The 42,720-nt window shown below is 54.8% G+C and carries 43 protein-coding genes and 2 pseudogenes (1 of these 45 cut by a window edge); 24 read left to right on the top strand and 21 right to left on the bottom strand.

The features are described 5' to 3' along the window. Positions 1–107 precede the first annotated feature (107 nt). Positions 108–281 carry a hypothetical protein gene (locus D3H35_RS30690; protein WP_158594047.1) on the top strand — a complete coding sequence of 58 codons (174 nt, stop codon included), beginning with the start codon at positions 108–110 and terminating at the stop codon, positions 279–281. Positions 282–663: 382 nt separating this feature from the next. On the opposite strand, the gene D3H35_RS30305 is transcribed toward D3H35_RS30690, so the two are convergent. Then, positions 664–1,020, bottom strand: a complete 357-nt coding sequence (locus tag D3H35_RS30305; RefSeq protein WP_147355804.1) for a hypothetical protein — start codon at positions 1,018–1,020, stop codon at positions 664–666. 217 nt (positions 1,021–1,237) lie between these two features. On the opposite strand from D3H35_RS30305, the gene D3H35_RS30300 reads away from it, so the two are divergent. The 7 genes from D3H35_RS30300 to D3H35_RS09985 all read left to right on the top strand — a co-directional run bounded on the left by D3H35_RS30300 (position 1,238) and on the right by D3H35_RS09985 (position 4,119). Next, the gene (locus tag D3H35_RS30300) at positions 1,238–1,543 is read left to right on the top strand and encodes a hypothetical protein (RefSeq protein WP_147355803.1); all 306 of its coding nucleotides are present in this window, start codon (positions 1,238–1,240) and stop codon (positions 1,541–1,543) included. Between the two features lie 12 nt (positions 1,544–1,555). After that, positions 1,556–1,843, top strand: a complete 288-nt coding sequence (locus D3H35_RS34765; RefSeq protein ID WP_119148942.1) for a LacI family DNA-binding transcriptional regulator — start codon at positions 1,556–1,558, stop codon at positions 1,841–1,843. Between the two features lie 35 nt (positions 1,844–1,878). Continuing rightward, positions 1,879–2,175, top strand: coding sequence for a LacI family transcriptional regulator (locus D3H35_RS10000; RefSeq protein WP_119148941.1), 297 nt, complete (start codon positions 1,879–1,881; stop codon positions 2,173–2,175). Positions 2,176–2,231: 56 nt separating this feature from the next. Further along, on the top strand, positions 2,232–2,576 hold the full coding sequence (locus tag D3H35_RS34760; RefSeq protein ID WP_158594045.1) for a substrate-binding domain-containing protein: 345 nt from the start codon (positions 2,232–2,234) through the stop codon (positions 2,574–2,576). A 152-nt stretch (positions 2,577–2,728) separates the two neighbouring features. Next, positions 2,729–3,469, top strand: a complete 741-nt coding sequence (locus tag D3H35_RS34755; protein ID WP_119148939.1) for an alpha-L-rhamnosidase N-terminal domain-containing protein — start codon at positions 2,729–2,731, stop codon at positions 3,467–3,469. Next, positions 3,414–3,590, top strand: coding sequence for a hypothetical protein (locus D3H35_RS30685; protein WP_158594044.1), 177 nt, complete (start codon positions 3,414–3,416; stop codon positions 3,588–3,590). Before D3H35_RS34755 ends, D3H35_RS30685 begins: the two co-directional genes overlap by 56 nt. Positions 3,591–3,678: 88 nt before the next feature. Further along, complete coding sequence (locus tag D3H35_RS09985; RefSeq protein ID WP_119148938.1) at positions 3,679–4,119, top strand: hypothetical protein; 441 nt, start codon at positions 3,679–3,681, stop codon at positions 4,117–4,119. Positions 4,120–4,812: 693 nt separating this feature from the next. On the opposite strand, the gene D3H35_RS09980 is transcribed toward D3H35_RS09985, so the two are convergent. The 8 genes from D3H35_RS09980 to D3H35_RS31305 form a co-directional block, all read right to left on the bottom strand. Further along, positions 4,813–5,061, bottom strand: a complete 249-nt coding sequence (locus tag D3H35_RS09980) for a hypothetical protein (RefSeq protein ID WP_119148937.1) — start codon at positions 5,059–5,061, stop codon at positions 4,813–4,815. Continuing rightward, positions 5,045–7,507 carry an alpha-L-rhamnosidase-related protein gene (locus D3H35_RS09975; protein WP_119148936.1) on the bottom strand — a complete coding sequence of 821 codons (2,463 nt, stop codon included), beginning with the start codon at positions 7,505–7,507 and terminating at the stop codon, positions 5,045–5,047. Before D3H35_RS09975 ends, D3H35_RS09980 begins: the two co-directional genes overlap by 17 nt. A gap of 106 nt (positions 7,508–7,613) precedes the next feature. Next, on the bottom strand, positions 7,614–8,648 hold the full coding sequence (locus D3H35_RS09970; RefSeq protein WP_119148935.1) for a LacI family DNA-binding transcriptional regulator: 1,035 nt from the start codon (positions 8,646–8,648) through the stop codon (positions 7,614–7,616). A gap of 53 nt (positions 8,649–8,701) precedes the next feature. Continuing rightward, complete coding sequence (locus D3H35_RS09965; protein ID WP_119148934.1) at positions 8,702–10,159, bottom strand: alpha-amylase family glycosyl hydrolase; 1,458 nt, start codon at positions 10,157–10,159, stop codon at positions 8,702–8,704. 11 nt (positions 10,160–10,170) lie between these two features. Then, a complete protein-coding gene (locus D3H35_RS09960; protein ID WP_119148933.1) occupies positions 10,171–10,908 on the bottom strand; it encodes a hypothetical protein in 738 nt (245 codons plus the stop codon). A gap of 180 nt (positions 10,909–11,088) precedes the next feature. Beyond that, the gene (locus D3H35_RS09955; protein WP_158594041.1) at positions 11,089–11,601 is read right to left on the bottom strand and encodes a GyrI-like domain-containing protein; all 513 of its coding nucleotides are present in this window, start codon (positions 11,599–11,601) and stop codon (positions 11,089–11,091) included. 458 nt (positions 11,602–12,059) lie between these two features. After that, positions 12,060–12,296 carry an OST-HTH/LOTUS domain-containing protein gene (locus D3H35_RS31310; protein WP_267901371.1) on the bottom strand — a complete coding sequence of 79 codons (237 nt, stop codon included), beginning with the start codon at positions 12,294–12,296 and terminating at the stop codon, positions 12,060–12,062. 109 nt (positions 12,297–12,405) lie between these two features. Further along, positions 12,406–12,597, bottom strand: coding sequence for an NYN domain-containing protein (locus D3H35_RS31305; protein ID WP_199728501.1), 192 nt, complete (start codon positions 12,595–12,597; stop codon positions 12,406–12,408). Positions 12,598–14,516: 1,919 nt separating this feature from the next. Here D3H35_RS31305 and D3H35_RS33445 point away from each other — a divergent pair. Then, positions 14,517–14,648 (top strand): hypothetical protein, encoded by a 132-nt coding sequence (locus D3H35_RS33445; protein ID WP_267901369.1) that lies wholly within the window; start codon positions 14,517–14,519, stop codon positions 14,646–14,648. A 218-nt stretch (positions 14,649–14,866) separates the two neighbouring features. Next, positions 14,867–15,067 (top strand): hypothetical protein, encoded by a 201-nt coding sequence (locus D3H35_RS09930; RefSeq protein ID WP_119148929.1) that lies wholly within the window; start codon positions 14,867–14,869, stop codon positions 15,065–15,067. 512 nt (positions 15,068–15,579) lie between these two features. Here D3H35_RS09930 and D3H35_RS09925 read toward each other — a convergent pair. Beyond that, positions 15,580–15,828, bottom strand: a complete 249-nt coding sequence (locus D3H35_RS09925; protein WP_119148928.1) for a hypothetical protein — start codon at positions 15,826–15,828, stop codon at positions 15,580–15,582. Positions 15,829–16,498: 670 nt separating this feature from the next. On the opposite strand from D3H35_RS09925, the gene D3H35_RS30680 reads away from it, so the two are divergent. The 8 genes and pseudogenes from D3H35_RS30680 to D3H35_RS09890 all read left to right on the top strand — a co-directional run bounded on the left by D3H35_RS30680 (position 16,499) and on the right by D3H35_RS09890 (position 21,123). Continuing rightward, entirely contained in the window at positions 16,499–16,663 is a 165-nt protein-coding gene (locus D3H35_RS30680; protein ID WP_158594043.1) for a hypothetical protein, read from the top strand. 900 nt (positions 16,664–17,563) lie between these two features. Continuing rightward, the gene (locus D3H35_RS34750; RefSeq protein ID WP_411675140.1) at positions 17,564–17,749 is read left to right on the top strand and encodes a PIN domain-containing protein; all 186 of its coding nucleotides are present in this window, start codon (positions 17,564–17,566) and stop codon (positions 17,747–17,749) included. Further along, positions 17,674–17,930 (top strand): annotated as a pseudogene (locus tag D3H35_RS34745) (NYN domain-containing protein); the annotation flags it as partial. The gene D3H35_RS34750 and the pseudogene D3H35_RS34745, both read left to right, overlap by 76 nt. Continuing rightward, positions 17,913–18,347: an OST-HTH/LOTUS domain-containing protein gene (locus tag D3H35_RS09910; RefSeq protein ID WP_411675141.1), complete on the top strand. Its 435-nt coding sequence runs from the start codon at positions 17,913–17,915 to the stop codon at positions 18,345–18,347. The pseudogene D3H35_RS34745 and the gene D3H35_RS09910, both read left to right, overlap by 18 nt. A 629-nt stretch (positions 18,348–18,976) precedes the next feature. Further along, the gene (locus D3H35_RS09905; protein WP_158594042.1) at positions 18,977–19,315 is read left to right on the top strand and encodes a GyrI-like domain-containing protein; all 339 of its coding nucleotides are present in this window, start codon (positions 18,977–18,979) and stop codon (positions 19,313–19,315) included. 178 nt (positions 19,316–19,493) lie between these two features. After that, positions 19,494–19,892 carry a hypothetical protein gene (locus D3H35_RS09900; RefSeq protein ID WP_119148925.1) on the top strand — a complete coding sequence of 133 codons (399 nt, stop codon included), beginning with the start codon at positions 19,494–19,496 and terminating at the stop codon, positions 19,890–19,892. 167 nt (positions 19,893–20,059) lie between these two features. Further along, entirely contained in the window at positions 20,060–20,545 is a 486-nt protein-coding gene (locus D3H35_RS09895; protein WP_119148924.1) for an alpha-amylase family glycosyl hydrolase, read from the top strand. Positions 20,546–20,577: 32 nt separating this feature from the next. Beyond that, the gene (locus D3H35_RS09890; RefSeq protein WP_147355802.1) at positions 20,578–21,123 is read left to right on the top strand and encodes an alpha-amylase family glycosyl hydrolase; all 546 of its coding nucleotides are present in this window, start codon (positions 20,578–20,580) and stop codon (positions 21,121–21,123) included. 234 nt (positions 21,124–21,357) lie between these two features. On the opposite strand, the gene D3H35_RS09880 is transcribed toward D3H35_RS09890, so the two are convergent. The 6 genes from D3H35_RS09880 to D3H35_RS09855 form a co-directional block, all read right to left on the bottom strand. After that, positions 21,358–23,052, bottom strand: coding sequence for an alpha-amylase family glycosyl hydrolase (locus D3H35_RS09880; RefSeq protein WP_119148921.1), 1,695 nt, complete (start codon positions 23,050–23,052; stop codon positions 21,358–21,360). Between the two features lie 180 nt (positions 23,053–23,232). Continuing rightward, the gene (locus D3H35_RS09875; RefSeq protein WP_158594041.1) at positions 23,233–23,745 is read right to left on the bottom strand and encodes a GyrI-like domain-containing protein; all 513 of its coding nucleotides are present in this window, start codon (positions 23,743–23,745) and stop codon (positions 23,233–23,235) included. A gap of 459 nt (positions 23,746–24,204) precedes the next feature. Then, complete coding sequence (locus D3H35_RS09870; protein ID WP_119148919.1) at positions 24,205–24,990, bottom strand: NYN domain-containing protein; 786 nt, start codon at positions 24,988–24,990, stop codon at positions 24,205–24,207. A gap of 184 nt (positions 24,991–25,174) precedes the next feature. Continuing rightward, the gene (locus tag D3H35_RS09865) at positions 25,175–25,738 is read right to left on the bottom strand and encodes an FAD-dependent oxidoreductase (protein WP_119148918.1); all 564 of its coding nucleotides are present in this window, start codon (positions 25,736–25,738) and stop codon (positions 25,175–25,177) included. 109 nt (positions 25,739–25,847) lie between these two features. Beyond that, positions 25,848–26,039: an H-type small acid-soluble spore protein gene (locus D3H35_RS09860; RefSeq protein ID WP_119148917.1), complete on the bottom strand. Its 192-nt coding sequence runs from the start codon at positions 26,037–26,039 to the stop codon at positions 25,848–25,850. Beyond that, a complete protein-coding gene (locus D3H35_RS09855; RefSeq protein ID WP_119148916.1) occupies positions 26,036–26,218 on the bottom strand; it encodes a hypothetical protein in 183 nt (60 codons plus the stop codon). The genes D3H35_RS09860 and D3H35_RS09855 overlap by 4 nt, the downstream gene beginning before the upstream one ends. A gap of 161 nt (positions 26,219–26,379) precedes the next feature. On the opposite strand from D3H35_RS09855, the gene ku reads away from it, so the two are divergent. Further along, positions 26,380–27,459: a non-homologous end joining protein Ku gene (gene ku / locus D3H35_RS09850; protein ID WP_119148915.1), complete on the top strand. Its 1,080-nt coding sequence runs from the start codon at positions 26,380–26,382 to the stop codon at positions 27,457–27,459. Between the two features lie 427 nt (positions 27,460–27,886). Here ku and D3H35_RS09845 read toward each other — a convergent pair whose 3' ends face one another. Continuing rightward, positions 27,887–31,471, bottom strand: a complete 3,585-nt coding sequence (locus D3H35_RS09845; protein ID WP_158594040.1) for a glycoside hydrolase family 44 protein — start codon at positions 31,469–31,471, stop codon at positions 27,887–27,889. Between the two features lie 198 nt (positions 31,472–31,669). Here D3H35_RS09845 and D3H35_RS09840 point away from each other — a divergent pair, with 198 nt between their 5' ends. Together D3H35_RS09840 and D3H35_RS09835 are read left to right on the top strand one after the other, a co-directional pair. Beyond that, complete coding sequence (locus D3H35_RS09840) at positions 31,670–32,341, top strand: response regulator transcription factor (protein WP_119148913.1); 672 nt, start codon at positions 31,670–31,672, stop codon at positions 32,339–32,341. After that, positions 32,328–35,540 (top strand): ATP-binding protein, encoded by a 3,213-nt coding sequence (locus D3H35_RS09835; protein WP_119148912.1) that lies wholly within the window; start codon positions 32,328–32,330, stop codon positions 35,538–35,540. Before D3H35_RS09840 ends, D3H35_RS09835 begins: the two co-directional genes overlap by 14 nt. Positions 35,541–37,290: 1,750 nt before the next feature. On the opposite strand, the gene D3H35_RS34075 is transcribed toward D3H35_RS09835, so the two are convergent. Then, positions 37,291–37,608: an ATP dependent DNA ligase gene (locus D3H35_RS34075; RefSeq protein ID WP_325050035.1), complete on the bottom strand. Its 318-nt coding sequence runs from the start codon at positions 37,606–37,608 to the stop codon at positions 37,291–37,293. Positions 37,609–37,707: 99 nt separating this feature from the next. Then, positions 37,708–38,225, bottom strand: a pseudogene (locus D3H35_RS34070) (ATP-dependent DNA ligase); the annotation flags it as partial. 164 nt (positions 38,226–38,389) lie between these two features. Between D3H35_RS34070 and ligD the strand changes: the two are divergent. After that, positions 38,390–39,301 carry a non-homologous end-joining DNA ligase gene (gene ligD, locus D3H35_RS09815; RefSeq protein ID WP_119148945.1) on the top strand — a complete coding sequence of 304 codons (912 nt, stop codon included), beginning with the start codon at positions 38,390–38,392 and terminating at the stop codon, positions 39,299–39,301. On the opposite strand, the gene cls is transcribed toward ligD, so the two are convergent. Beyond that, entirely contained in the window at positions 39,287–40,714 is a 1,428-nt protein-coding gene (cls, locus tag D3H35_RS09810; protein WP_119148909.1) for a cardiolipin synthase, read from the bottom strand. The genes ligD and cls overlap by 15 nt on opposite strands. Positions 40,715–40,829: 115 nt before the next feature. Here cls and D3H35_RS09805 point away from each other — a divergent pair, with 115 nt between their 5' ends. Beyond that, positions 40,830–41,819, top strand: a complete 990-nt coding sequence (locus tag D3H35_RS09805; RefSeq protein ID WP_158594039.1) for a peptidoglycan DD-metalloendopeptidase family protein — start codon at positions 40,830–40,832, stop codon at positions 41,817–41,819. A gap of 7 nt (positions 41,820–41,826) precedes the next feature. Further along, a complete protein-coding gene (locus tag D3H35_RS09800; protein ID WP_119148907.1) occupies positions 41,827–42,246 on the top strand; it encodes a bactofilin family protein in 420 nt (139 codons plus the stop codon). A gap of 35 nt (positions 42,247–42,281) precedes the next feature. On the opposite strand, the gene D3H35_RS09795 is transcribed toward D3H35_RS09800, so the two are convergent. Next, positions 42,282–42,720: the 3' portion of an ABC transporter permease gene (locus tag D3H35_RS09795; RefSeq protein ID WP_119148906.1), read on the bottom strand. The gene runs 383 nt beyond the window's last position; the window shows 439 of its 822 coding nt (coding positions 384–822); its start codon lies beyond the right edge, outside the window; it ends in the stop codon at positions 42,282–42,284.

Here is a 42,720-nt window from a genome sequence, read left to right as displayed (position 1 = left end):
ATCGACGATGACGCTGATTAAAGAAGAGGAGCAGCTGCGCCGGAAAAGCGTCGTCTATTGCCCGTGCGAGCTTAACGCGGCGAGTCGATTTCCATAGAACATTTTATATGTCCCGAATGAAGGGCAGCCGTCTTGACGCGCTGAGGAAGGCGGCCGACGCTTTTCGAATCTATGTAAGATCGGATTCGCAGCATTGGCCGGGCAAAAAAACGCTTAAAATATGCGAGCTCCATATCGGCGAGAAAATCGACGAAAAACGTTCGACGATTACGACCAAATAGCGAAAAAACTCTCATACTTAAAAAGCCTCGATTCAACGCGATACAGATTATGCCCTCTTTTCCTTTTCCGTCCTACTCCGTATACGACTATTTCAACCTCGACAAGACGTACGCAGCGAGCGCGGGATTGAAAAATCTCGTTCGAACAGCAAAAGACTAGGCTTGAAGGTCATAATCGATATGGTGCTGCATGGTCCTTTGGAGAAGGAGCCGGCAAGCTGGCGCATGCCTCCGGCGAATACGAATTCGATTCGCCGTATTTAACCGATCGAACGGGATGGTTTTCCCGTCATGAGTCCGGCGATTACGCCAGGACGTATACGCGATCGTTCGATTTGGCGAATCCGGAGCTGCGTCGCCATATCTCCGAAGCGATCGCTTACTATGCAGGGTCGGTCGGAATCGACGCGTCCGGCTGGATGCCCAGACGTGGAATTTCTTCCCGAATTGGCGGCCCGAAGGCGGCAGAAAGCCTTATGAATCCATCTATGCCGGGTTTCGGATGATGGAGGAAATTCGTAAGGAAGCGAAGCGGCATTATCCCGATCTGATCTTCTACACGGAAGGGATGGCCCTCTTGCGGCAAAGTACCACGAGTTTCGCTACAACTACGATTTTCATTGGATATACCCGCATTATCGCCTGTCCGGGACGAACGGGGAATGTCGACGATGTTCTGGAACCCGGCATCGGAAAATACGCTGAGCTGGACGATCTGGCGCAATGGCTGGAAGAGCAAAGGACGACCGTCCCACCGGGACTAACCATCGTTCATCAAACCGATTCCCACGATTCCCACGAATGGGCCGCTTTTTGGCAGGGACAATTCCATCGGAAGCTTTCGGACCTCGTCTGCACCGGGTACACGCGGCGTTGGCTTTGTTCATGGACGGCGGCTTTATGTCTTTTTACGGCGCGGAGCTCGCAACGAGGCCTTCTATGCCCGGCTGTTGCCAATGAAGGATCTGCCGTTGTTCTCGCAAGGAAAATGCAGTTATACGGATGCCTGGACGAACGATACGAAAGTGTTCTGCGTGGCCTGGACGAAAGGGAGCGAATGGCGTCGTTATCGGCAATCTGGAGGATCGGGAGAAGGAGTGGAGGTCGTCTTTTTTCCGGAATCGGATATCGCCTTGAAGCACGGGGAAGCGATCCGCAACTTCTCGATTTGGCGGGGGACGGGAAGCTCTCGGTGCAGCCGAGACGGCCGCATCGGCTTTTCATGGCTCCTTGCGGTGTACTTGTTTTGTCGAATACGATAGAATGATCCATTAATAGAAGCTTATTCCGTCATTTCATTCCGATACGAGGTACAAACAGATGGCTACGATGAAGGACGTCGCGAAAAAAGCGGGGTAGCCCCGATTACAGTGTCGCGCGTATTGAACAATCCCGGCTCGGTTGCTTCCGCTACTAAGAAAAAAGTAATGAAGGCGATCGAGGAGCTGAACTTCAAGCCGAATCAAATAGCCCGCAGCATGATTACGCGCCGTACGAACACGATCGGATGCTTCTGTCGAACATTACGAATCCGTATTTTCCGGAAGTGCTTCTGGGCTTGAGGTGACGGCAAGAAGCCAAGGAAAAATTTGATCATATGCAACGCCATCGATTACGAGAATACTCTTCGAAGCCTCGATGTTCTGCTCGAAAAACGCGTGGACGCATCATCGTCGCGCCAATTGAATTTCCGTCCGTCGAGTCGCAGAAGGAGTTCTATTCCTATCTCGAAAGCTTGAGCTCCAAGCTGTCCGATCAGAGCATTCCCGTCGTGTTCATTAACAACGACCTGCAGGAAACGTCCCTGTCTTGCGTTTCCATCGACAACTATTTGAGCGCACGGCTGGCTATGGAGCATCTGCTGGCGTGGGACATAAGCGCATTGCCCACTTAACGGTCGAAAGGACGTCAAAGTATGGATCGAGCGGCTAAGGGGCTATAAAGACATGCTTGCAAGCAGCGGCATTGCGATCGACAGCTCGCTTATCGCGATGGCAGCGAGGATGTCGAGTCCGCGGAGCGGGCGGCGCTGAATTGCTCAAGCGGAAGGAGCGTCCTACCGCTGTTTTCGCCGCGAACGATACGCTCGCCATCGGGTCATCCATGCGGCGAACAGACTGGGCTGAACGTGCCGAGGATCTTTCCGTTATCGGTATCGACGGAACTCCGTTAGGGCTTTACATTTATCCAAAGCTGACGAGCGTCTCGCATCCGCGCTTCCAGATCGGGAAGTCTCGGTCAAGCTTATTATCGATAAAATCAACGGAGACACCTCGAATTTCAACGTCACGCTGAAGCCGGAATTGCTTGCAAGAGATAGCACGGGCCTGTCGGCGAATGAAGGGTACGGGCACACTCGCCGGTTGATCCGTTTTTTGTTCTTGAATGGTAACGATACCATAAAAGTGATCATATAACGTGATAAGCAAACCGGTCAGGAGGTTCTTATGGAGCAGCAATCGAACTGGCACGGCAGATGGATATGGAAGGCGCCCTCTCCTCGGGCGGGAGAAGGGGAACATGAGACCGTATACTTCCGCAGAACGTTCGAAGTGGGTTCGACCGGAAATTGCCGGCTGCTGGCGAGAGTTTCGGCCGATAGCCGCTATCGCTTGTATTTGAACGGAAAATCGCGTCGTCGCAGGCCCTTGCAAGGGCGATCGGTTCACGCATTATTTCGAGTCTGTCGATTTATCGGACATCTTGTGCAAGGAAGCAACGTATTGGCGGCACAGGTGCTGCACTATGCGGTTTCCGAGCCTTCCGCATCGGCTCCGGCGGTTCCGCATCCGTCTGGAGGTCGGAACCGGGTTTTCATATTTGACGGAAGCATTCAATATGATAATGGTAACGAAACCATAAATCTTCATAGCGACGAAAATTGGCGATATTCGGAGGACAGGCAATTCGTTTCATCCCGGAGAATTGGAAACGCTTTATGTCGCGGACCGGAACGAGTGGACGGAAGCTTGCTCCCCTTCCGATGGCAAACGGCCGGATTCGACGACAGCGGCTGGAAGAAGGCGGTCGTCGTCTCCGAAGTGATGATGATGAATGTTCGACAGCTAACTCCGTGGACGCTGACGCCGCGTCCCATACCCGATTTACGAAATTCACAAAGGCTTCGTACGGGTGACGCGCAGGATCGGGGGACAAAGCGAGCCCGCGTTTCAGACGTACTCGCTTGAACCGCTTGCAGAGGGCTATCCGGTTGGAGCGGGAGAAAAGCTGATTCTGGAGCTGGATGCCGGAGAACTGGTGACGGCGTTTCCGTTTCTGGAGATGGAAGCGCGCAGCGGGCCGAAGTGAAGCTGTTGTATTCCGAATGCTACGAAGCTCCTGCCGTTTCGAAGGCAAGCCGCAATAAAGGCGTTCGCGACGATTCGACAACGGCTGTTTGATCGGCGAGCAGGATATTTATCTCGCGGCGGGTATCGGCGGCGCGATAAAAACCCCTCCGGAGCGCTACGAGCCATTCTCGTTTCGCACCTTCCGTTATGTCCGTCTGGAGGTCAATGCGGGAGCCGAGCCTCTTGCCTTAAGGAGTTCAATTTCCGGGAGACGGGTTATCCGATTGAAGCGGTCGCCGATTTGCCAGCTCGATTCGACGCTGACTCCTCTGTGGAACATCAGCATACGCACCTTAAAGCGCTGCATGCACGAGACGTACGAGGATTGCCCGTATTACGAGCAGCTTCAATACATTCTGGATACCCGCCTGCAAGCCTTGTTTACGTACCCTTTGTCGGCGGACGACAGGCTTGCGCGGAAGGCGATATTCGATTTTCACAGCTCCGTCCTCCGAACGGCATGCTTCAAAGCCGTATCCGTCGGTTAGTCCACAAGTCATTCCCGGCTATTCGGTCCATTGGATATTCATGATAAGCGACCATTATCGCCTATTTCGCCGATCTGCTCTCGTACGAAGGTATTTGCCGACTATCGATGCCGTATTGGGTGGTTCGAGAGGCAGTTGACCTCCGAGGGCCTTGTCGGCCGGTTCCGGCCGAGTATTGGCGTTCGTCGATGGGTGACGAATGCGGACAATCGCGGAGTTCCGTCCGCGCACCGCCAAGGTCCGATTACGGTCTACAGCCTGCTGTATGCGCGGGCTCTCGAGGCGGCTGCGGAGCTGAACGACGAGGTGCGGACGGCGACGCGGACGAATACCGCAGGAAGAGCGAGATTGATCAAGCAAGCGAATCGTATTGCTGGTCTGACAAGAACGGTTGTTCCAGGACGTCGCCGGAATAGAGAGCTACTCCCAGCACGCGCAAGTATGGGCTGCTCCGGTACGCTGCAAGGCGAAGAAGCGGAAGCTCTGATGACGGAATGCTTGCGAGGCCGGAGATGCCCCGGTTTCGTATGCGATGTCGTTCTTTTTATTTCGCGCTCTAGCGATGACGGGCCGTTACGGCAAATCGTTCCGGCTATGGACGTCTGGCGAAAGCTGGCCGATTTGAACCTGACGACTTGGGTGGAGGATCCGGGTCGCAGCGCAGCGACTGCCATGCTTGGGAGCGGTGCCGATCTACGATTCGCCGCGGAAATACTCGGAGTCAAGCCGACCTGCGCGCTTCGACAAAGTGCTTGTCGAGCCGCAGACGGGAGAGCTCTCGTGGGCAAAAGGAAGCGTTGCAACTCCGAAGGGACTCGTTCGGTCGAGTGGGAGCTTAAGCTGGATCGTCTGTTTCGTCTGTACGTGGAAGCTCCGGCCGGCATGCGATTGCAGCAAACTGCCGGAATGGCACGCTTCTCGCCGGTCACGGATCGATTCCATCTTCCCTCTCCTCGGCCGAATTTCGTTCGGATCGATTTCGGGCTTGCCTCAAAGCTGCGCCGATTTCGTGCGGCCCGGCGCCTTGGCATTCGATCCGTTGTCCATCCGGCAGTTTGCATGCAATCGACATGCCGGCCGGAGCTTCCACGTACAGACGAAACAGACGATCCAGCTTAAGCTCCCACTCGACCCGAACGAGTCCCTTCGGAGTTGCCACGCTTCCTTTTGCCCACGAGAGCTCTCCCGTCTGCGGCTCGACAAGCACTTTGTCGAAGCCGCAGCCGTCCGGCTTGACTCCGAGTATTTCCGCGGCGAACTCGTAGATCGGCACCGCTCCCCAAGCATGGCAGTCGCTGCGCTGCGACACCGGATCCTCCACCCAAGTCGTCAGGTTCAAATCGGCCAGCTTTCGCCAGACGTCCCATAGCCGGAACGATTTGCCGTAACGGCCCGTCATCGCTAGAGCGCGAAATAAAAAGAACGACATCGCATACGAAACCCGGGGCATCTCCGGCCTCGCAAGCATTCCGTCCATCAGAGCTTCCGCTTCTTCGCCTTGCAGCGTACCGGAGAGCACCGCCCATACTTGCGCGTGCTGGGAGTAGCTCTCTATTCCCGGACCGTCCTGGAACAACCGTTCCTTGTCAGACCAGCAATACCGAATCGTCGCTTGCTTGATCAATCTCGCTCTTCTGCGGTATTCGTCCGCCGTCGCCGTCCGCACAGCCTCGTCGTTCAGCTCCGCAGCCGCCTCGAGAGCCGCCGCATACAGCAGGCTGTAGACCGTAATCGGACCTTGGCGGTGCGCGTCCGGAACTCCGCGATTGTCCCGCCATTCGTCCACCCAATCGACGAACGCCCAATACTCGGCCGGAACCCGGCCGACAAGGCCCTCGGAGGTCAACTGCCTCTCGAACCACCCCAATACGGCATCGATAGTCGGCAAATACCTTCGTACGAGAGCCAGATCGGCGAAATAGCGATAATGGTCGCTTATCATGAATATCCAATGGACCGAATAGCCGGGAATGACTTGTGGACTAACCGACGGATACCGGCTTTGAAGCATGCCGTTCGGAAGGACGGAGCTGTGAAAATCGAATATCGCCTTCCGCGCAAGCCTGTCGTCCGCCGACAAAGGGTACGTAAACAAGGCTTGCAGGCGGGTATCCAGAATGTATTGAAGCTGCTCGTAATACGGGCAATCCTCGTACGTCTCGTGCATGCAGCGCTTTAAGGTGCGTATGCTGATGTTCCACAGAGGAGTCAGCGTCGAATCCGAGCTGGCAAAATCGGCGACCGCTTCAATCGGATAACCCGTCTCCCGGAAATTGAACCTCCTTAAGGCAAGAGGCTCGGCTCCCGCATTGACCTCCAGACGGACATAACGGAAGGTGCGAAACGAGAATGGCTCGTAGCGCTCCGGAGGGGTTTTATCGCGCCCGCCGATACCCGCCGCGAGATAAATATCCTGCTCGCCGATCAAACAGCCGTTGTCGACATCGTCGCGAACGCCTTTATTGCGGCTTGCCTTCGAAACGGCAGGAGCTTCGTAGCATTCGGAATACAACAGCTTCACTTCGGCCCCGCTGCCGCCTTCCATCTCCAGAAACGGAAACGCCGTCACCAGTTCTCCGGCATCCAGCTCCAGAATCAGCTTTTCTCCCGCTCCAACCGGATAGCCCTCTGCAAGCGGTTCAAGCGAGTACGTCTGAAACGCGGGCTCGCTTTGTCCCCCGATCCTGCGCGTCACCCGTACGAAGCCTTTGTGAATTTCGTACAAATCGGGTATGGGACGCGGCGTCAGCGTCCACGGAGTTAGCTGTCCGAACCATTCATCCATCACTTCGGAGACGACGACCGCCTTCTTCCAGCCGCTGTCGTCGAATCCGGCCGTTTGCCATCGGAAGGGGAGCAAGCTTCCGTCCACTCGTTCCGGTCCGCCGACATAAAGCGTTTCCAATTCTCCGGGATGAAACCGAATTGCCCTGTCCTCCGAATATCGCCAATTTTCGTCGCTATGAAGATTTATGGTTTCGTTACCATTATCATATTGAATGCTTCCGTCAAATATGAAAACCCCGGTTCCGGACCTCCAGACGGATGCGGAACCGCCGGAGCCGATGCGGAAAGGCTCGGAAACCGCATAGTGCAGCACCTGTGCCGCCAATACGTTGCTTCCTTGCACAAGATGTCCCGATAAATCGACAGACTCGAAATAATGCGTGAACCGATCGCCCTTGCAAGGGCCTGCGACGACCGATTTTCCGTTCAAATACAAGCGATAGCGGCTATCGGCCGAAACTCTCGCCAGCAGCCGGCAATTTCCGGTCGAACCCACTTCGAACGTTCTGCGGAAGTATACGGTCTCATGTTCCCCTTCTCCCGCCCGAGGAGAGGGCGCCTTCCATATCCATCTGCCGTGCCAGTTCGATTGCTGCTCCATAAGAACCTCCTGACCGGTTTGCTTATCACGTTATATGATCACTTTTATGGTATCGTTACCATTCAAGAACAAAAAACGGATCAACCGGCGAGTGTGCCCGTACCCTTCATTCGCCGACAGGCCCCGTGCTATCTCTTGCAAGCAATTCCGGCTTCAGCGTGACGTTGAAATTCGAGGTGTCTCCGTTGATTTTATCGATAATAAGCTTGACCGAGACTTCCCCGATCTGGAAGCGCGGATGCGAGACGCTCGTCAGCTTTGGATAAATGTAAAGCCCTAACGGAGTTCCGTCGATACCGATAACGGAAAGATCCCTCGGCACGTTCAGCCCCAGTCTGTTCGCCGCATGGATGACCCCGATGGCGAGCGTATCGTTCGCGGCGAAAACAGCGGTAGGACGCTCCTTCCGCTTGAGCAATTCCAGCGCCGCCCGCTCCGCGGACTCGACATCCTCGCTGCCCATCGCGATAAGCGAGCTGTCGATCGCAATGCCGCTGCTTGCAAGCATGTCTTTATAGCCCCTTAGCCGCTCGATCCATACTTTGACGTCCCTTTCGACCGTTAAGTGGGCAATGCGCTTATGTCCCAACGCCAGCAGATGCTCCATAGCCAGCCGTGCGCTCAAATAGTTGTCGATGGAAACGCAAGACAGGGACGTTTCCTGCAGGTCGTTGTTAATGAACACGACGGGAATGCTCTGATCGGACAGCTTGGAGCTCAAGCTTTCGAGATAGGAATAGAACTCCTTCTGCGACTCGACGGACGGAAATTCAATTGGCGCGACGATGATGCCGTCCACGCGTTTTTCGAGCAGAACATCGAGGCTTCGAAGAGTATTCTCGTAATCGATGGCGTTGCATATGATCAAATTTTTCCCTTGGCTTCTTGCCGTCACCTCAAGCCCCAGAAGCACTTCCGGAAAATACGGATTCGTAATGTTCGACAGAAGCATCCCGATCGTGTTCGTACGGCGCGTAATCATGCTGCGGGCTATTTGATTCGGCTTGAAGTTCAGCTCCTCGATCGCCTTCATTACTTTTTTCTTAGTAGCGGAAGCAACCGAGCCGGGATTGTTCAATACGCGCGACACTGTAATCGGGGCTACCCCCGCTTTTTTCGCGACGTCCTTCATCGTAGCCATCTGTTTGTACCTCGTATCGGAATGAAATGACGGAATAAGCTTCTATTAATGGATCATTCTATCGTATTCGACAAAACAAGTACACCGCAAGGAGCCATGAAAAGCCCGATGCGGCCGTCCTCGGCTGCACCCGAGAGCTTCCCGTCCCCCGCCAAATCGAGAAGTTGCGGATCGCTTCCCCGTGCCTTCAAGGCGATATCCGATTCCGGAAAAAAGACGACCTCCACCTCCTTCTCCCGATCCTCCAGATTGCCGATAACGACCGCCCATTCGCTCCCTTTCGTCCAGGCCACGCAGAACACTTTCGTATCGTTCGTCCAGGCATCCGTATAACTGCATTTTCCTTGCGAGAACAACGGCAGATCCTTCATTGGCAACAGCCGGGCATAGAAGGCCTCGTTGCCGAGCTCCGCGCCGTAAAAAGACATAAAGCCGCCGTCCATGAACAAAGCCAACGCCGCGTGTACCCGGTGCAGACGAGGTCCGAAAGCTTCCCGATGGAATTGTCCCTGCCAAAAAGCGGCCCATTCGTGGGAATCGTGGGAATCGGTTTGATGAACGATGGTTAGTCCCGGTGGGACGGTCGTCCTTTGCTCTTCCAGCCATTGCGCCAGATCGCTCCAGCTCAGCGTATTTTCCGATGCCGGGTTCCAGAACATCGTCGACATTCCCCGTTCGTCCCGGACAGGCGATAATGCCGGGTATATCCAATGAAAATCGTAGTTGTAGCGAAACTCGTGGTACTTTGCCGCAAGAGGGCCCATCCCTTCCGTGTAGAAGATCAGATCGGGATAATGCCGCTTCGCTTCCTTACGAATTTCCTCCATCATCCGAAACCCGGCATAGATGGATTCATAAGGCTTTCTGCCGCCTTCGGGCCGCCAATTCGGGAAGAAATTCCACGTCTGGGCATCCAGCCGGACGCCGTCGATTCCGACCGACCCTGCATAGTAAGCGATCGCTTCGGAGATATGGCGACGCAGCTCCGGATTCGCCAAATCGAACGATCGCGTATACGTCCTGGCGTAATCGCCGGACTCATGACGGGAAAACCATCCCGTTCGATCGGTTAAATACGGCGAATCGAATTCGTATTCGCCCGGAGGCATGCGCCAGCTTGCCGGCTCCTTCTCCAAAGGACCATGCAGCACCATATCGATTATGACCTTCAAGCCTAGTCTTTTTGCTGTTCGAACGAGATTTTTCAATCCCCGCTCGCTGCCGTACGTCTTGTCGAGGTTGAAATAGTCGTATACGGAGTAGGACGGAAAAGGAAAAGAGGGCATAATCTGTATCGCGTTGAATCCGAGGCTTTTTAAGTATGAGAGTTTTTTCGCTATTTGGTCGTAATCGTCGAACGTTTTTCGTCCGATTTTCTCGCCGATATGGAGCTCGCATATTTTAAGCGTTTTTTGCCCGGCCAATGCCTGCGAATCCGATCTTACATAGATTCGAAAAGCGTCGGCCGCCTTCCTCAGCGCGTCAAGACGGCTGCCCTTCATTCGGGACATATAAAATGTTCCTATGGAAATCGACTCGCCGCGTTCAAGCTCGCACGGGCAATAGACGACGCTTTCCGGCGCAGCTGCTCCTCTTCTTTAATCAGCGTCATCGTCGATACCGCAGGAAACATGTCGCTCATCCACCAGGACAACATGGCCGATTCCGATTCGGCATGATAGACGCCCATGATGGAAGTGCCGTTTCCCGGCTCATCCTTCTTGCGGCTTCCGAACACGGCCCGATCCTCGCAGCCGTCCAGCTTGCGATGCAGATCGATAGGCAGGGTAAGCTCCGGGATATATCCCGGCATGAGCAGCTCCCATTCGTCAAGCCGGCGGTAACCGAAGCCTCCGAGATTCAGCCGTACGGCGCGCAAAACAGGGTTGCGCGAATCGTTCGTCGTCTTTACGTCTACGCTGACGGCCAAGGAAGCATCTCCGCAATAGAGGAACGTTGTCGTCAATTCCCAATGACCGTCTATTTTCGTCCGGATAACGAGCCGTTTTTCCCGTTCCGAAACGGTCTTAACCTCGTCATGGATCAATTCCGACCTTGCGCCCGTCAGCATAACGTTACGAATGGCAATCATTTGCTCGGCATCGTTAGCGGCGGAGATTCCGTTAAGTTCGAGGGAGACGAAGGGCTCGGGAAAAACAAACGTGGTTAGCGCTTCGTCTTCCTTCTCCCACCTCAAAGGCAACCCGGATGCCGAATCGTATACTAATCGGCTGTCGCCGAATGTAACGGCCTTCTCCATAAAGCCCCCCTCTCACCGGTTATGGCAGCGCATTCATAAAAATCGAGCTTGACTCATCAACATCCGAATGGTTGCGTTATCATTTCAAAATAAATGTATTCGCCCCTGGCCGCTTTGTCAAGAGCCATTCGCAAAGGAGCGCTCCATTCGAAGCCGGCTATTTTGTTTGCTTGATTTTCGCTATTTGGGCACGATTGGAATGTAAATATCGACGCGCGCGTCGTTCCGATCGTTCACCGGCTCCCGATAATATTCGAAATCCGCCATCATCTGCGGATCGAGTCGATATTCGGAGGCAGGCAGCCATTCGTCGTAGATGTACCGGAACAATCCGGAAATATTCGACAACGGCCCTCGCAGAGAGAATACCGCATACTCCGCCTCCTGAACTTCCTTGGAGAACAGCCCGTCCGGCACATCCGTGATCCGATCCACTTCCGCCGCCGCTATGTAATGAAACTTCGGCATTTGCCCGGGAACGAGCTCGCAGCCCCGCGAATAATCCTCGAATCCGATCATGACGGCCGGCTCGCTCCGATCCGGAATTTCGTCGAGGCGCTCTAGCAGCTCGTCCCATGCTTGAACGATGGACGCTTGTCCGTTGTCCGTGTACCGCTGTGCCCCAACCAGAAAAAAACGTTCTTTCCGCATGAATCGCGGCTGCGATGAAGCGCCGCTTATTTGATTAGCCATTCGCATCGTCTCCCTTTCCGGTACTCCCCGGTCAGTCATAGTAACACCATTATAGCATCGCAAGCTGCGAAATTTGTTCCCTCGAATCATACAAAAAACCTACCGCTGTGCGATAGGCCCTTAGATCTGTCATTGTTGGAGCTACGAAACGGAGCTTTTCCGAATTCGTCTTCTTCGACCGTTGAATAGCTTGTACCAAATACTACCTTGATCGTCCTGGAATATCTTAATCCCGATCAGTCTCATGGGCGTCCATATTTCGCGGAAGTAAAAATGAGGCATAATACCCCTCCTTCTACTAGCAAATATAGTCCATAAATAACTTGACGAATAGTGATAGCTGTCATTTTTATGTCATATGACAAAATGGATAAAACTAACAAATAAAACGCAAATAAACTAAAAAGGCTACCTCAAAGGTCCTAAGACCTTGAGATAACCTGTCGAATGACAACATCCTACTCGAAACGCCTAATTGGCTGGTTCCTTACGTAAACATGCTTGATCTTCGAATCGCCGGATTCCCGTTCTTCGATTTCAAATTGCTTCAAGCTTTTAATAAGCGGCGTAAGCTTGGCGAAGCCGAAGTTGCGCGGATCGAAGTCGGGCTTCTTCTTCAAGATCAGGTTGCCGACGACCGCAAGGAAAGCCCAGCCGTTCTCGTCGTCCACGTCATTGATAGAAGCCGAGATCAGGCCGATGATTTCGTCTCCGACAGGAAGCGTCCCGTGCTTGTGCTCCTTGACTGCGACATTCTCTTTTTTCGCTTCACTGCCTGCGTCGGAGGATGCTTTTCGATCCGGGTTATGGGATGATTTTCATATAAGTGAATTTGTCGCAAGCGGCGATGAACGGATGGGCTTCGTCCTCTCGTCCGAACCCGACCACCTTCATTCCCGCTTCGGCGGAGAACGGGTACGAGTCTCGTAATCGGCTGTCGCTGGAAAAGATGCAAACCATTCGACTTTCTCGAATAACAGATATGTCCATCGCCATCGCATGATTCATCCCGAAATCGTCGAGTTTTTCCCGTGGTTAGCGTAATTGGATAGGAGTTATGCGTTCTCCAGCAGACGTTTTCCAGCCGGCGCCGTCGTGTGCCGTCAATCCGCTTAAATCCGCTTGATCGTCGGGTTCCGTGCTTGGCGATTTCCTCATGATTCCTTTGATGTCTCGTATAAGGAACGTATCGCGTCAATGAAGTACCGCAAAGCCTTCGTTCATTCGATGGAGACATGATCCATTCCTTTTCGTCTGGTTGTCCTCTTCGTGCAGATTCATATCAAGGTGAGGTAATTTCTCCATAGTAAGCATCGGGCATCCGAAAGCATCTTCCTTCCGACTTCATGTCGGAAAAGGATTGGCTTGCGCAAAAAAAAGACCTTCATCCGATACGGACGAAAGGCTCTTCTTTCGTTAGCTTTTTATAGAAATCGTGATCGATTCTACCGAGGTGCCGTGAGCTCGTGAATGACATTGATAGCACTTCGCCCCGTACCGGGCCGTATATCGTTGCACCCTGACGCCTTGCGCGTGCCCGCCGCCCCAGACATGTCGAGGTCGTCTTTGCCGTCCGGCGTCGCATCGACGACGTCTTGGGCGAGTCGTGCCGGGCTTGCGTCCGAATGTCGCTCGCTTCCGCCCAAATCGCGATACTCCCGTTGCGATTGATGACGTGAGTCGCCTCGGGAAGAGCGCCTTTTCCGTCTCGATCGTCACGAAGCCGTGTCTCCGGCGATCAGCTTCGTCGCTTGTCGCAACGATTTCAGCGCCGATTGTGGCGGCTTGTTTTTGCATTTCCACAAGTCGGGCCTCTGAATTTCTTATACCCATGTGATTTCAAACACCACGCGCGCTTCGTCATGCTGTTGATCGCTGTCGATGAAGCAGCGTCGACTTGCCCTGCCTTGCGTGAACAATGCGCGCTGACCGCGGACCGCTTCCGATAATGCTACGTCACTGCATCGGTACTCACTCCAGAAAAATTTGGACTTCATTTTATATTATACTTAGCCAATAATGTTTCAAAAATTAACCGGCGAAGAGCCTCCGCTCTCCGCCGGTTTTTCTCATGCTGCCGTCTTCTGAAGCCGCTCCACCGCAACCGTTGCGATTCGTAGGCTTTGCCCTCTTGCACGCGGCGCACCCCATTGCGACGTCACGTTCTGACCATACCGGCTGACCTTATCCAGCTCCGGATAGGTGCTCTCGATTCGTATATTCCTGGCGGTTCCCCGGCTTGCATGATTGTCCGCCTCATGTAACCGTACGAGGATCGCGTGTAATTAGCCTGTTGTGATCGTAACCTGCCCGCCGCGAGTCTTCGTTATCTCCGTCGACTGTCCATGTCATAGCGTCTTTTCTTCGTGCCTTCGCATCGGCGGAACCGCTGCACCGTCTTCTCTTCGGCGTCATAATGGATTATGCTCCTTCACGCTGTTTTTGGCGTTGAATTACCTTACAAACAATTTATGCCGCGGCGATGATTTTGCATACGGGATGGCGGGGCACCCTTTGGACAAATGCAGCCGGAACCATACCGGAGCTTGCCCAATGCTTATCGTGAAGGAGAGCGGTTTCTTATGCATTTACGTTCTGGAAGGCGCGATCAGCTTTTCGGTCTCGTCAGTCCCGTCAAAATGTTCACCGCGCAGAGGATAAAAGACGTTCATCTGCGTACAATTTCACAAGGATGCGCACCGCCCGATCGCAACGTCCGCATTGCCCTGCATTTGTGCGACAAGCAAGTGAGTGGGAGAATATTTCGCGGGGCTACGGAGTATCTAAAAGGCGTTCGTGCTGTTCGATTCCGAGGAATTGGATGCGATCAAAAAGCCGGATACGACGCGCACGAGTCAAATTGGATTTTGTCGACATTGACGGAAACATCCGCTATATTACAGAAGGCGTACTACTTGTCGCCCGGATCAGGCGGCTCGGGCCATACAGCCTGCTGCTTGAACGATGCGCAGTCCGGACGAAGGATCGGCATGCCCAAAGTGGCATCCGAAGCAAGAGCAGCCTTGCCGCTATCCGGCCGTCGATAATTGCATATCTCATGGAGCGATGCATTTTCCGACGAGATCGGGCGCTCGTCAAGTGACGAATTTGCCCGAAAAGACGGCTTCATCAACGAAACGGAGCTACGATGCCAAGATGCTGATCGAGCAGCTCTCACTCCGTTCGAGCGAAAAATTATACCGACGAATTACAGGTCGGCTTTGCTCGAAGCCATTCAACGCAAAGTTCCGTGAGAAGGCGCCTATTGGTTCACCGTCCGCCGCGGAAAAGAACGAACGTCATCGATCTGATGGCGCTGACGAGTCTGGAGCGGTTAGCGGGAGGCGGGGCGCCGCAGTATGGGGCGGTTCAAGTTTTGACGGAAAAATCGGCCCAAGTAAGCAAGGCGCGAGGAAACAAGCGACCGGCGGCAAGCGAAGCGGGGGATCGGAGTGATGCCCCTTAGCGTCGAGAACGCAACCAGCGACAAAACGTCGAAAAAGTCTTCGCCCTTCTAGTAATCTTTTAAGAGCAATCTCCTTTTTTTCTCCGGCTGCGGTGCCGCGGGTTGCGGTTTATCCCGGTCGGCGTGTCGGGCAACGAATCGGCTGCGAAACTTCGATTTCGGAGCTGGCGGCAGGAACGATTGTGGGGGCGAGACTTTCACGTTTTAGGTCGCTGGTTTTGCGTTCTCGACCGCTACAGGTCATCCTCCGATTGCCCGCTTTCGACTTGCGCCGGTCGCTTTCGCGCTGCTTTACTTGCGGCCGATTTTCCCGTCAAGCTTGACCGCCATACCTGCCGCCGCCGCTCCGGCTTAACGCTCCAGATCCTTGCAGCGCCGCCATCAGATCAGATTGACGTTCGCTCTTTCCGCGGCCGGAGCGGTGGAACTCGGCGCCCTTCTCCGGACACATTGCGTTGAATGGTTGCTTCAGCAAAAGCCGGACCTGTAATCGGCGGTATATTTTTTCGGGCTCAACGGAATGGAAGCTGCTCGATCAGCAATCTTGGCACATCGTTAGCTCCCGTTCTTGATGCAGCCGTCTTTTCGGGCAAATTTCGGCACTTGACCGCTAGCGCCGGATCTCGTATGGAATGTCGTTTCCATGCATATGCATTATCGACGGGCCGGTAGCGCAGCGCTCTGCTTCGCATCGCCACCTTGGCAATGCCGATTCTTGCCGGACTTGCCGCATCGCCTTCAAGAGACAGGCTGTTATGCACCGGAGCCCCGCTCTGATCGCGAAATAGTTACGCTGGCTTGGTTAATATAGCGGATCCGGTTCCGTCAAGTCACAAAATCCAAGAATTGAATCGTGCGCGTCCACGTATCCGGCTTGATCGACATCCAATTTCCTCGGAATCAACAGACAAACCGCCCTTTTTTAATACTCGTAGTGCCGGCGAAATTTCTTCCCACTCACTGCTTGTCGCAAGAGGGCAAGTGCGGACGTGGGCGATTCGGTGCCGCATTCTTGTGAATGTAGCGCGAATGAAACGCTTTCTCCTCTGTCGCGGGTGAACATTTTGACCGGGACGTGACACGACCGAAGATGATCGCGCCTTTCCAGCGGTTCATAAGAACCGCTCTCCTTCACGATAAGCTATTGGGCAGCTCCTGTATGGTTCCGCTTGCATTGTCAAAAGGGTGCCCCATCCGATGCAAAATCAATCGCCGCGGCATATTAGTTTGAGGTTATCCAACGCCAAAACAGCTGAAGGAGCATATGCAATAATGGACGCGAGCAGGAAACGTGCAGCCGGTTTTCGCCGATGCGAAATCACGAAGGAAAAGACGCCTATGATGGAATCATCGAGATGAATTATACGAAGACTCGGCGGCGGCAGGTTTACGATTCACAACGGCGCTAATTACCAAATTCTCTAGGATTACATGAGCGACAATCCCATGCAAGCCGAACGCGCCAGGGAAATATACGAATCCGAGGAGCACCTATCTCTGTGCAGCTGGATGACGGTCAGCCGGTATGGATCGATGAACCTTGACGTCGCCAACATGGGATCTCTGGCTGTGCAAGTAGGGGCAAGCTACGAATAACGCAGACGTGTTGCCGGTGGCGGCTTCAAGCAAGGCGGCCAGCGAATAAAAAAACGGCGGCAGAGCGGAGCTCCGCCGGTTTATTTTTGAAAATTTCAATTGAGGATAAGTATATAAAATGAAGTATGCCAAACTTTCTGGGATGAGTACATGCATGACGTAGCTATTAGTCGGAGCGCAGTCCGGCCGGGGCCAGCGCCGCAATTGTCAGGCCAGGCGGGCAAGTCGACGCTGCTCATACAGCGATCAAGAGCATGACGAAGCGCGCGTGGCTGTTGAATCACTATGGAGTAGAGAAATCAGCGCCCCGACCTGTGAAATCGGCAAAAGACAAGCCGCCAAATTTCAGGGCTGAATCGTTGCGGACAGCGACGAAGCTGATCGCCGGAGAGGCTGTCGTGAAGATCGAACGGAATAGCTCCTCGAGGCGCTCACGTCATCTCGCAACGGAGGCGTAATTCGCGGATTTGCGGGAACGCGAGCGACATATCGACCAAGCCGGGCACCGAGCTCGCATTTCAAGACGCGACGTCATGCGACCGAAGGTGCAAGACGAGCTCGGACACCCCCTATGTTTCTGGCGGCGGGAGCACGGCGGCAATGCGTCAGCGCGTGCATACGATCATTACGGCCGGGGACGGGGCGAAGGTGGCTATCAATGTCATCAGCGAGCTCAACGGCACCCGTACGTCGATCACGATGTGCTAAAAAGCTAACGAAAGAAAGAGCCTTTCGTCCCGTATCGGATGAAGGGCTCTTTTTTGCGCAAGCCAAAGCAACTTTCCCGACATGAGTCGGAAGGAAGATGCTTTCGGATGCCGAATGCTTTACTATGGAGAAATTACCTCAACCTATATGAACTCTGCACGAAGAGGACAACCCGACGAAAGGAATGGATTCATGTCTACCATCGATGAACGAAGGCTTGCGGTACTCATTGACGCCGATAACGTTCCTTATAAGAACATCAAAGGAATCATGGAGGAAATCGCCAAGCACGGAACCCGACGATCAAGCGGATTTACGCGGATTGGACGGCACCGACGGCGGCCGGCTGGAAAAGCGTCCTGCTGGAGAACGCCATAACTCCTATCCAGCAATACGGCTATACCACGGGGAAAAACTCGACCGATTCGGCGATGATCATCGATGCGATGGACATTCTTTATTCGAGAAAGTCGAAGGGTTTTGCATCATTTCCAGCGACAGCGATTTTACGAGACTCGTCACCCGTCTCCGCGAAGCGGGAATGAAGGTGTTCGGGTTCGGCGAGAGGAAGACCCCCAATCCGTTCATCGCCGCTTGCGACAAATTCACTTATATTGAAATCATCCATAACCCGGATCGAAAAGCATCCTCCGACGCAGGCAGTGAAGCGAAAAAAGAGAATGTCGCAGTCAAGGAGCACAAGCACGGGACGCTTCCTGTCGGAGACGAAATCATCGGCCTGATCTCGGCTTCTATCAATGACGTGGACGACGAGAACGGCTGGGCTTTCCTTGCGGTCGTCGGCAACCTGATCTTGAAGAAGAAGCCCGACTTCGATCCGCGCAACTTCGGCTTCGCCAAGCTTACGCCGCTTATTAAAAGCTTGAAGCAATTTGAAATCGAAGAACGGGAATCCGGCGATTCGAAGATCAAGCATGTTTACGTAAGGAACCAGCCAATTAGGCGTTTCGAGTAGGATGTTGTCATTCGACAGGTTATCTCAAGTCTTAGGACCTTTGAGGTAGCCTTTTTAGTTTATTTGCGTTTTATTTGTTAGTTTTATCCATTTTGTCATATGACATAAAAATGACAGCTATCACTATTCGTCAAGTTATTTATGGACTATATTTGCTAGTAGAAGGAGGGGTATTATGCCTCATTTTTACTTCCGCGAAATATGGACGCCCATGAGACTGATCGGGATTAAGATATTCCAGGACGATCAAGGTAGTATTTGGTACAAGCTATTCAACGGTCGAAGAAGACGAATTCGGAAAAGCTCCGTTTCGTAGCTCCAACAATGACAGATCTAAGGCCTATCGCACAGCGGTAGGTTTTTTTGTATGATTCGAGGGAACAAATTTCGCAGCTTGCGATGCTATAATGGTGTTACTATGACTGACCGGGGAGTACCGGAAAGGGAGACGATGCGAATGGCTAATCAAATAAGCGGCGCTTCATCGCAGCCGCGATTCATGCGGAAAGAACGTTTTTTTCTGGTTGGGCACAGCGGTACACGGACAACGGACAAGCGTCCATCGTTCAAGCATGGGACGAGCTGCTAGAGCGCCTCGACGAAATTCGGATCGGAGCGAGCCGGCCGTCATGATCGGATTCGAGGATTATTCGCGGGGCTGCGAGCTCGTTCCCGGGCAAATGCCGAAGTTTCATTACATAGCGGCGGCGGAAGTGGATCGGATCACGGATGTGCCGGACGGGCTGTTCTCCAAGGAAGTTCAGGAGGCGGAGTATGCGGTATTCTCTCTGCGAGGGCCGTTGTCGAATATTTCCGGATTGTTCCGGTACATCTACGACGAATGGCTGCCTGCCTCCGAATATCGACTCGATCCGCAGATGATGGCGGATTTCGAATATTATCGGGAGCCGGTGAACGATCGGAACGACGCGCGCGTCGATATTTACATTCCAATCGTGCCCAAATAGCGAAAATCAAGCAAACAAAATAGCCGGCTTCGAATGGAGCGCTCCTTTGCGAATGGCTCTTGACAAAGCGGCCAGGGCGAATACATTTATTTTGAAATGATAACGCAACCATTCGGATGTTGATGAGTCAAGCTCGATTTTTATGAATGCGCTGCCATAACCGTGAGAGGGGGGCTTTATGGAGAAGGCCGTTACATTCGGCGACAGCCGATTAGTATACGATTCGGCATCCGGGTTGCCTTTGAGGTGGGAGAAGGAAGACGAAGCGCTAACCACGTTTGTTTTTCCCGAGCCCTTCGTCTCCCTCGAACTTAACGGAATCTCCGCCGCTAACGATGCCGAGCAAATGATTGCCATTCGTAACGTTATGCTGACGGGCGCAAGGTCGGAATTGATCCATGACGAGGTTAAGACCGTTTCGGAACGGGAAAAACGGCTCGTTATCCGGACGAAAATAGACGGTCATTGGGAATTGACGACAACGTTCCTCTATTGCGGAGATGCTTCCTTGGCCGTCAGCGTAGACGTAAAGACGACGAACGATTCGCGCAACCCTGTTTGCGCGCCGTACGGCTGAATCTCGGAGGCTTCGGTTACCGCCGGCTTGACGAATGGAGCTGCTCATGCCGGGATATATCCCGGAGCTTACCCTGCCTATCGATCTGCATCGCAAGCTGGACGGCTGCGAGGATCGGCCGTGTTCGGAAGCCGCAAGAAGGATGAGCCGGAAACGGCACTTCCATCATGGGCGTCTATCATGCCGAATCGGAATCGGCCATGTTGTCCTGGTGGATGAGCGACATGTTTCCTGCGGTATCGACGATGACGCTGATTAAAGAAGAGGAGCAGCTGCGCCGGGAAAGCGTCGTCTATTGCCCGTGCGAGCTTGAACGCGGCGAGTCGATTTCCATAGGAACATTTTATATGTCCCGAATGAAGGGCAGCCGTCTTGACGCGCTGAGGAAGGCGGCCGACGCTTTTCGAATCTATGTAAGATCGGATTCGCAGGCATTGGCCGGGCAAAAAACGCTTAAAATATGCGAGCTCCATATCGGCGAGAAAATCGGACGAAAAACGTTCGACGATTACGACCAAATAGCGAAAAAACTCTCATACTTAAAAAGCCTCGGATTCAACGCGATACAGATTATGCCCTCTTTTCCTTTTCCGTCCTACTCCGTATACGACTATTTCAACCTCGACAAGACGTACGGCAGCGAGCGGGATTGAAAAATCTCGTTCGAACAGCAAAAAGACTAGGCTTGAAGGTCATAATCGATATGGTGCTGCATGGTCCTTTGGAGAAGGAGCCGGCAAGCTGGCGCATGCCTCCGGGCGAATACGAATTCGATTCGCCGTATTTAACCGATCGAACGGGATGGTTTTCCCGTCATGAGTCCGGCGATTACGCCAGGACGTATACGCGATCGTTCGATTTGGCGAATCCGGAGCTGCGTCGCCATATCTCCGAAGCGATCGCTTACTATGCAGGGTCGGTCGGAATCGACGGCGTCCGGCTGGATGCCCAGACGTGGAATTTCTTCCCGAATTGGCGGCCCGAAGGCGGCAGAAAGCCTTATGAATCCATCTATGCCGGGTTTCGGATGATGGAGGAAATTCGTAAGGAAGCGAAGCGGCATTATCCCGATCTGATCTTCTACACGGAAGGATGGGCCCTCTTGCGGCAAAGTACCACGAGTTTCGCTACAACTACGATTTTCATTGGATATACCCGGCATTATCGCCTGTCCGGGACGAACGGGGAATGTCGACGATGTTCTGGAACCCGGCATCGGAAAATACGCTGAGCTGGAGCGATCTGGCGCAATGGCTGGAAGAGCAAAGGACGACCGTCCCACCGGACTAACCATCGTTCATCAAACCGATTCCACGATTCCCACGAATGGGCCGCTTTTGGCAGGGACAAAGCCAACGCCGCGTGTACCCGGTGCAGACGAGTCCGAAAGCTTCCCGATGGAATTGTCCCTGCCAAAAAGCGGCCCATTCGTGGGAATCGTGGGAATCGGTTTGATGAACGATGGTTAGTCCCGTGGGACGGTCGTCCTTTGCTCTTCCAGCCATTGCGCCAGATCGCTCCAGCTCAGCGTATTTTCCGATGCCGGGTTCCAGAACATCGTCGACATTCCCCGTTCGTCCCGGACAGGCGATAATGCCGGGTATATCCAATGAAAATCGTAGTTGTAGCGAAACTCGTGGTACTTTGCCGCAAGAGGGCCCATCCCTTCCGTGTAGAAGATCAGATCGGGATAATGCCGCTTCGCTTCCTTACGAATTTCCTCCATCATCCGAAACCCGGCATAGATGGATTCATAAGGCTTTCTGCCGCCTTCGGGCCGCCAATTCGGGAAGAAATTCCACGTCTGGGCATCCAGCCGGACGCCGTCGATTCCGACCGACCCTGCATAGTAAGCGATCGCTTCGGAGATATGGCGACGCAGCTCCGGATTCGCCAAATCGAACGATCGCGTATACGTCCTGGCGTAATCGCCGGACTCATGACGGGAAAACCATCCCGTTCGATCGGTTAAATACGGCGAATCGAATTCGTATTCGCCCGGAGGCATGCGCCAGCTTGCCGGCTCCTTCTCCAAAGGACCATGCAGCACCATATCGATTATGACCTTCAAGCCTAGTCTTTTTGCTGTTCGAACGAGATTTTTCAATCCCCGCTCGCTGCCGTACGTCTTGTCGAGGTTGAAATAGTCGTATACGGAGTAGGACGGAAAAGGAAAAGAGGGCATAATCTGTATCGCGTTGAATCCGAGGCTTTTTAAGTATGAGAGTTTTTTCGCTATTTGGTCGTAATCGTCGAACGTTTTTCGTCCGATTTTCTCGCCGATATGGAGCTCGCATATTTTAAGCGTTTTTTGCCCGGCCAATGCCTGCGAATCCGATCTTACATAGATTCGAAAAGCGTCGGCCGCCTTCCTCAGCGCGTCAAGACGGCTGCCCTTCATTCGGGACATATAAAATGTTCCTATGGAAATCGACTCGCCGCGTTCAAGCTCGCACGGGCAATAGACGACGCTTTCCCGGCGCAGCTGCTCCTCTTCTTTAATCAGCGTCATCGTCGATACCGCAGGAAACATGTCGCTCATCCACCAGGACAACATGGCCGATTCCGATTCGGCATGATAGACGCCCATGATGGAAGTGCCGTTTCCCGGCTCATCCTTCTTGCGGCTTCCGAACACGGCCCGATCCTCGCAGCCGTCCAGCTTGCGATGCAGATCGATAGGCAGGGTAAGCTCCGGGATATATCCCGGCATGAGCAGCTCCCATTCGTCAAGCCGGCGGTAACCGAAGCCTCCGAGATTCAGCCGTACGGCGCGCAAAACAGGGTTGCGCGAATCGTTCGTCGTCTTTACGTCTACGCTGACGGCCAAGGAAGCATCTCCGCAATAGAGGAACGTTGTCGTCAATTCCCAATGACCGTCTATTTTCGTCCGGATAACGAGCCGTTTTTCCCGTTCCGAAACGGTCTTAACCTCGTCATGGATCAATTCCGACCTTGCGCCCGTCAGCATAACGTTACGAATGGCAATCATTTGCTCGGCATCGTTAGCGGCGGAGATTCCGTTAAGTTCGAGGGAGACGAAGGGCTCGGGAAAAACAAACGTGGTTAGCGCTTCGTCTTCCTTCTCCCACCTCAAAGGCAACCCGGATGCCGAATCGTATACTAATCGGCTGTCGCCGAATGTAACGGCCTTCTCCATAAAGCCCCCCTCTCACCGGTTATGGCAGCGCATTCATAAAAATCGAGCTTGACTCATCAACATCCGAATGGTTGCGTTATCATTTCAAAATAAATGTATTCGCCCCTGGCCGCTTTGTCAAGAGCCATTCGCAAAGGAGCGCTCCATTCGAAGCCGGCTATTTTGTTTGCTTGATTTTCGCTATTTGGGCACGATTGGAATGTAAATATCGACGCGCGCGTCGTTCCGATCGTTCACCGGCTCCCGATAATATTCGAAATCCGCCATCATCTGCGGATCGAGTCGATATTCGGAGGCAGGCAGCCATTCGTCGTAGATGTACCGGAACAATCCGGAAATATTCGACAACGGCCCTCGCAGAGAGAATACCGCATACTCCGCCTCCTGAACTTCCTTGGAGAACAGCCCGTCCGGCACATCCGTGATCCGATCCACTTCCGCCGCCGCTATGTAATGAAACTTCGGCATTTGCCCGGGAACGAGCTCGCAGCCCCGCGAATAATCCTCGAATCCGATCATGACGGCCGGCTCGCTCCGATCCGGAATTTCGTCGAGGCGCTCTAGCAGCTCGTCCCATGCTTGAACGATGGACGCTTGTCCGTTGTCCGTGTACCGCTGTGCCCCAACCAGAAAAAAACGTTCTTTCCGCATGAATCGCGGCTGCGATGAAGCGCCGCTTATTTGATTAGCCATTCGCATCGTCTCCCTTTCCGGTACTCCCCGGTCAGTCATAGTAACACCATTATAGCATCGCAAGCTGCGAAATTTGTTCCCTCGAATCATACAAAAAAACCTACCGCTGTGCGATAGGCCCTTAGATCTGTCATTGTTGGAGCTACGAAACGGAGCTTTTCCGAATTCGTCTTCTTCGACCGTTGAATAGCTTGTACCAAATACTACCTTGATCGTCCTGGAATATCTTAATCCCGATCAGTCTCATGGGCGTCCATATTTCGCGGAAGTAAAAATGAGGCATAATACCCCTCCTTCTACTAGCAAATATAGTCCATAAATAACTTGACGAATAGTGATAGCTGTCATTTTTATGTCATATGACAAAATGGATAAAACTAACAAATAAAACGCAAATAAACTAAAAAGGCTACCTCAAAGGTCCTAAGACCTTGAGATAACCTGTCGAATGACAACATCCTACTCGAAACGCCTAATTGGCTGGTTCCTTACGTAAACATGCTTGATCTTCGAATCGCCGGATTCCCGTTCTTCGATTTCAAATTGCTTCAAGCTTTTAATAAGCGGCGTAAGCTTGGCGAAGCCGAAGTTGCGCGGATCGAAGTCGGGCTTCTTCTTCAAGATCAGGTTGCCGACGACCGCAAGGAAAGCCCAGCCGTTCTCGTCGTCCACGTCATTGATAGAAGCCGAGATCAGGCCGATGATTTCGTCTCCGACAGGAAGCGTCCCGTGCTTGTGCTCCTTGACTGCGACATTCTCTTTTTTCGCTTCACTGCCTGCGTCGGAGGATGCTTTTCGATCCGGGTTATGGATGATTTCAATATAAGTGAATTTGTCGCAAGCGGCGATGAACGGATTGGGGGTCTTCCTCTCGCCGAACCCGAACACCTTCATTCCCGCTTCGCGGAGACGGGTGACGAGTCTCGTAAAATCGCTGTCGCTGGAAATGATGCAAAACCCTTCGACTTTCTCGGAATAAAGAATGTCCATCGCATCGATGATCATCGCCGAATCGGTCGAGTTTTTCCCCGTGGTATAGCCGTATTGCTGGATAGGAGTTATGGCGTTCTCCAGCAGGACGCTTTTCCAGCCGGCCGCCGTCGGTGCCGTCCAATCCGCGTAAATCCGCTTGATCGTCGGGGTTCCGTGCTTGGCGATTTCCTCCATGATTCCTTTGATGTTCTTATAAGGAACGTTATCGGCGTCAATGAGTACCGCAAGCCTTCGTTCATCGATGGTAGACATGAATCCATTCCTTTCGTCGGGTTGTCCTCTTCGTGCAGAGTTCATATAGGTTGAGGTAATTTCTCCATAGTAAAGCATTCGGCATCCGAAAGCATCTTCCTTCCGACTCATGTCGGGAAAGTTGCTTTGGCTTGCGCAAAAAAGAGCCCTTCATCCGATACGGGACGAAAGGCTCTTTCTTTCGTTAGCTTTTTAGCACATCGTGATCGACGTACCGGGTGCCGTTGAGCTCGCTGATGACATTGATAGCCACCTTCGCCCCGTCCCCGGCCGTAATGATCGTATGCACGCTGACGCCTGCCGCCGTGCCCGCCGCCCAGACATTGTCGAGGCTCGTCTTGCCTTCCGGCGTCGCATCGACGACCGTCTTGATGCGAGGCTCGGTGCCGGGCTTGGTCCGAATGTCGCTCGCTTCCGCCAAATCCGCGAATACGCCCGTTGCGATGATGACGTGAGTCGCCTCGAAGGAGCCCTTTTCCGTCTCGATCGTCACGAAGCCGTCTCCGGCGATCAGCTTCGTCGCTTTGTCCGCAACGATTTCAGCGCCGAATTTGGCGGCTTGCTTTTTGCCGATTTCCACAAGGTCGGGGCCGCTGATTTCTTCTACCCCATAGTGATTCAACAGCCACGCGCGCTTCGTCATGCTTTGATCGCTGTCGATGAGCAGCGTCGACTTGCCCGCCTTGGCCGTGAACAATGCGGCGCTGGCCCCGGCCGGACCCGCTCCGATAATCGCTACGTCATGCATCGGTACTCACTCCCCAGAAAAGTTTGGCACTTCATTTTTATTATACTTACCCAATTGAAATGTTTCAAAAATAAACCGGCGAAGAGCCTCCGCTCTCCGCCGGTTTTTCTCATTGCTGCCGTCCTTCTTGAAGCCGCTCCACCGCAACCGTCTGCGTATTCGTAGGCTTTGCCCCTACTTGCACCGTCGCAACCCCATTGGCGACGTCAACGTTCTCGATCCATACCGGCTGACCGTCATCCAGCTGCACAGGATAGGTGCTCTCGGATTCGTATATTTCCCTGGCGCGTTCGGCTTTCATGGATTGTCCGCCTCCATGTAATCCGTAGAGGATTCGGTAATTAGCCCGTTGTGAATCGTAACCTGCCCGCCGCCGAGTCCTTCGTTAATCATCCGATCGATGTCCATGTCATAGGCGTCTTTTCCTTCGTGCTTCGCATCGGCGGAAACCGGCTGCACGTCTTCCTCTTCGGCGTCCATAATGGCATATGCTCCTTCACGCTGTTTTTGGCGTTGGATAACCTTCAAACAATATGCCCGCGGCGATTGATTTGCATACGGATGGGGCACCCTTTGGACAATGCAGCCGGAACCATACCCGGAGCTGCCCAATAGCTTATCGTGAAGGGAGAGCGGTTCTTATGCATACCGTCTGGAAAGGCGCGATCAGCTTCGGTCTCGTCCACGTCCCCGTCAAAATGTTCACCGCGACAGAGGATAAAGACGTTCATCTGCGCTACATTCACAAGGAATGCGGCACCCCGATCGCCAACGTCCGCACTTGCCCTCATTGCGACAAGCAGGTGGAGTGGGAAGAAATTTCGCGGGGCTACGAGTATGAAAAAGGGCGGTTCGTGCTGTTCGATTCCGAGGAATTGGATGCGATCAAGCCGGATACGACGCGCACGATTCAAATTTTGGATTTTGTCGACTTGACGGAAATCGATCCGCTATATTACCAGAAGGCGTACTACTTGTCGCCCGATCAGGCGGGCTCCGGTGCATACAGCCTGCTGCTTGAAGCGATGCGGCAGTCCGGCAAGATCGGCATTGCCAAGGTGGCGATCCGAAGCAAGAGCAGCCTTGCCGCTATCCGGGCCGTCGATAATTGCATATGCATGGAGACGATGCATTTTCCCGACGAGATCCGGGCGCTCGCTCAAGTGCCGAATTTGCCCGAAAAGACGGCTGCCATCAACGAACGGGAGCTAACGATGGCCAAGATGCTGATCGAGCAGCTCTCCACTCCGTTCGAGCCCGAAAAATATACCGACGATTACAGGTCGGCTTTGCTCGAAGCCATTCAACGCAAAGTGTCCGGAGAAGGCGCCGATGTGGTCACCGCTCCGGCCGCGGAAAGAACGAACGTCATCGATCTGATGGCGGCGCTGCAAGCGAGTCTGGAGGCGGTTAAGCCGGGAGGCGGGGCGGCGGCAGGTATGGGCGGTCAAGCTTTGACGGGAAAATCGGCCGCAAGTAAAGCAGGCGCGAGGAAAGCGACCGGCGGCAAGTCGAAAGCGGGGGCATCGGAGGATGACCCTGTAGCGGTCGAGAACGCAACCAGCGACAAAACGTCGAAAGTCTCGCCCTCCACTAATCGTCCTGCCCGCAGCTCGAAATCGAAAGTTTCCGCAGCCGATTCCGTTGCCGACACGCCGACCGGCGATAAACCCGCAACCCGCGGCACTCGCAGCCGGAGCAAAAAGGAGATTGCTCCTTAAGAATGATTACTATGGGGTCAGTTGCAGTGGAGCGGGGTAAGTTGGAGCGTGCTGTGAAAGCAGGTCGAATGCGCATGAGTATGCTTGCCGGATGACTTGTAAAGAGGGGGAGCGAGGATAGGCGGGAAAACGAATGAAAATGGAGCCGTCCCAAAGGGCTTACAGCCCTTTGGGACGGCTCCGTTGTTGTTGGGTTCGTTTGCGACACATCTCCAGCTACTTTTGCAATCCAGCGCCGGAGATATGTCACTTTCGGGCACATCTTCAGCTACTTTCTCAATTCGCGCCGCTGTTGTGTCACTTTCGGGCACACCTTCAGCTACTTTCTCGATCCAGCGTCGGAGATGTGTCACTTTCGGGCGCATCTTCAGCTACTTTTGCGGTCCAGCGCTGCTGTTGTGACCTTTTCGGTCACATCTCCGGTCTGCTATTCCGTCGGAACGACGAGAAGCGTCGCCGAGCGGGACGGCAGTTTCACGGTCAGCTTGCCTTCCTCGCCTGCGGATACTTGACCTGCAGGGGAGAGGCGCTGTCTGGCGTCGAATCGGTACATGGAAGCCGCTCCGGCTATGGCGTCGTCGCCGGTGCCGACATGAACTTCCCGCGTAACGGTATCTTTGTTGAACAACAGCACGTACAGCTGTCCGTTGCTGCCTTCGATCGTATACGCGCCTACGGCGTCAGGCAAATCGGATACCGTCTTGACGCTTGTGCCTTCGATTTTGGAGCCTTGACCGTCATAGTTCAAATACAGCTTGAACGCATCCTCAAGCGGAGTGCCCGCAGGAAGCGTGCCGAATCTCGTCGCGAGGTCGACGCCTTCGCGACCGAAGATCGCGAGCGCTTCCGCTTGAGCGATACCCGCGCTGATCCCGCGTCCGTTGCCGAAGTTGTACTCGGTCAACGCAAGCTTCATGCCCGGAAGATTGCGATCGATAATGTCCTTCATTCTCGGAATAAGGTTAATCGGCTCCTGAATCCACGATTGATCGATGAAATTCGGATCGTACAACGATTTCAGCGCTTGGAAGCGCCGCTTGACCGTCGTCGGCCCCTCTTCATCCGTCGGAACTCCGTCTTCCTGCGAATAATAGTGGATGTCCAAATAATCGACGAGGCGGGTTCCGCCGGACGTCTTCTCGTATTTGGCCAACTGCTGCAAGTACCATTCCAGGAACGGCGCGCCCTCGTGGGATTGGCGATCCGGACCGTCCGCGCACACGTCTGCCGAAGAGTAGAAGTACGCGCACCAGCCCCAGGAAACGGGACCGAATACTTTTGCCGAAGAATCCTTGGCTTTAATGGCCGCTCCGTATTTTTTCGTAAAATTCCAAATCTCGTCGTACGTCGGCGGGTTCGGATGAACGTCGCGGTGGGTCGAATTCCAAATTTCCGGCTCGTTGTCGAGCGCGTAGTAGTGAACGCCTTCGCCGGTCCGGTTTTTGATGTGATCCATCCAGCCCGTTACGAATTCCGGTCCGATCGGCTTGGACGTATCGGTCGGCGAATTGCCGGTAATCGGCGTACCGTCCGGACGGAGGCCGTTGCCCGCATCGGGTCTTTCCTGGGCGACGCTTTGTTGCGCGCCGTACTTCTTAACGGAGAAGCCGGAACGGATTTCGCGATCCTTCGGAGTCCAACCGATCGTCGGAACCGTCAGCAGCACCTGCCCGCCCTTTGCCCGGACGCCGTCGATGAACAGATCCGAAGTGGAACCGTTCGGCAAAGCACCCGGATTGTCATTGTCGTAAGGATAGTTAATATAATACCAGTCGTTCGCCCGGTTAGCCGTATCCAGCTGCCAGTTGTAACGCGTCGTCTGGTTGCCGCCCCACCGTTGAACCGGGAAGCTGAGCGTCGATTCCGTCGGATGCATGTCGTCGTAGTTAATTCCGTAAATTTCCGGATTGACCGATTTGCGGTCCGAAGACGTATCGATCGTGACGCCTAGAGCAGGCAGCACCGGTTCCGGAAGCTCCCCGGCATGCAAATTCCGCAGCAAGGAGATGTCGTCCACATAGACTGTGCCTTGATTGTCTTCGGTAGAAGCTTGGAAAATAATTCCGTCAAACTGCCCGTCCGACAGCCCTAGATCTGCAAAATTAACGGTGACCGGCGTCCACACGCCCGGCTTAAGTCCACCCTCCGGGAAGTAGCGGCTCAGATCGACCGCGCCTAAGCCCGACTGGCCGTCGTAGACGTGGAACAGCAGCTTTTGCGCGCCCGTCGTTCCGCCGTGAATCCAGAAGCGGAAGCCGTAATACTGCTCAACCCGCAGCTTCTTGTCCCCCGAGATCCATACGCCGTCCCAGCCGTCCGGCTCGAACTTGATCGAAACCGCTCCGCTATGCGCTTGCTCGCGGTTAGCGAAGTCCTTGTCGTGCCAGCTAAAATTGCGATAGCCGTCCGTCAAGCTATCCTCATATACGAGCTCGGACGCCGTTTCGGTCACTTGGACATAAGCTTCGGCACGGAATTCCTTGTACTCGGCCGTAATCTTCGCTATGCCGATCGCCGAAGCGGTCAGCTCGCCCGAATCGACGCTGACGATATCCGGCTTATCGCTCGACCACTTCACCCCGGATGGAACGCCCGTGTCGCCGCCCGCGAAGTAGGTTTCGGCTTGCAGCTGTCCCGTTTCTCCCGGCAGCAAGACCGAACGAGGCTTATCGATGCGCAGCTCCACGATTCGCGCTTGCGCCGCTTTTTTCGAAATAATGGCAATATCGTCTACATAGAACGCCGGCTGGGCTCCCGAAGCGGCACCCGCAATCAGGATACCGTCGAACAGCTGACTTGCAGTCAGAGGCAGTTCAACCTGGGCCCATTCACCGGCGGGAAGACCTCCCGGCACGAGCTCTTCGGCGTTAAATTCGGCAACCGGCTGCCCGCCGGCCGTCAGCTTCAGCGTAATTTCCTGGCCGCCGGCTTCTCCGCCGTTGATCCACAGCCGAAGCTTCTCGTATTCCTTGCCCGTAATCGGACGGCCGCTATAGAAGTACGCGGCGGAATCGCCGTTCGGCTCGATCCGGATAGAGCTGACGCCGGTATGAACGACTTCCCCGTCGTTCAGATCGTGCGCAACTCCGCTATAATCCGAGACGAAGGACGCAAGAGCGTCGTCGTACAAGTACTCTCCGACGATCTCTTCGATCGGAGGAGCGGGCTGGCCTTCCACGACCGTCAACGGAAGCTCCGCACGGAAGTCGCCGAACGCCGCGCGAAGAACGGTCGTCCCGGCTTTCAGCCCGGTGACGAGACCGTTGGATACCGAAGCGACGGACTCGTCGTCCAGCGACCAAACGACGCCTTCTCTGAGCGGGTTCGTCGTTCCGTCCGACCATACTGCGTTCAGAGGCGCGGAGCGCAAGCCCCCCGTTTTCAACACCCACTGGTTATCTCCGAACGAAATGCCCGCAAGAGTAGCTTCGGGAGATTGCGGGTCATTGCTTCCCCCCGTGCCCGATCCCGAACCGGAGAAGAGCATATCGTCGATGTAGAACGGCTCCTGGCTGCCCGATCCCCAAACCCAGATTCCATCGATAATTCCGCGCACCCCGTTCGCTTCCAGCGGCACGACAACTTGCTTCCATTCCCCTTGCGGCACTCCTTGCGGAAGCAGCTTAGAGGAATCGATCTCCGCGACGGCTTGGCCTCCCAGCGAGAACGTCAGCTTGAACTTTTGCCCGCCGGAGTCCCCTCCGTGAACCCAGAACGAGAACGAGCCGTACTCGCCCGCATTCATAACCCTGTCTTTGTAAAAATAAAGAGCCTGCCCTTCGTCCGCATCCAGCTTGATCGACCTGTCGCCGCTATGAACGGTGCCCGTCTCTCCCAGATTGGATTCGGCCCAGCCGTAATCGGCGAATTGTCCGGACAGAGAGTCGTCATAGACGACCAGCTTGCCCGTCGATTCCCCATACGTCTTTTGAACGGACGCCGGCGAGAATGGAGACAGCAGCAGCAATGCCGCCATCGTACCTGTCAACAGCGCGTTTTTCTTGATTTTCATCCTTGTTTCCTCCCTCTGGCTTGGCACTATGCGAGCCATACTTCCAAGAATAAGAAGGCTCCTCCGTCTGCGCTAGTTACTCCGTGTCACCGTTTTTGTCACATTCGGTCATGTGATTTCAAAAAGCCATATTCATGCGCGGTCAATCGGGTTAGAATCTATCTGAACTACTAACAATGCGATGGGGGAAGCGGCGTTATGTACCGAGTATTGATAGCCGACGATCAGCGGCTGCTCCGCGAAGGAATCCAGATGATTCTGCAGCTTGAAAACGATATGGAAGTCGTATCCCTCTCCGAGAACGGTCAGGAAGCCTGCGAGGCCGTCCGCCTCTACGGACCGGATATCGTGCTTATGGACATAAAAATGCCGGTCATGGACGGAATCGAAGCGCTCCGAACGATAAAGCGGGATTTTCCGAAGACGATCGTGCTCATGCTGACGACGTTCGCGGAGGAAAAGCATATCGTCGACGCTCTCGCAGCCGGAGCGGACGGCTTCGTGCTCAAGGATATGACCGCCGATCGCGTCGTTGAAATGCTGAGAGAATCGATGAAGGGGCATGTCCTCTTGCCGGCTGCCATCGCCACCAAGCTGGCTGCCAAGCTTGCAACTCTATCGCCCCAAGGCTCCAACGAATTCGATGAAGGCGCGCTTCAGCGCAACGGACTTATCTTCACCGACCGTGAACGGAAGATTATCCTGCTTATGCTGCAAGGCCACTCCAACAAGCAAATCGCTATTTCCTTGTTCATGAGCGAAGGCACGGTTCGCAACTACGTAAGCATTATCTACAGCAAAATCGGAACGAACGACCGCAAAGCCGCCATGGCTTTCCTGAGGGAGCTGCTTAACGATGAGATCGTTTGATTTCGTCAAGGGAATGGGGCGCGGCTCCTTGCGAATCGTCATCCTTTCCCTGGCGTTGTTCTCTCTCGTTCCGCAAGCTTCGTCCGGCGCGGCGAAGGATAACCTCGATTACTCTCATATTCTTTATTTCTTTCAACAAGGCTGGACCGTGCTGTGGGGCGAAAAAACCGGAACGCCGGCAGACCGTTGGGTTCCGCTGGACGAACGGGAGCAGCTCAAGTTCAAAGGCTACCATGGGATCGTATGGCTGAAAAGAAAAATGCCGCCTCTTCCGGAGCGCGACCCTTCGATGCTCCTCACCTATTCCAAATCGGTGGAAACTTACGTCGACGACCGGCTGCTCGATTCCTTCAACATGGAAAAAGCAAGCCGTTACGTCAACCCGAATATGACGCAGCGAATCGTTAGCTTTGACCCGGCGGACAAGGGGCGCACGCTATATGTCAAATGGCGGTGGGAAGGCGCAGCGTATTGGAACGGCTGGCACGGCATCGGGGAACGGACGCTGATCGATCGGACGATCGCACAGAGCAATCAACAGCTTGCCGCGTTCTCGATCGTCTTTTCCATGGCCTGCATAGCGGCGTTGTTCGTCTATTGGCACCGCCGCGAGGAGCGTCTCTACCTCTGGTTTGCGCTCGTAACCGGATGCGCAGGCGCCGGGATCGGCCTCATGTCGTCCTCGCTGTCCTGGAGTCGGAGCTTGCCGATGGACCCGGTCTATTATTTTCGAGACTTGCTGCTCCCTCTGGGCGTGACGGGATTCGCGGGTTTTTACGGATCGGCGCTTCGCGATCGTTACGGCCGGGCGTACCGATGGATCGCAGCGGGCTTATTCATCTATACGTTGGCAACGGCATGGGCCTCCTTAGTCGACAGCGAGCTGTTCCGGAAAATGACGATCGTCTACTTGTCTTACTTGCTGACTCCTATTCTGCTGTATATGTCCTATACTCTCTTTCGATACGGACGAGAGAGAAACCGCCCGCGTTCGGGCGAGTTCCGATGGCTGCTCGGCGGCTACGCAAGCCTGACCGGCTCCGCGGCCGTTCACCTGTATTTGAACGCAAATCCGAACACGTACAACGAATTGTACTCGTTGCCGGGAATAACAGGAACCATCATCGCGTTGGCACTCCCGATCGGCCTGACGCTGTTCATCGGTTGTCTGGGAATGGTGCTTCTCAGCCGATTCAAAAACGTCTACCGCCGGTTGAAGCAAACCGCGGATGAGCTTGCCGTCGCGAATGCCGAGATGGAGACGCTCGGACGGCTGAAGGACGACTTCCTCCGCAACACGACGCACGAGCTGCGCACCCCCCTTCACGGAATTGCCGGTTTGTCGGAGTCGTTGATGGAAGGAGCGTCGGGTCCTGTCGGGGATCGCGTCAGGCGCGACCTGAAGCTGATCCGGAACAGCGCCGACAGGCTTCTAAGGCTTGTGAACGACATCCTCGATTGGAACCGGCTCAAGCACGGGGATATCAAGCTGACGCTTGGGCCGGTCAACGTCGTCCAGACGGCGGAAGCGGTCGCGGCCTCGCTGGCTCCCCTCGCTAAGTCGAAGGAAATCGCCAAGCTTGCGGTCGAAGCCGTCGGCGAGCCTCCTGCCGCGCTCGCCGACTCAGCCCGCCTGGAGCAGATTCTGTACAACCTGCTTGGCAATGCTATCCGCTACGCAGCGCCGGGCTCCATCGTCGCGCGGATCGAAAGCGCGGAGGCCATTGGCGAGCGGGGGAGTGCGGATGTTCGAATTACAATCGAGGACGACGGCCCGGGAATAGCTCCGGAGCGTCTTGCCCGCTTGTTCGAGCCATTCGCCGCGGCGGAGAATCATTACGGAGGAGGGACGGGACTTGGTCTTTCCACCTCCAAGCGGCTGGTCGAGCTCCATGGCGGCTCGCTCGCCATCGATTCCAGTCACGGGCTTGGCACCAAGGTCAACTTCACCCTCCCGGCAGCAGCGGGTGAGACGACGGTCGTTGACATCTCGGAAAGCGTGATGGAGCGACTATCCGGCCTCGCCGAGCAGTCCGAAGAAATCGGTACGGTGCTGCCGGTCATCCCGGACTCTCTGCGGGAAGACAAACAATCGGAAGATCGTCCTCTTATCCTGATTGCGGACGACGAGCCTATCAACCTTCAAGTTCTCCGGCATTTTTTGCGCGGGGGCTCCTACCGGATCGCGCAAGCCAAGGATGGGGCCGAAGCGCTGGACCTTCTGGAGAACGGAGAGAAACCGGCCTTGCTGCTGCTTGACGTCATGATGCCGGGGATGAACGGGTATGAAGTATGCCGCAGAACCCGGGAGCGATGGGGACCGGGCGAGCTTCCCGTCATTCTGCTGTCCGCCCAAAACCGGCTGCGGGATTTAAAGCTGGGCTTCGAGGCTGGGGCGAACGATTACTTAACCAAGCCGTTCACCCAAGGCGAGCTGCTCGCCCGGACGGAAATCCAGCTTCAGCTGTCCCGGCTCCATCTATCGTTGGAGGAGCTGGTTGCCAAACGGACGGAAGACCTTGAGGAGACGAACAGGATATTAGCCGGCTCGGTACGGGAAACGGCCGAGGCTTTGGCCGAGGTGTCCGTGCTCGAAGAGCGCAATCGCATCGCTAACGAAATGCACGACGTTGTCGGCCATACGCTGACGGCAGCGATCATTCAGGTCGAAGCGGCCAAAAAGTGGGCGGAGCGCGATTTTGGAAAATCGGTCGAGCGAATTGTCGTTACCGGCGATCTCGTACGCAAGTCGTTGGACGAAGTCCGCCGAACGGTGCGCATGCTCAAAGACGACAGCATCTATTTCAATCTTGAGGATGCCTTGCAGGAGCTGATCCGCGAGACAACGGAGCATGCGGAGGTCGCCGTCGCCTTCGACCCGGTGCCGCTGCCTCCTCTTAGCGAATTGTCCGGACGAGTCGTCTACCACGCTTTAATGGAGGGGCTGACCAACGGGATTCGGCACGGCCGGGCCAGCCGATTCCGCTTCGAGCTTTACCCGGAAGACGGCTCTCTGCTGTTCGTTCTGACCTGCGACGGCGAGCCTTACGGCAACGCCAAGCCAGGCTTCGGCCTCACATCGATGATGGAGAGGGTTCATCTTCTCGGCGGGACGGTCACGATCGGAAATGCTGGCAACGACGGACCGGCAGGGTGCCGGCTGTTCCTGAAGCTGCCGCTCGTCTCCGGCCAAAGCTGATGGCGGGGATGCGATGCTGCGGGCGTTTAGTCACGCCGGAGCGGGTTACTGGCGGCGGGGATGCGATGCTGCGAGCATTTAGCCACGCCAGAGCGGGTTACTGGCGGCGGGGATGCGATGCTGCGAGCTTTTAGCCATGCCAGAGCGGGTTACTGGCGGCGGGGATGCGATGCTGCGGGAATTTAGCCATGCCAGAGCAGGTTACTGGCGGCGAGATGCGATGCTGCGAGCGTTTAGCCACGCCAGAGCGGGTTACTGGCGGCGAGATGCGATGCTGCGGGCGTTTAGTCACGCCGGAGCGGGTTACCGGCGGCGGGATGCGATGCTGCGAGCGTTTAGCCACACCGGAGCGGGTTACTGGCGGCGGGATGCGATGCTACGAGCGTTTAGCCCCACCGGAGCGGGTTACCGGCGGCGGGATGCGATGCTGCGAGCGTTTAGCCACACCGGAGCGGGTTACCGGCGGCAGGATGCGATGCTGCGAGCGTTTAGCCACACCGGAGCGGGTTACTGGCGGCGGGATGCGATGCAGTGGGACGAGGTAACATTCTTTCGGCGATTTGTGGATGCGAACGCTCAACAGTGGGACGGGGTAACATTCTTTCGGCGATTTGTGGATGCGAACGCTCAACAGTGGGACGAGGTAACATTCTTTCGGCGATTTGTGGATGCAAACCCTCAACAGTGGGACGAGGTAACATTCTTTCGGCGATTTGGATGCGGAGGCTCAACAGTGGGACGGGGTAACATTCTTTCGGCGATTTGAGGGTGCGAACGCTCAACAGTGGGACGGGGTAACATTCTTTCGGCGATTTGTGGATGCGAACGCTCAACAGTGGGACGAGGTAACATTCTTTCGACGATTTGAGGGCGCGGAGGCTCAACAGTGGGACGGGGTAACATTCTTTCGGCGATTTGAGGGTGCGAACGCTCAACAGTGGGACGGGGTAACATTCTTTCGGCGATTTGTGGATGCGAACGCTCAACAGTGGGACGAGGTAACATTCTTTCGGCGATTTGAGGGTGCGAACGCTCAACAGTGGGACGGGGTAACATTCTTTCGGCGATTTGTGGATGCGAACGCTCAACAGTGGGACGGGGTAACATTCTTTCGGCGATTTGTGGATGCGAACGCTCAACTGTGGGACGAGGTAACATTCTTTCGGCGATTTGTGGGTGCGAACGCTCAACTGTGGGACGAGGTAACATTCTTTCGGCGATTTGTGGATGCGAACGCTCAACAGTGGGACGAGGTAACATTCTTTCGACGATTTGTGGGTGCGAACGCTCAACAGTGGGACGGGGTAACATTCTTTCGGCGATTTGTGGGTGCGGAGGCTCAACAGTGAGACGAGGTAACATTCTTTCGGCGATTTGTGGATGCGAACGCTCAACAGTGGGACGGGGTAACATTCTTTCGGCGATTTGTGGGTGCGGAGGCTCAACAGTGGGACGAGGTAACATTCTTTCGACGATTTGAGGGCGCGGAGGCTCAACAGTGGGACGGGGTAACATTCTTTCGGCGATTTGAGGGTGCGAACGCTCAACAGTGGGACGAGGTAACATTCTTTCGGCGATTTGTGGATGCGAAGGCGCAACTGCAAGCGTTTAGCCCCGCCGGGGCGGGTTACTGGTGGCGGGATGCGCACCGGCGAGCAATTAGCCACGCCGGAGCGGGCTACCGGCGGCGGGATGCGCACCGGCGAGCAATTAGCCACGCCGGAGCGGGCTATTGGCGGCGGGGAATCGGCTACTCAAAAACGCATTCTTCCGGAGGCTTGTCTACGAAAGCTTGAATGCTCGGTTGCCGCATCGTTCTGCCTTCGCTCCTCCTCCACTCGGAATATTGGATTTTAACGGTGATTAGAGGCTTGACCCATCTTGCTCCTTTGAATTCTTCGCTCCGATTGGCGAAGGGGCATTCTGGAATTTCGATGGCCGTCAGCATCGCTGTCAGCTCGCGCCAGTCGGACGAGGTCAGCTTGCCGGTTCCCACCTTGCCGATAAACAGCAATCGGCCCTCCTGATAAAGTCCCGCCAGCACCGATCCGACAACGCCGTCTCCCATCCGAAACCCGCCGATGACCGCAATGATGTCGCCGTAATTTTTGACTTTTACCCATCTTCCGTCCTTGCCTTCCAACGGGTAAGAGCTATCCAGCTCTTTGGAGACGATCCCTTCCATGCTTTGGCCGCGGATAACCTCGAAGAGTGCGCCGCCATCCTTATGAGATGCAACCGGCTGGACATATTCGCCGGGAATAATCACGCTCGCCAGCAGTTGTTGCCGTTCATGCAAAGGCAGTTGGTTGACCCACTCGCCGTTGTAAAAAAGAATGTCAAATACCATATAAGCAACCGAAACGTTCCGCATAGCTTGCGGCACTCGGGCCGTTACCCGAATCCCGTCCCGGCGCATCACTTCATGAAAAGAAGGCTTGCCGTCCGCAGCCAAAGCTATTACTTCCCCATCCAAAATAAAAGATTTGGCCCCGCAATACGTCGGCTCAACCAATTCGGGTACTGCTGCGTCCGTTCGTTCTTTTGTCGATTGAACAGCCGCACGGCCTTGCCGTCAAAATACGCTACGATTCTTACACCGTCCCACTTGATCTGATGCACCCAGTTACCGCCTTGCGGTATTTCAGTAGAACGAACAGGCTCGAAAGGGACAATCGGCTTCATGCTCATGCACATTCACATCTCCTATCTGGGCGGTGACCTGGAGATTTAGTATGCGCAGCAATGCGGCATCGCATCGCATCATGCGTCACGACGTTGGCGACGAATATCGCGCGTATCCGGGGGTTAAATTACTTTCCATCGAACCGAAAGGAGCTCCAGCCCCTATGCCGACCGCACCGAACCGCACGATTTTGCGTATGGGCGACTATGAGCTGGCCGTCTCCCACCCCGACAAGCTGCTATGGCCGGAGGCCGGCATTACGAAGCTCGAGTATGTGCAGACGCTTGCCAAGCTGGCGCCGTACCTGCTCCCTTATACGACCAACCGTTATTTGACGACGATTCGTTATCCCGAAGGCATTCACGGCACATCCTTTTACCAAAAAAACAGCCCGCGGCCGACGCCCGACTATGTCCGGACGGCGATCGCGGGCGATATCCGTTATGTAGTGCTGGACTCGCTCCCTGCCCTCATGTGGATGGGAAGCCTCTACGCGCTTGAATTCCACGCCTCTTGCGAGGAAATCGGACAACTCGCACCAACGCCTAACGTCTGGATGCTCGATATCGATCCGACGCTGCCGGACGAGCCGCGAATTATGGAGGCGGCCGACCATGTCCTCGAATTGCTTCGCTCCTTGGGCCTGCAAGCCGTCCCGAAAACTTCGGGCGCTACCGGCGTTCAAATCGTCATGCCGATCGAACGCGGACCGACATTCGACGAGCTGCGGAGCTTCGGGAAATTTTGCTCCGAATATCTCGTAGCCCAACATCCCGGGCTGTTCACCGTGGAACGGATGACGAAGAACCGAGGCGAGCTCATCTACCTCGATTATCTCCAGCACTACAGCGGGCGTACGCTCCCCGCTCCCTATTCTCCGCGCGCCAGGCCCGGAGCTACGGTATCCACTCCGCTAACCTGGGAAGAAGTGCGTTCGGGAGCGAAGCCCGCCGACTTCCATTTGCGCAATATCATAGAACGTCTGCAAACCCGGGGCGATCTGATCGCAGCCGTCCCTCCGCAAAGTCTTGCTCCTGTGCTCGGCGGCATCGCTTCGTTCCTAAAGCAGCGGTGACAGCAGACGAGCGAGCGCTTCCCTTGTCTTCTGCTTCTTCGAGCGCTCGCGGAACAATTGAAGCCTCATCTCCGTGCTGTCCTGCAAATCTTCAAGAAAATGATTCTCGACTCGGCTAATCGCTTCCGCATCGAACAGATGCGCGTTCAGCTCGAAGTTGCTGAAGAAGCTGCGCAAATCCATATTCGCCGTCCCCACCGTCGCCGCCATCTTGTCGATGACGATCGTCTTCGCGTGAACGAACCCTTTTTGATACTGCCATACCCGAACTCCCGACTTCATCAGCTCCTCCACGTAAGAAAGAGTCGCCCAATGAACGAGGTAGGTATCGGGTATCGAGGGGATGAGAATCCGAACGTCCAGTCCGCTCATCGCCGCATCGTGAAGCGCCATGGAGATCGCCGCGCTCGGAATGAAATACGGCGTCGTGATCCATATCCTCTCTCTGGCTGAAGATATTAGCGCGTAGACGGCGTCATGAATGGCATCGCCTCTCCTGTTCGGACCGCCCGACACGATCTGGACAGGCTCCCGTCCCTCGCACGCATGATCGGGAAAATAGTCCGGATGACTAGGCCGCTCCTTCGTCGCCAGCTCCCAGTCCTTCAGAAATACCTCCTGCAAACCGTACACGGCATCTCCCTCGATCTCCAGATGAGTGTCGCGCCAATACCCGAGCCTTCTATCCTTGCCGACATACTCGTCCCCTAAATTAATGCCGCCCACAAATCCTTTCAGCCCGTCGACGACAAGAATTTTTCGGTGGTTCCGATAGTTGAGCCTTTTTTTCAAAAACGAAATCCGAATCGGAAAAAAACAAGCAAACCGTCCCCCTGCCTCCAGGAGCGGCTTGAAATAAGCGGCCTTCAGCTTGTAGCTGCCCAACCCGTCGAACAAAAACCTTACCTCGACCCCTTGTCTCGCTTTGTCGGCGAGCGTGTCGCGAAAAAGACGTCCCATATGGTCGTCCCTTACGATATAAGACGACATATGAATGTGGTGCTTGGCCGACCGAATCGCTTCCAGCATCGCATCGTAAGTATCGTGCCCGTTATTGAACAGACGAGTGCGGTTGGCTCCCGTAATAGGGAACTCTCCGCCTTTCACCAGCATTCGGAACAGCCGTCCGTTTTCCGAAAGCTTCTCGTCCGGCAGCTGGGACGGACGCGTCAATAGGGTGCTCTTGCGCAGCCTGATCGCTCGTCGCCGCTCGTCCATTCTCCCCCTGCGTTTGACGGAGCGGCTTCTTCTATATTCGTGTGCCAGAAAGTAGTAAAGAATGAATCCGACAAGCGGAAACAGGAACAAGATGAACAGCCATGCCGTCGCGTGAGCCGGCCTGCGAAATTCGAGCAGCAGAATCGTTGCCGCCTGGAATAAAATGACGAGCAGAAACAAGACGATCCAAGTCAAGGCCGGATTCTCCTTCTAGGGAATTATGAGGTATGAACACTCGTTTTCAAGAATAAAAGTCAATAGAACGCGTTCGACAGCCAAGCAAAAAAGGAGCCCGATGAAAGGAGAGACGATGACTGCTAGCAAACGAAAGCCAAGGTGGTCGTTCCTTCTCATTAGAGGACCCGGCCAACAGGTCAAGCGAATTCAAGTGTCGGGAAAAACCGTCTTTATTGTCCCGGTCGCCGCGGCGCTGACGATTGCCGGAGTAATCGCGGGGCTGGAGCTGAAGTCGCTTTATCGCATACAGGAGCTCGAATCGCTAATCGCCCGGCAATCCGAGCAGCTATCCGGCTCGGAGAACGGCAAGGACGAGGAGATCGGCACGCTTCGACAAGAGCTGGCCAGTCTGAACGAACAAGCCGACGATCTGAAAACCCGCATGCAAGGCTTGCGCGAGTTGGAGACGAAGCTGAGACAATTTATCGGCAAGCAAGAGAGTGCGCTGCCCGGCTTGACCGACGATTCATACCGGACTTCTTCCATACTGGCGGAGAGCAGCGTCGCCGCCGCCAAGTCGACGGAGGACGGTGTGTCCGACGAGTCCATGGCTTCCGCCATCGCGGATTTCGAAGAGCTGTCGGAGCTGTTGGACAGCCTCGCCGATACGATGGCAAGCAATCTTCGTAAAGCGCGGCAGCGTCAAGCCGAGATCGAGTCCCGTCCATCCGGATGGCCGACGGTCTCGCGCAAGCTCACTTCCGGCTTCGGATATCGGCGCGACCCGATCAACGGGCGCTCTACCTTTCATGCCGGGATCGACATTTCCGGAGACGAGGACGATCCCGTCTTTGCCGCGGGCAGCGGCACAGTCAAGGAAACCGGCTTCAATAGCTCTCGTGGCAATTATATCATTATTACCCATCGCAGTGGACTGGAATCATGGTACATGCATTTGCGGCGCATAAGCGTCAAGACCGGAGCAATCGTCGGCCGCGGCGAAGTGATCGGAAGATTGGGCAATACCGGGAGAAGCACGGGGCCTCATTTGCATTTTCAAGTCGTCGTGCAGGATGAGCCGGTCAGTCCGCTCCCTTATTTGCGAATGGTGAAGGAGGATTAGTGCCGCCATGTTCAAGGAAAAATTCAAGCTTTCCGCCGGGGAAACGGATACGCTCATCGGTCATGGAACGGAGATGGAGGGCCGTCTGAGATCCGAAGCGGGCGTTCGAATCGACGGAACGTTCACGGGAGATATCGACTGCAAGGGCGATTTGGTCATCGGGGAAAAAGGCGAGGCGAAATCGAGCATCACGGCCAGAGACGTGACGATCGCCGGAAAAGTGCACGGGGACGTCCATACGAGAGGAAAGCTTGTTATTACGTCGAGCGGCCAATTGCACGGCGACTCCTACGCAGCGACGCTTATCGTACAGGAGGGCGGCGTCCTTAACGGCTCCAGCAAGATGGAGCGCGCCGAATTCGGCAAGGCGGCAGCCGTCGGCCATGACGGCGGAAGCGGAGGTGGAAAAACGAAGCAGGCGGGATAATCCCGCCTGCTTCGTCTTCTTCTATTAAGCGTCCATTAAGCCGCCACGTCGCGCTTGACGAACACGGTCCAGGAAACAAGGTTGAAAATAATAAAGTAAACGGCCAGCACGGCGAGAGAAAAGGACATCGTCATCGGATGATTCGGGATCGGACCGTCTCCCCCGTTGAGATAGGAAGACAAATCCAAATGAATGAACATGACGTATTTCACCCATGTGCCATTGGCCGATGCGAGAATCGCCGTAATAATGCTGCCCGCGAATAGAAGGAATATGGACAAGCCGATTGCGAGGCCGCCGCTGCGGAACGCGGATGACAGCATGAACGCAAAGGATACAATCATTACGAGGCTCACCAATTGCAGCCCAATGTCTTCAAGCATTAACGTCCACGGAGAAAGATCGACCGCAAGCTGCCCTCCCATGCTGAAGCGGGCCAAATAGTCGCCCGGGTTGTCCGTATAGCCGAAAATA

The organism is Cohnella faecalis, from assembly GCF_003570905.1.
Classification (GTDB): Bacteria; Bacillota; Bacilli; order Paenibacillales; family Paenibacillaceae; genus Cohnella; species Cohnella faecalis.
This window is presented reverse-complemented; position numbering and strand designations above follow the sequence as displayed.

Bases quoted from the DNA above. Each gene is read 5' to 3' on its own strand.
- D3H35_RS09970 (WP_119148935.1), bottom strand. From the start codon at position 8,648: ATGGCTACGATGAAGGACGTCGCGAAAAAAGCGGGGGTAGCCCCGATT.
- D3H35_RS31305 (WP_199728501.1), bottom strand. From the start codon at position 12,597: ATGGCGATGGACATATCTGTTATTCGAGAAAGTCGAATGGTTTGCATC.
- D3H35_RS09975 (WP_119148936.1), bottom strand. From the start codon at position 7,507: ATGGAGCAGCAATCGAACTGGCACGGCAGATGGATATGGAAGGCGCCC.
- D3H35_RS30690 (WP_158594047.1), top strand. From the start codon at position 108: ATGTCCCGAATGAAGGGCAGCCGTCTTGACGCGCTGAGGAAGGCGGCC.
- D3H35_RS09835 (WP_119148912.1), top strand. From the start codon at position 32,328: ATGAGATCGTTTGATTTCGTCAAGGGAATGGGGCGCGGCTCCTTGCGA.
- D3H35_RS09855 (WP_119148916.1), bottom strand. From the start codon at position 26,218: ATGGACGCCGAAGAGGAAGACGTGCAGCCGGTTTCCGCCGATGCGAAG.
- D3H35_RS09880 (WP_119148921.1), bottom strand. From the start codon at position 23,052: ATGGAGAAGGCCGTTACATTCGGCGACAGCCGATTAGTATACGATTCG.
- D3H35_RS09900 (WP_119148925.1), top strand. From the start codon at position 19,494: ATGGAGAAGGCCGTTACATTCGGCGACAGCCGATTAGTATACGATTCG.
- D3H35_RS09955 (WP_158594041.1), bottom strand. From the start codon at position 11,601: ATGGCTAATCAAATAAGCGGCGCTTCATCGCAGCCGCGATTCATGCGG.
- D3H35_RS34750 (WP_411675140.1), top strand. From the start codon at position 17,564: ATGTCTACCATCGATGAACGAAGGCTTGCGGTACTCATTGACGCCGAT.
- D3H35_RS09965 (WP_119148934.1), bottom strand. From the start codon at position 10,159: ATGTCCCGAATGAAGGGCAGCCGTCTTGACGCGCTGAGGAAGGCGGCC.
- D3H35_RS09870 (WP_119148919.1), bottom strand. From the start codon at position 24,990: ATGTCTACCATCGATGAACGAAGGCTTGCGGTACTCATTGACGCCGAT.
- D3H35_RS09860 (WP_119148917.1), bottom strand. From the start codon at position 26,039: ATGAAAGCCGAACGCGCCAGGGAAATATACGAATCCGAGAGCACCTAT.
- D3H35_RS09910 (WP_411675141.1), top strand. From the start codon at position 17,913: ATGAAGGTGTTCGGGTTCGGCGAGAGGAAGACCCCCAATCCGTTCATC.
- D3H35_RS09800 (WP_119148907.1), top strand. From the start codon at position 41,827: ATGTTCAAGGAAAAATTCAAGCTTTCCGCCGGGGAAACGGATACGCTC.
- ku (WP_119148915.1), top strand. From the start codon at position 26,380: ATGCATACCGTCTGGAAAGGCGCGATCAGCTTCGGTCTCGTCCACGTC.
- D3H35_RS09840 (WP_119148913.1), top strand. From the start codon at position 31,670: ATGTACCGAGTATTGATAGCCGACGATCAGCGGCTGCTCCGCGAAGGA.
- D3H35_RS30300 (WP_147355803.1), top strand. From the start codon at position 1,238: ATGAAGGATCTGCCGTTGTTCTCGCAAGGAAAATGCAGTTATACGGAT.
- D3H35_RS09875 (WP_158594041.1), bottom strand. From the start codon at position 23,745: ATGGCTAATCAAATAAGCGGCGCTTCATCGCAGCCGCGATTCATGCGG.
- D3H35_RS34755 (WP_119148939.1), top strand. From the start codon at position 2,729: ATGGAGCAGCAATCGAACTGGCACGGCAGATGGATATGGAAGGCGCCC.
- D3H35_RS09805 (WP_158594039.1), top strand. From the start codon at position 40,830: ATGACTGCTAGCAAACGAAAGCCAAGGTGGTCGTTCCTTCTCATTAGA.
- D3H35_RS09845 (WP_158594040.1), bottom strand. From the start codon at position 31,471: ATGAAAATCAAGAAAAACGCGCTGTTGACAGGTACGATGGCGGCATTG.
- D3H35_RS09960 (WP_119148933.1), bottom strand. From the start codon at position 10,908: ATGGAGAAGGCCGTTACATTCGGCGACAGCCGATTAGTATACGATTCG.
- ligD (WP_119148945.1), top strand. From the start codon at position 38,390: ATGCCGACCGCACCGAACCGCACGATTTTGCGTATGGGCGACTATGAG.
- D3H35_RS10000 (WP_119148941.1), top strand. From the start codon at position 1,879: ATGCAACGCCATCGATTACGAGAATACTCTTCGAAGCCTCGATGTTCT.
- D3H35_RS09980 (WP_119148937.1), bottom strand. From the start codon at position 5,061: ATGGAATCGATCCGTGACCGGCGAGAAGCGTGCCATTCCGGCAGTTTG.
- D3H35_RS30680 (WP_158594043.1), top strand. From the start codon at position 16,499: ATGAGCGACAATCCCATGCAAGCCGAACGCGCCAGGGAAATATACGAA.
- D3H35_RS09895 (WP_119148924.1), top strand. From the start codon at position 20,060: ATGGGCGTCTATCATGCCGAATCGGAATCGGCCATGTTGTCCTGGTGG.
- D3H35_RS09905 (WP_158594042.1), top strand. From the start codon at position 18,977: ATGATCGGATTCGAGGATTATTCGCGGGGCTGCGAGCTCGTTCCCGGG.
- D3H35_RS34075 (WP_325050035.1), bottom strand. From the start codon at position 37,608: ATGGGAGACGGCGTTGTCGGATCGGTGCTGGCGGGACTTTATCAGGAG.
- D3H35_RS09865 (WP_119148918.1), bottom strand. From the start codon at position 25,738: ATGCATGACGTAGCGATTATCGGAGCGGGTCCGGCCGGGGCCAGCGCC.